Source organism: Orrella sp. 11846 (assembly GCF_048820935.1).
Lineage (GTDB): Bacteria > Pseudomonadota > Gammaproteobacteria > Burkholderiales > Burkholderiaceae_B > Algicoccus.
In genome coordinates, this window is record NZ_JBMERD010000002.1 from 57,111 (window position 1) to 114,781 (window position 57,671).

The following is a 57,671-nucleotide window of genomic DNA, read 5'->3' on the forward strand; positions in this document are numbered from 1 at the left end:
ATGAGCAATTTGAGCGTCTTCCGATGCAGGATCTGTATCAGGAAGTGCTGGGCGAGCCGGTTCTGAAGGTGATTTTGCAGGTTGCGGCCGGTCGTAACCTTGCGGTACTTGTGGAGGCGGCTGTACGTAATACGGTGTTGAAGTTGCGCGGTATTGATACGCTACAGGAATTCCTCACTAAACAGACTCAAGCGATTGCTCAAGGTAGACGTGATGACGCAAGCTAATCATGACATTCAGTTTTTTTTACTCACGGGCATTTCTGGTGCTGGTAAATCGGTCGCGCTGAAATACCTAGAAGACGCAGGTTACGCCTGCGTGGATAACTTACCGATCACTTTGCTGGATCACTTTGTCGATGTCAGCATTAAAACCAGAGCGCAACGCGTGGCGGTGGCCATTGATGCACGTTCCCCAGGTAACTTGCGCACACTCCCGGATATTTTGCGTCGCCACCTCAGTCGGGGTGTGCCGATCCAGGTGCTGTTTTTAGATGCCGATGACAACACATTGATTCAACGTTATTCAGAAAGTCGCCGACGCCATCCTTTGTCAGAGCGTTTGGGTGAAGATGGCAAACCCCTTGGATTGCGAGCATGTATTGCGCAAGAGCGAGAATTGCTCGCCCCCTTACGACTCAAAGAACACGTGATTGATACCACGGGTCTGACGCCATTGCAGCTTCGTCACTGGATGCAGGAACTCATTGGGACAAATCGTTCCCGTGTGACACTTACGATTGAATCGTTTGCGTACAAGATTGGTCCGCCCCGAGATGGTGACCTTGTGTTTGATGTGCGTTGTTTACCGAATCCCTATTATGAAATGGCATTGCGTGGTCTGACTGGCCGAGACAGTCTGGTGGCTGACTGGTTGGAGCAGTTTCCGGAAGTCAACGACATGATCGATGACATTGAAGCGTTCGTGCGTAAATGGTTGCCGCGCTATGTGAGTGATACGCGAGCATATTTCACGATTGCTGTGGGATGTACGGGTGGTCAACACCGTTCCGTCTATGTGGTTGAGCAACTTGCGCAGCGCTTCGCTGACATTGGGGATTTACTGATCCGACATCGAAATCGTCCCGAGTTTTCTTGAGCGATTTCTTTCTTTTATGATGAGGTGTTGATCGAATGGGCAGAATCACTTCATATATGGCGCAAGCCGCTAGTTTGCTGTTGATCGTGTTGTTGGTCGGCTGCTCGGGCGGGCGCAGTGGTGGTTACTACTCCAATGATGGTCCACCGAGTGGGGACCATTCATATCTGGACTCGATTCCAGATGCGATTCCAAAGATTGAACCTCTGGCCAGTGGGCCTAACCGTCCTTATCGAGTGATGGGGCAGAGTTTTGTACCTGACACTAGTGGCGCGCCTTATCGAAATCGTGGTATTGCCTCTTGGTATGGCAAAAAATTTCATGGCAATCCCACATCGAACGGCGAACGCTATGACATGTACGCCATGTCGGCTGCCCATACAACCTTGCCAATTCCCAGCTATGCCCGGGTAACTCGGGTCTCCAATGGACGTAGCGTGGTTGTGCGTATCAATGATCGGGGGCCTTTCTTACATGGGCGTGAAATTGACTTGTCCTATGCCGCAGCTCACCGCTTGGGCATTGTGGGCCCGGGTAGTGCAGAAGTCATCGTAGAGCGCATTATGCCCGAACAGATCCGTGCGGGATCCTGGGGACAAACGACGGCATCGACAACCCCAACGGTCTACGAAGCGCCCGCTACAGCCCCTGCAGCGCCAACAGCTACCGCAGCACCTGTGGTGACTATGGCTGCGATTGATGCTGCTGCCCCGAGTCAACAAACTTACTTGCAAATTGGAGCCTTTCGAGAACAAAACAATGCGGTGGCGTTCGCACATCGTGCGGCTGGTTTTGTGCCAGATCAGGTGCCAGTCGAAGTCGATCAGCGGGATGCAAATTTGTTTAGGGTGCGCGTTGGGCCTTATTCGAGTCGCGAGCACGCGCAAGAAGCGATGGATGCGCTGTACAACTCACTCGGTGTGATGCCTAGCTTTGCGCAATAAGTTTGTCTGAAACTTTGCTGCCATAGTGGCTTTATTCTTCGGAGATTTCTATGTCCAACGCGCCGATCCATCCATTGTTTGATCCAGCTGATTTTCATATTGGATCGAATCTCACTCATGTCTGTGCTGGCGGTGAAACACCGTTTTTGCGGCGTCATGATGACGCGTTGGCGCGATACATTCATGACAAGAGCCAAGGTTCACCGGGTCGAATCGCACAAGAAGCTACTGTAGAACGAGCACGTGAACAGATGGCGACTTTATGGAATGTGCGCTCTGATGAGATCGGCTGGGTCAGCAATGTGGCTGAAGGTGTTTCGATTGTGTTGGACAGTCTCGACCTTCAGCGCGGTGACAATATTTGTGTCATGGCAACCGAATATCCTTCCGTCGTGGCTCCGTTACTGGCAAGGCCACAGCCGAAGTATGAGGTGAAATTGTTGTCTCCCGCGAACGCTGTTGGGTTGGCTGCCGGCGTTGATCAAAACACGCGAGCGATTCTAGTTAGTTACGTTTCATATCTAAATGCAGAACGTTTTGATTTGCAATTGTTGCGTCGCGCAGCAGACAAGGTTGGCGCGCTGCTGATTGTCGATTTCACCCAAGCGTCCGGTTATTTGCCCATTATGGCGTCAGTCGCTGATTTTGCTTTCAGTGCGAGCTATAAGTGGATGTTAGGCATGACAGGCGTTGCGACGGCCTATTGGAACCGTCAGCGAATGCCTAATTGGCAGCCAGTCTCGGCAGGATGGTATTCACTCTCCAGTGATGCAACCGGTTATGACAATGGTATTACTCTACGTTCGGATGCCTTGCGGTTTACACGGGGCAATCCCTGCCATGCGGGTCTCTATGTGCTTTCCAGTGCACTTGATTATCTCGCCCAATTCGATCCCGTCGAGATACAAGCCCATATTCATGGCTTAACTACAGATCTTTTGGCTCGTCTCACAAAACACGGTATCGAAAGCTCGACACCTGAAGATCCAGCTCACCATGGTGCAAGCATCTGTTTGTCCAGATCCGATGCGCATGAGTTACATACTCGCATGGGTCAGGCCAACGTACTGACTTGGAACGGACGAGGTCGTTTGCGGATTAGTTTCCATGGATACAACTGCAGGACAGATGTTGATCGGGTCGAATCTGCGTTACTTCAGGCGCTCGCCTGAGGATCAGTTTTTGTAAGTTGGTTTGATTGGTTTAAGTGGATTTCAGGCGGTTTTTAGCCGTTTTGACCGATGATGAAATCTGGCCTTTCGTTATAATTTCTGCCGTCATTAGCCATGAGCGCGGCATGTTAAAAGCAACGAAACCACAACTCGATTCAACGCTTTCACAAGCGAGTTACTTGAATCAATATCCCGGTGTCATCAAACCATGACTGTGATGCAATTACATGCACGCATCGCGGCGGGTGAGCATAGTCGCCAGCAATTTAAACGAACACTTCAACATATTGACGCAGTGGCTGCTGAGTTGGTGGCTTTTTCTAATAGTGGAGGCGGGACGTTACTGGTTGGTGTGAATGATGATGGAGGCATTTCTGGGCTGGATACAGCTGAAGTGCGACGCATCAACCAGATGCTAAGCAATGCGGCGAGTCAACATGTCCATCCGCCGATCGGATTTCTGACCGAGAATGTACTCACTGAACAAGGTGTGGTGATTGTCGTGACGGTGGCTGATGGTATTGCCAAGCCCTACCTTGATCATCAAGGACGTATCTGGATTAAACAAGGCGCAGATAAGCGTCAGTTGCTGGCTCGAGAGGAGATGCAACGTATGTTTCAGCGTGCTGGACTCGTGTATGCCGATATTGTCCCTGTGACAGGCACGACAAGTGATGACTTGGACGAAGGCGTGTTTCGGCAGTATTTGGAACGGTTTTACAGTGAAGAGAGTGATCTGTTGGAGCGCTCGCTCGATGCAGTATTACAAAACTTAGGGTTAGGTGACGGCTCTGAATTTAATTTAGCTGGCCTGTTGCTGTTTGGACGTCAGCCGCAACGCTGGAGACCCGTTTGCTCGGTGAAAGCTGTGGTTTTTCCGGGCACAAAAATCTCTGATACCTGTTATCTAGATAGTCAGGATATTGGAGGCACGCTTTATCAGCAGTACACGGAAACGCTGGCCTTCATCAAGACTATTTCATCAGTGCCACCTATTCGCATCTTAATCTTTAAAGATCGCCTCGAAATGATAAGTCCTGGCCACTTGCCAGACAGCCTGAGCCTAGAAGATGTTCGCTTGGGTAAAACGAATCGCCGCAACCCGATGTTGGCTGAACATGCATTTCGGATACTGCCTTATCGTGGGTTGGGTAGCGGTATTCCTCGGGCTCTTGAAAAATGGCCGCAGCTCGAATTGATCAATGAAATCACTGGTAATCAGTTTACTGCCCGGTTACAACGACCTTTACCTCAGTGGACAACGTTACGTGAACCTGATGTTTCACTTTACGGGACCTCACTGATGTCACCAATCACGCCACTTGTCATGACACCACTAACGCCACCAGTCACACCCTACATGTCAAAACTATTAGTGTCACTGGCAGAGTATGGCTCATTGGGTAATCATGAGATTCGACAAGTATTTAATTTGAAAGATCGGCGCCGTTTGCGAGAAACGTATCTGATACCCTGCTTGGCAGCCGGTTTGGTGGAGTACACAATTCCTGATAAGCCAAATAGTTGTTTGCAGCAATATCGTCTGACTGCGCTGGGACAGCGGTGGGTACCGGCGGTTAAACAAACTCTGTGAGTGCAATCACTCGATGGATTATTGGCTGTCTTGCCCAGCTTTGCTTTCTGAATAGGCGTGTAACCAACTGTAGCAGCGTGCTTTGGGAAGCTGCAGGATATCGGCCATGATGCGCGAGACATCACGGGTTGAGCGCGTTTCAAGTAAGGCATCAATCCATGGCAAAACTTGTGCGTCGATTTGATCTGTCAGATCGTCCTGTTCGCCAGCGGCGTTTGTGTCGGGTAGGGCGGGTGGAATCAGTAGGACGTATTCGCCTTGCTGACGATGCTTGTCGGCTTCTAGCCATTGCACGGCCTGTCCCAATGGAATTAGAGCGGTCTCTTCAAAGCGTTTGGTGAGTTCACGCGCAAGCCCAATGGGTCTGTTTTCTCCGAAGACTTCGATCAGATCTTTCAGACTGTCTTCTAAGCGATGAGGTGCCGCAAAACACAGTAAAGTCCCATGCCAGTTCTGCCACGGCTTGAGTTGTCGAACACGTTGCCCGGATTTGTTGGCTAGAAACCCTAGAAATGCAAACTCAGGGTTCTGGTCGGTGGTGGTGCCAAATGCCATGAGGGTTGTGATGACAGCACTGGGTCCAGGTAACGCAACAATTGGGTAACCCGCTTCACGCACAGCCTGAATTAGATATCCACCTGGGTCACTGACTCCAGGTGCGCCAGCGTCACTGACCAGTGCGATGCGCTCGCCTGCAGCGAGTCGAGCGAGGATCGAATCGGCTCGCGCTTGCTCATTGTGCCGATGCAAGCTAATTAATGCCGTTTCAATATGCCAAGATTGCAGTAACACGCGGGTGGCTCGGGTGTCTTCTGCGGCGATGACATCAGCTTTTTGTAGGGTGTAACGGGCTCTTGGCGATAGATCTGCTAAGTTTCCAATGGGTGTGGCCACCACATAAAGGGCGGGTACTGGCCATTGTTGTTGGGATAAACGATCTTGCACATGATCCCAAAGAGATGTTGCAGTGATTTGCGTCATAAGTGTGAGCTTCAAAGCGGCCGAGTTGCAATCGGAGTAAAATCCTTCGGAACAAGCCGAAGGATTAGAGACTGCACGCAGTCTTTATACACAATAGTTCTTCAAAAGATTGTTCACACTGTAACACCGACTCACTGCTAGAGCGTCCTCTGATCATGCCACAAAACCCCTATATCCTGAAGTCCCTGTTTGATGCGAACAAAGCGTGGGTTGACAACGTCACCGACACAGATAGTGCTTATTTTGAGCGTTTGGCCAAACAACAGTCCCCAGAGTATCTCTGGATTGGTTGCTCGGACTCCCGTGTGCCTGCTAACCAAATTACAGGATTGGCGCCGGGTGAGGTTTTTGTGCACAGGAATATTGCCAACGTGGTGGTGCACAGCGACTTAAATGTCTTGTCCGTGATTCAGTTTGCCATTGAGTTCATTAAGGTTAAGCACATCATGGTTGTTGGCCACTATGGCTGTTCTGGTGTGAAAGCGTCGATGGACCATCAGCGCCTGGGCTTGTCTGATAACTGGATTCGACACGTGCGTGATGTTGGCCAGAAGCATGCCAAGTATTTAGATAGCTTGCCTAGTGAACATGAGCGTCATGACAAACTGTGTGAGCTCAACGTCATCGAACAAGTGGTTCATGTGTGTCAAACTAGCAGTGTACAAGAAGCTTGGGACCGCAATCAGCCTTTGACGGTACATGGCTGGGCCTACGGATTGAAAGACGGTATTGCCCGTGATCTGGGCATTAGCGTGACCAACCCACGTGAGATGCGTTCACGCTACCAAGCCGTGATCGAAAAACGTTATACCGTTGCTGACTGAAATAAAACCTCTATTCCGTCTCTGAAGGGAACTGATATTTGAGTGCAGCCCCACTTTTGTGAAAAAAAAGTGGGGCTGTTTTCTTTGTGACACTAACCACGCCGTGTGCTAAGTTTGTTTCAAATCAGTTTAAGAAGAACGAAATCGGACCAGATATTTCATCGGGTATTCGATTCAGGATGAGACACGAGCGGGATGATGGGCAGAAAACGAAGCAGGGTTTCTGACGGGACAATCGCCATTCTAGTATTGGCATTGTGCTTCGCCTTTAACATGGGTGGCCGCGGTGTCGCCGACACTTATGTGGCGTTTTTAATGCCGTTGGAACAAGAGTTTGGCTGGAGCCGAACTGCGATTGCCAGTGTGTATTCGATTTACATGCTCTCCAATGGGTTGTCCGCACCGTTTGCTGGGGTTTTGTTTGACCGTTTCGGACCTCGGGTGGTGTACACCTTTGGCTTGTTGGTGATGGGCGGTGCCTATGTGTTGGCCAGTTTTCTCACCGATTTGTGGCAACTGTACTTATGCATTGGGCTGGCAGGTGGGATTGGGATTTCCGCATTGGGCATGGTGCCGTCGACCGCACTCATTAGTCGCTGGTTTCGTCATCGCACTAGTACGGCGATTGGGCTTGCTTATGCGGGGTTCGGGGCAGGTAGCTTGGTACTGGTGCCTTTAGCTCAGTTCATGATTGATTGGCAAGGTTGGCGTTTGGCTTATCAAGTGTTGGGCGGCATGTTGTTGCTTGCATTACCAGTGGTCCTTTTTTTGCCTTGGAAGCGAATCACAGCAGGGCCCGAAGGCTACCAGCCAGAGCCAGTTCCACAGGGTCAGTCTCGTATGAGTTTGGCGCCATTACTCGCTGCCATGAAAACTCGTGCGTTTTGGGCATTGGCACAAGCTTTTTTCTTTACCGCATTTTCGATTTATTTGGTGCTGGTGCAAACCATTGTGTTCTTAGTGGATGCTGGGTTTAGTGCGTTAGAAGCAGCCACTGCGTTTGGGATGGCGGGAATGTTGTCTGTGGTGGGCGTGAGTACTGCAGGCATGTTGTCTGATCGGTTTGGTGCCCGCGCAACAGTGACAGCCACCTTTGTCTCGACGTTTATTGGTGTGGTACTTCTGTACTTTATTTCCTATGCGCCCGCCCAGTGGGCATTAACGTTATACGTATTGTTCTTTGGGATTTCGCAAGGTGCACGTGGTCCTATTATTTCGACTATCGCCGCACGTGTGTTTCCGGGACGTGCTCAAGCAACGATTTATGGCACGATTTATGCCTGTATGTCGTTGGGGGCGGGGTTAGGGGCTTACACAGCTGGATTCTTATTTGATTTGACGGGTTCTTATCGAGTTGGATTTGGCTTTTCAATGTTTGGTTTGTTACTGGCAGCGGCTCCTTTCTGGACAACGCGTGCGATTGCCTCCTCTCATCTAAAATCCCAAGCTTGAGTACGCTTGTACGTTTTATGCGTGAGTTTGCGCACAAAAACGCACAGCATTTGGTGAGATTTTGCTTTGCAGGCATAAACGCCTTCTGATTTCGTGGCGATCCGCATTTTCCCTCATGCTTACTTGGTTTTCTGGTCGTACAATAAGCACACTATTTTTGGTTCTGGGATAACAATATGAATCGCAAGGTTTATTTGTGTCTGTCCGATATTCAATGGCCGGCCTCCTTCCGGATGTCGTTATGTTGAGTCTGTTGGCGGGTTTGCTGCGCTTGATTAACGGCATTAATCGCTGGGTTGGCAAGACTTTTTCTTGGTTGTCATTGGGCATTGTGCTGGTCTGTTTTTCAGTCGTTGTAGAGCGTTACATGTTCGGCAACACGCGATTGTGGGCACAAGATCTGTATGTTTGGCTAAATGGTGCGATGTTTACTGCCATGGCGGGCTTCGCATTGTTGCGTGGTGACCACGTTCGTGTCGATATTTTCTATCGTCCAGCCTCCGTTCGGACAAAAGCGATCGCGGATTTAATCGGTGTGGTCGTATTTTTATTGCCGTTCATGACAGTTGTCTACATGTTTAGTCTGGGTTTTGTGCAGCGCGCTTGGCGGTTGTACGAGCCGTCTGCGAACGCGGGTGGCATGCCAGGGCTCTTTATTTTGAAGACTTTTATCCTTGCGTTTGCGGTGTTGGTTGGTCTTCAGGGTCTTTCGATGGCGTTTCGTTCGATTCTTGTTCTGGCCAACCGAGAAGATCTGGTGCCAGAAGATTTTCGTTATCCCGCAAGCAAACCATTGATTGAGGAGCCCTGATGGATCCCATCCTGATAGGAGAGATCCTCTCCGGCTTAATGTTTTTTGGCGTCATCGGCATGCTCATGTTGGGCTTTCCGGTGGCTTTTACTTTGGCGGGCACATCGCTGATCTTTGGTTTGATCGGTAGTTGGTTTGGTGTTTTTGATTTCAGTAACTTCACTTCACTGGCGGGGCGTTATATCGGCTTCATGACCAACGAAGTGCTGGTTGCTGTGCCTTTATTTATTTTTATGGGCGTGATGCTGGAACGCTCTCAGATTGCGGAGCAATTGTTGCTGACAATGGGCAAGCTGTTTGGCAATTTGCGAGGTGGCTTGGGTATTTCGGTGGTGCTGGTTGGTGCCTTACTGGCGGCTTCAACCGGTGTGATTGGCGCGACCGTGGTGACGATGGGGCTGATTTCCCTGCCGGCCATGATGCGCGCTGGTTACGATCCCAAACTGGCAACCGGTGTGATCTGTGCGTCAGGTACGCTCGGACAGATTATTCCACCATCGACCGTTCTGATCTTTATGGCCGATATGTTGTCTGGCATCCACTCTCAAGTTCAGATGTCTAAGGGCAATTTTGCGCCAGATCCGGTTTCTGTGGGCGACTTGTTTGCGGGTGCTTTTTTGCCGGGTCTGATGATGGTCGGACTCTATCTGAGTTGGATCATCATCAAAGCCATCTTTGACCCGAAATCCTGTCCAGCGACCCCCGTACCACTTGAAGAGCGTGGTCAGTTGATGAAAGAAGTGTTGACTGCCTTTCTTCCGCCGCTGGCGCTGATTGTCGCTGTGTTGGGATCGATTTTGGGCGGGATTGCCACGCCAACAGAAGCTGCCTCGGTGGGTGCCGTGGGCGCTGCTGTTTTGGCTGCCTTGAAATGGCGCTTGTCCTGGAAAGTTGTTAAAGAAGCTACGGTCTCAACCGCTAGCATCACCTCAATGATTTTTATTATTTTGTTTGGTGCCTCGGTCTTTTCGATTGTGTTTCGACAAATGGGTGGTGATCACTTGGTGCACCAGTTTCTAGATGGTATGCCGGGTGGTGCGGTTGGCGCGATGATTGTCATCATGCTAATCATGTTTGTGCTCGGATTCATTCTTGATACGTTTGAAATTATCTTTATCGTGATTCCGATTACAGCGCCTATCTTACTGATGCTGGATATCGATCCCATCTGGTTGGGTGTGATGGTAGGTGTGAATCTGCAAACGAGTTTCCTGACACCACCCTTTGGGTTTGCACTGTTTTATTTGAGGGGCGTGGCGCCAGCGACTGTGACAACGGGTCAGATCTACAAAGGGGTGATACCGTTTGTTATCTTACAAATTGTGGCGATTGCGATCTTGTTTATCTTCCCAGAAATTGTGACTTGGTTGCCTAAGCAGTTGTACTGAGTGATGGCCAAATTGCCCTGATCGGTCGTTGACTGATTCGCTTAAAAATACAGCCCGCATAGCGGGCTGTATCTGCTTTCAGATTTCTACTATTTTTTAGTATCTTCTAAACATTTTAAGAAACACTCTTTAAAGCAATGAGCTGTTTTTCTGCTCGATTGTCGAGCACTCTATCTGGGCAAAGTGGCTTTGATTCGAAAGGATGTTTTTGCAAGCAAGGCGTGCTATCTTTGCGCATGTATATCATCAGTTGATGTAAGGCAAACAGACATAAGGCATAGAGCTATGTTGAATGAAAAGCGCAAATTACTTATGCCCACGGAAGCTCAGGACGCTGTAATCAATGCCGGCATTGTCGCTGATCTGAATACCTACGAGTTAAACAAAGCGGAGTTCAAGCAGTTGAAGCGTGTAGGATACCCGAAAAGCACATCGTCAAAGGTGGCTCCGATGGTGCGCCATGATGCCGAAGTTGAGTCAAGTCCCAAATTTGCTGTAATTTCGTTTCCTTTCAGTTGGCTGACACGTTGTAGGCCATCAGGCTGCAGCAACACTGCGTAGTGTTGCTGCAGCGCGCGCCTGTTCTTGTGCCCAATCGCGGTATTCATCCATGTCCAAATACCGTCGAGCTTGCCATTTTTCATTGAGCTCGGCCAGCAATGCACCAATCAGCCGCCAGGCTGATTCATCATTCGGAAAAATCCCAATGACACGCTCTCTGCGTCTAACCTCTCGGTTCACCCGCTCCATCATGTTGGTGGTGCGCAATCGCTTGTGATACTTCTCAGGCAACGCCGTGACCGCCATTGCATCCTCAAAGCCATTCTCCATGCAGGCCACCGCCTTGGGAGCCCGCTCAGAAAACGCCTCTACAAACTCGTCCAGCAGGCGACGGGCCTCTTGCATACTGGCAGCTGCAAAAATACGCTTGGCTGCCGCGGCCACATCTGCCCGCTGGCGTACTGGCGCATGACTGAGAATGTTGCGCATCAAATGCACCTGGCAGCGCTGCCAGGTGGCCCCCTGAAAGTGTCGCTGCACCGCTGCATACAAGCCAGCATGCTCATCCGAAACCACGTACATCACGTCCTTAAGGCCACGAGCCTTGAGCCACGCAAAGGTCTCGTCCCAGGTCGTGTAGCTTTCTGTATCCGCGATGCGCACGCCCAAGACTTCGCGGTAACCGTCAGCTCGAACACCTGAGATGATCAACGCTGCACGCTGTACAACGCGATCACCTTGGCGTGACTTGATGTACATGGCATCAACCAATACAAAAGCGTACTGACCGTCTAGGCGGCGCTCATTGAATGCTTGTACCCGTGGTTCAAGGTTGGCACTTAGGCGGCTAACCAGACTCTTGGAGAAGCTCACACCGCACAGCTCCTGCGTGATGGCTGCCACTTTGCGCGTTGACACGCCTTGGACAACCATCTCCATCAGAGCCAGCACAAAAGCTTGCTCACTTCGTTGATAACGAGAAAACAGCTCCGTTGAAAAACTGCCATCTCGCGTCTGTGGGACACGCAGTGTGACCGGACCAACACGGGTATACAGTGTCCGGGGTCGGTAACCGTTGCGCAAGCCACGACGCTCTTCGCTGCGCTCATAACGCTCAGCACCCAGCGCTTCGGTGGCCTGAAGGTCCAGAACCTGGTTCAAAACTTCCGTGACTAGTCCTGCCAAACCATCCTCACTGTCAAACAAACCTGCCAAATGCTCTGCATTTACGTTAATCTTGAAATTAGTCATCGCTTCGTTCTCCTAGGACTTTTTGTGTTGAAACTTCAGCCTAACCGAACGGGGCGGTGACTACCTCATCTCCGCCGGAAATCACAGCAGTTTAGGGGCTTTATCCGAAGTTGCTGATGCTGGGGTTAACTGAGTATTTCAGGTTTTATAACCATGAACGTCCCCATCAGGCACTGAGTGATCGGACACCTGATGAGGTATACCAGACAGTGTCAGGGGGTGGAGTGAAAATAGTTGATCGTTTCAGTTCGAATTCTGAGGCATCAAAAGTGGTGACGGATCAGTGCCGGACAGCAGAAATTGAAGAGATGGAAACAACTTAAACTCAGGTAAAAACTGTCGCGTCTGGATGCGCTCAAACAAACCGTGCTCAATGCCACGATCAGCCTGACAGGTGGTCATGTGCAGATGATGCTCTTTGATGTCACGACCTTATATTTCGAAAGCGTTGAGGTCGATGAGTTGCGGGCATTCGGGTACTCCAAAGATCAGAAATACCACTGCACGCAAGTCGTCTTGGCCCTGGCCACTAATGAAGACGGTTTGCCCATTGGTTATGAGCTATTTGCTGGCAATACAGCCGAGGTTCGCACACTCATTGAGTGCATGGAACGCTGGCAGAAATCCCTACCTGCAGACCAAGACAGCTTCGTGGCTGATCGGGCTCTGTGCAGTGATCAGAACTTGAAGAACCTAGAAGCGGCACCCAGGAACTATGTGGTCGCCATGCCCATGCGTCGCAGTCTGAACAAGAAAGAACAAGCACAGGTCTTGAATGCAACGCTCGCAACACCCATTCCCCTTGAGGGTGAGTCGGTGTGGGTTCGTGAGTTTGACTGGCGTGGCCGACGACTCATCGTGAGCTACAGCAGCAAGCGAGCCCGTAAAGATCGGGCTGACCGCGAAGCCATCTTGCAACGTCTGCAAGCCAAACTCAATGGTGGTAAACCCAAAGTAGACAAGGTCACTGGTGAGGTAAAGCCAGCCAAAGCCAATGGCAAGAAACTCATCTCTAACAAGGGTTATTTGCGCTATGTGGGACATACCGATGGCGGTGGTACGTATGTCTTAGATCAAGAGCCTATTGATGCCGATTCGATCTGGGATGGTCTGCACGCCATTGTGACCAATGACCGCACCAGCAGCGCGGGTGCGCTACTGGCGCAATATCGCCGGCTTTGGATCATTGAAGAGTCATTCCGTACGATCAAACACTGCTTGGCCGTGCGTCCCATTTATCACCGAAAGTCAGAACGCATCCAAGCCCACATTGGTTTGTGTTACCTAGCCTTCGCACTGATACGCCATGCTCAGCAACGGGTCAAGCTTGCACAACAGGCGATGAGCGTTGAACAACTTCGGGCAACCCTCCTCAGTGTGCAAACCAGTATTCTGGAGCACATTAAAACTGGCGCCAAATACCGCATGCCCAGCGCCTTCAGTCAGGATGCGTCGTGTGTTTATCGAGCCTTTGACCTCAGTCGCTCATTGAGTCCCAGTCTCGCATAGCGCTGCCATTGCGCCAATGGTTCCCATTCTGATAGCGCGATCAGAAAATAAAGTAGTGCCTAAAAATAGTAACCCATTGTTTTAAAACAACTATGTAGTTATTAAGCATCAAAAAGTGCGGAAGCCAGGACTAAACAGACTGCGCCTGTTTGGCAGGCTTTTGTGGAATTGATACTGACTGATTGTCACAATCGACTTGGAATGTCGCAAGCAGCGTTGAAGTCGGTGGAACAGGCGTACGGTTTGATTGAGTTTTACGGCACGAATTCCTTGTATGCGGCTGCACTGTGTCAAGAAGCGGTGGCATTGCACGCGTTAGGGCAGTCTCAATCTGCCTTTGAAAGATGGCAGCGCGCAATTGTTGAAAGTCGCAGCCTTGGCTTATCTGTGTTCTCGCAACGGGCGCAACGCCAGTTGGATGCCGCAATGCGAGGCGCACCCGTGATCTGATGGCTGTGTTGCACAACACATGAATCGTGACCCAGATTCACATTATTTCACTTGTACGAAGACAGCCCGCTTAAGCGGGCTGTCTAAATCTTCAAACTGCGAATCTGTTAGAGATTACAGTCTGAAGTACTTCTTACGTGCTTCGATAAAGTTGACGTCTGTTGTGTCAGTTTTGATGCTCAACAGGTTCAGTGCTTTAGTGAAGCTATCCAACGTTTTCTTGGTCAGTGCGTCACCCTTGTCACCCAACTCTTCGAGCAGTTGCTTGGATGCAATCGCACCGGCTTCCAGAACGCTGTCGGGGAAAGAGCTGATGGCGGTTACGCCATGTTGCTTGACCAACACTTCCAGTGCACGTGGATCGTTTGCTGCAAAGTCTGAAGTTACTTGTTCGTATTCGGCTTGGCAAACCGCACGAATGATTTCTTGGAGGTCTTTAGACAGTGCGTTGTAGGCTTTCAGGTTGACGGTGCATTCTGTGGCCAGACCTGGTTCCACAAAGCTCGTGGTGTAGTAGTACTTACAGATTTTGTAGAAGCCCAGTGCCAGATCGTTATAAGGTCCGACAAATTCAGCCGCATCGAGTGCGCCTGATTGCAGCGCCTGGAAAATATCACCAGCCGCTAAGTTGGTGACAGAAGCACCTAGCAAGGACCAAACTTGTCCAGCCAAACCGGGTGTTCTGAAGCGCAGGCCTTTGATGTCATCCAAGCTCTTGATTTCATTTTTAAACCAACCGCCTGCTTGTGTGCCCGTGTTACCGGACAAGAAGCCACGGATACCAAACTGACCGTAGATCTCATCCCAGATTTCTTGACCACCCAAGAAGCGGACCCATGCGGAGAGTTCACGGGCGGTCATACCGTAAGGCACGCCCGTAAAGAAGTTCAAGGCGGGGCTCTTGTTAAACCAGTAGTAAGCCGCACCGTGTGACATTTCGGCGCCGCCGTCAATCACCGCATCAACGGATTGCAGGGCTGGGACCAGTTCACCTGCTGAGTACACCTGTACGGTCAAACGACCACCGGAAGCTTCGGTGATGCGATCACCGACGCGCTGTGCACCAACGCCCAGACCGGGGAAGTTCTTGGGCCATGCAGTCACCATGCGCCAGACAATCTTGTTTTGAGAAAGGGCGGGTGTAGCCATGGTGGCCAGACCAGCAAAACCGGCGCCAACAGCGCCTTTACGTATGAATGAACGACGATTCATAAGGTGGGATCTCCACTTATCAAGGGTGAGGTAAAAATCTTGGCGACAGTGACTCTATGTACAACTTCCGCAAGCCTATAGCGTATCTGCCATTGATCAATACGTCACCTCAGATAAACCCTAAGAGATTTAGGCAGTTGGCCTTGTTCGCAGTCCGCCTAAAAACAAGTCATACGCCGGATTGTCGGTTTCGTTCCAGTGCGGATAACCCAATTCATTGAGGAATGCTCTGAAACGAGTTTTTTGGCCTGGTGGCACTTGAATACCCACTAAAATCCGACCAAAGTCTGCCCCCAAATTACGGTAGTGAAACAGACTGATGTTCCAGTCCGGGTGCATGGTGCTCAGAAAACGCATTAAAGCGCCGGGTCGCTCGGGGAACTCAAAACGATATAGAAGTTCGTTACTGGCATAGTCGCTGCGACCGCCCACCATGTGACGCAAGTGGGTTTTGGCCATTTCGTTTTGTGTCAGATCGACCGTCGGAAAGCCATTTTTTTCTAGAGTGGCGACGATTTTTGCTGGTTCATCGGGTGTGCTGATCTGCACTCCGATAAAGACGTGGGCATCCTCATTGTCTGACATCCGATAATTGAATTCCGTGACATTGCGATGATCGATTAAAGCGCAAAGACGTCTGAAACTACCACGCTCTTCTTTGAGTGTGACGCCAAACAACGCTTCCTTGTCTTCACCTACTTCAGCCCGTTCGGCGACAAATCGTAGACGATCAAAATTCATGTTCGCGCCCGAAGCAATGGCGACCACGGTTTTGCCTTTCCAGCGTTTCTCGGCCAGATAGCGCTTAGCCCCTGCAATGGCCAGTGCGCCGGCAGGCTCTAAAATGTTGCGCGTGTCTTGAAACACATCACGGATCGCTGCACACAACTCATCGGTGTTGACGCGCACAAAATCATCCACAAGTTCACGGGTTAACCGAAATGTTTCTACGCCCACTTGTTTAACGGCTGTGCCATCAGAGAATAAGCCGACATCTTGCATGCGCACGCGCCGTCCGGCCTCAACACTGCGAATCATGGCGTCAGAGTCTTCTGTTTGCACACCAATCACTTTGATTTCTGGGCGAATTTGCTTGATGTAGGCAGCGACGCCAGCAATCAGTCCACCGCCACCAATCGCCACGAACACGGCATCAATGGGATCAGGATGCCGGTGTAAGATTTCTAGGGCGATCGTACCTTGACCAGCAATCACATCTGGGTCGTCAAATGGATGTACAAACGTGAGGTTCTCAGATTTTTCGAGTTCGAGTGCTTTTTCATAGGCGTCGCTAAAGCTTTCACCGTACAACACCGTTTCGGCACCGAACCTGCGGACAGCTTCGATTTTGACGGGGGGTGTGGTGGTTGGCATCACAATGACAGCGCGACAGCCCAGCTTATGGGCCGATAGTGCGACGCCTTGCGCATGATTGCCCGCGGAGGCAGCAATCACACCTCGGTCTCTGACTGTGGCGCTGAGATTGGCCATTTTGTTGTACGCACCACGGATCTTGAAGCTAAAAATTGGCTGTAGATCTTCAAGCTTGAGTAAAAATTCATTGCCGGTGCGTTCAGAGAGTGATTTTGCTTTCTCGAGTGGCGTGGGAACAGCCACGTCATACACTCGGGATGTCAGAATACGTTTCAGATAATCGGTTGACATAGGAACCCATGAGTAAAATTATCCCCCCATTATTCCATGAGCACGACACACAACCTAGTGACAACCGCTTTGTGATCCATGGTTTGTTGCTAGCTGCCGGCCGTGGGCGCCGTTTTGACCCGACGGGTCAACAGCATAAATTGCTGGTTCCAGTCGCGCCGGGGCTGCCCATGATCCGCTTAAGCACTCAACAACTGTTGCCTTGGGTGCAGACATTAACTGTAGTCGTTGGGCCTCACAATCTCGGGGTGGTTCGTGCACTTGCGGGATTGCCTGTGCGCATTCGAGTTTGTGAGCAAGCTGATTTAGGGCAGGGGGTGAGCTTGCGTAGTGGGCTTACCGATGCGCCGCCCGATGTGCAAGGTTGGTTGATTGCGCTGGCAGACATGCCGTGGATTGCGCAAACGACGTACCAGCAGGTGCGTCAAGCGTTAGAGGCGGGTCTGGCGTGTGAACAAGCGGCGGTTTGGCAGCCTGTTTATCAGAAGCGACCCGGCCATCCCGTGGCGGTGACAAAGGCTTTGGCGCAGGCTTATCTCGCGCAGGATTTGGATCCTGAAACAGGATTATCGGCTTTGTGGCGTCAAAACCCGCAAATTCGCCAGACGTTGATGCTTGATGATGCGGGTTGCATTCAGGATGTCGACCATCCGACGGATTTACCGGTATTTAATTCGTGACGGCCTTACTGGGATTGTTTTTGACCGGGTTTTTGGCGGCGACCTTGTTGCCACTGCCATCAGAACCCGTGTTGCTGTCCTATCTAACCTACCAAACACCCACGTCGGTTTGGCCCGCGGTGTTGGCAATCGGCTTGGGTAATACTCTAGGTGCGGTTGTAACCTTGCTGATGGGGCGGGGATTGCGCTGGGTCTGGCGGCGTGTTCGAACAGGACAAAAGGCCGTGGTCACTGCTCCAGCCAAAGCACCCAGCGCCAGAGTGCAGGCGGTTGTACAACGATTGGGTCCAATGGCTTTACTCATGTCGTGGCTGCCGGTCGTTGGTGACCCGATGGTGTTGGTGGCTGGGACGTTGCGTTTACCGTGGTTGCCTTGCATCGTCTGGATTGCCATCGGAAAGTTTGGTCGTTACGCGATTTTGGCGGGGCTTTGGTTCTAAAGGTTTCTGATAAAAGTGATCTTTCCGGGCTAGAAACTTGTTGATGCACTGTGAAGCGGGTCTTGTCCTTTAAAATGAGGTGTTATGTCATCCATGGTGCCGACTCGGTGCCGCTCATTATTTGCAAAACAAAGAGATGAACGCTCCTACTGCCAGCCATTTACTTGCCACGTCTGTTCCTGAGCCGGGTGTTGCCCGTTTGCGGGAGATTCCCTATAACTACACATCCTTTTCTGATCGGGAAGTGGTCAGTCGTATTCTGGGCGTCGAAGCCTGGGAATTGCTCAATGACTTAAGGTCTGAGCGTCAAACCGGACGGTCTGCCGGGATGTTGTATGAAATCTTGGGCGACATCTGGGTTGTTCAACGCAATCCGTATTTGACTGATGATCTTCTCGATAGTCCCAAGCGACGCGCACAGTTAATTGAAGCCATGCAGCATCGTTTGCAAGAAATTGACAAACGCCGAGGCTCAGACAATCTCGAGCGTGACGACAAAGTCGCCGCTTTGCTTGCGCATGCCCGACGTGCCGTGGCTGATTTTGAAGCGACGTTTGTACAAACCGGTGATTTGCGTAAAAAAGTGCAGCAGACTTTAAGTAAGCTGACAGCACCCGGCAACATCAAATTTGATGCGTTGTCACGGGTTTCGCATGTGACTGATGCCACGGACTGGCGTGTGGAGTATCCGTTTGTGGTGCTCACGCCGGATAGTGAAGCCGAGATGGCCGGCCTTGTGCGAGGCTGTATTGGGCTGGGTCTGACGATCGTGCCACGAGGTGGTGGCACTGGATACACCGGGGGCGCATTGCCGCTGAGCTGGCGCAGTGCGGTAATCAACACAGAAAAGCTCGACACCCTTGAGCCGTTGGAAATGTCGCAGCTGCCTGGTGTGGATGAGCCGGTGGCAACGATTCGCACAGGCGCGGGTGTGGTAACACGTCGTGTGGCCGATGCGGCAGCGGCTGCGGGCTATATTTTTGCGGTCGATCCAACTTCAGCCGATGCGTCCTGTGTAGGCGGCAACGTCGCCATGAACGCGGGCGGCAAGAAAGCCGTTCTCTGGGGTACAGCGCTAGATAACCTCGCTTGGTGGCGCATGGTCGACCCCCAAGGAAACTGGCTGGAAGTGACACGTCTGGACCATAACTTGGGCAAGATTCACGATGTGGACGTCGCACGCTTTGAACTGGTCTGGTCGGATGGAACCTTACCCGCCGGTGAGAAAGTCTTGCAGGAGCAAGTACTTGAGGTCGAAGGTCGACGTTTCCGTAAAGTCGGTTTGGGTAAAGATGTCACCGACAAGTTTTTAGCGGGTTTGCCCGGTGTGCAAAAAGAAGGCTGTGATGGTCTGATTGTGGCTGCACGCTGGATTATGCACCGTATGCCCGAGCACACGCGTACAGTCTGTCTCGAGTTCTTTGGACAGGCGCGCAATGCCATCCCATCGATTGTCGAAATTAAAGATTATCTGGATGCGCAAACTCGCAGCGGTGGAGCAATCCTCGCGGGTCTGGAGCATCTAGACGAACGCTATCTGCGTGCAGTGGGTTACACCACCAAGAGTAAACGCGGTGGTTTACCCAAAATGGTGTTGATTGGTGACATCGTCGGGGACGATGCCGATCAAGTGGCGGCTGCCTGTAGTGAAGTCGTGCGTATGGCCAACACACGACATGGTGAAGGATTTGTCGCGGTCAGTGAACAGTCCCGCAAAAAATTCTGGCTCGATCGCGCGCGAACAGCGGCGATTGCACGTCATACCAATGCATTTAAGATCAATGAAGACGTGGTGATTCCATTGCCACGGATGGGTGAGTACACCGATGCGATTGAACGCTTAAATATTGAGCTGTCTACCGCCAATAAACTGCGTTTGATTGATGAGTTAATCAAACGACTCAACGAACCTTTGACACTGCCACGCCCTAAAACTACAGACATGATTGTCAGTCCGGAACTGGTTCAGGAGCGTTGTCAGCAGGCATTGAGCCTTTTACAGACTGTGAAAGCACGCTGGCAATGGGTGTTGGATAATCTGGATGTGCCACTGGTAGAACTGCGCGGTGCGTTTGAAACCTATGGCTTGCAAGATCTTGTGCCAATGGTGGATAAACGCTTGCAGGAAGAAGCACAAGCGACCCTATTTGATGTGGTGCAGGATCACACTTTACGGATCTCTTGGAAAGCCGAGATTCTGAGCCACTTGCGCACGATTTTTGGTGGGCATGTGTTTGCGCCGACGATGACAGAATTGCAAGCTGTGCATGCCCGGGTCCTAAAAAGCCGCGTGTTTGTTGCCTTGCACATGCATGCCGGTGACGGTAACGTCCACACCAACATCCCGGTCAACTCAGACGACTACCATATGCTGCGTGAAGCCAATGAAACCGTGGTGCGCATCATGAAAATCGCCCGTGATCTGGATGGTGTGATTTCGGGTGAACATGGTATTGGTCTGACCAAACTCGAATTCTTGACACCTGAAGAGCTCAAACCTTTCCAAGATTACAAAAACCGCATTGATCCGCATGGTCACTTTAATGCCGGCAAATTAATGCCCGGTTCTGATTTGCGCCATGCCTGGACACCTAGCTTTGGTTTGATGGGACATGAATCGCTCATCATGCAACAAAGTGATATCGGCAAAATTAGTGAGTCCATTAAAGACTGTTTGCGTTGCGGTAAATGTAAGCCCGTGTGTGCCACGCATGTGCCGCGTGCGAATTTGTTGTATTCGCCTAGAAACAAGATTCTGGCGACCTCTTTGTTGATCGAAGCATTCTTGTATGAAGAGCAAACCCGTCGTGGCGTGAGCTTGCGTCACTGGGAAGAGTTCGAAGATGTCGCAGACCACTGTACCGTTTGCCATCAGTGTTTTAACCCCTGTCCGGTTGACATTGATTTTGGGAATGTGTCCATGGACATGCGGGCGCTGTTGCGTCGTATGGGCAAGAAATCATTCAATCCCGGGACAGCGGCTTCGATGTTCTTTTTGAACACCAAAGATGCCAGAGCCATTAACGTGACCCGTAAGGCCATGATTTCAACGGGTTACAAAGTGCAGCGTTTAGCGCATGATGTGCTGGCTAAACCCGCAGAAAAACAAACGGCTGCGCCACCATCAACCGTGGGTAAAGCGCCTTTGCGTGAGCAAATCGTGCACTTTATTAACAAAAAAATGCCCGGTGGTTTGCCTAAAAAACCCATGCGTAAGCTGCTCGATATTGAGAATCCGGATTACGTGCCGATCATTCGTGATCCACAACGCACCCAGTCCGATACAGAAGCCGTGTTTTATTTCCCCGGTTGCGGTTCCGAGCGTTTGTTCTCTCAGGTTGGGTTAGCGACGCAGGCGATGCTGTGGCACGCCGGTGTGCAAACCGTGTTGCCCCCAGGTTACCTTTGCTGTGGTTATCCGCAGCGCGGCAACGGCATGTATGACAAAGCCGAACAAATGGTGACAGATAACCGTGTGCTGTTTCACCGTATGGCCAATACGTTGAATTATCTCGATATTAAAACGGTTGTCGTGAGTTGTGGAACTTGCTTTGATCAGCTTCAAGCGTATGACTTTGAGAGCATTTTCCCGGGATGCCGCATGATTGATATCCATGAATACCTTCTGGAAAAAGGCATTGCGCTTGAAGGTGTGGATGGCGTGCGCTACATGTACCACGATCCTTGCCATACCCCTATGAAGCAACGCAATCCGATGGATACTGTGCGTTCACTCGTGGGTGATCAAGTCATTAAAGCCGATCGTTGCTGTGGTGAATCCGGTACTTTAGCAGTTTCCAGACCCGATATTTCCACGCAAGTGCGCTTCAGAAAGGAAGAAGAGCTCCATAAAAACGTCGCAACCTTGCGCGAAGACGGATTTAAGGGTGAACTTAAGATGTTGACTTCCTGCCCGTCCTGTTTGCAGGGTATGTCGCGTTATAGCGATGACATTGGTGCCGATGCCGATTACATCGTAGTGGAAATGGCCAAACACATTTTGGGGACGACCTGGATGGAAGATTACGTCCGAGTGGCAAACCAAGGTGGGATTGAGCGCGTTCTGGTCTAACTCAGCTGTAATACGCACGCATCACCGAAAGCTGAAGAACAGTAGCCTTGGTGATTGGGCTGCTTGGTGATTGGGCTGTGATGTGAGTCGCTTTAATCTGTTTTTTAGAGCGACTCACAAAAAAGAAACCCACCCTGGGAGCACGAGACAGACACTTGCGGGTCAACCTGAAGTGTGGCGGGTGTTGTTGGTGCTATTTTAGCAAATGACAGCCACAAAGAATGTGGCTTTTTGATCAATTTTTAAGCGCTCGATGCTTGTGCTGTGATCGCACTGTCACTTCGGTGACTGGATCGCGACGTTCGCGGCCGTTAACGCTTGCACAATCGCTTGCGCAAATCCGACCGCACCGGGTTGATCACCATGTAGACAGAGTGTGTCCGCTTGGACTGCGATGACTGAGCCATCACGAGCTGTGACTGTGCCTTGTTGCACCATTTGAAGGACTTGAGCAACGGATTGTTGCACATCGGTGATCATGGCGTCTGGTTCTTGACGTGGTGTGAGCGATCCATCTGGTTGATAGGTGCGATCACCAAACACTTCTTGAGCCGTTTTAAGCCCCAGTGCCTGTGCTTCTTCGATCATGATGCTGCCGGCAAGCCCAAAGTAAATCAATGTGGTATCGACGTCATGGACGGCACGAGCAAGGCCACGAGCAATCGCCCGATCTTTGACGGCCATGTTGTACAGCATGCCGTGCGCTTTGACATGATTCAGGCGTCCCCCTTGACTGGCGGCCACTGCGGCGAGTGCACCGACTTGCACGACGGTGAGGTCATATGCTTGTTGTTCAGTGGTCGGGATGGCGCGTCGACCAAAACCTTGCAGATCAGCCAGGCCAGGATGTGCGCCCACAGAGACGCCGTGTGCGAGTGCGCAAGCCACTGTCTCGCGCATAATCGCCGGATCACCGGCATGAAACCCACACGCAATGTTGGCCGAGCTGATGAGTGACATCATGGCCTCATCCTGGCCCATACGCCAAAGTCCAAAGCTTTCGCCCATGTCACAGTTCAAATCAATTGAGAGCGTCATTGTGGAGTCTCCTGGCAAGATGTGTGTGTTTGATGATGCTTGATATTAAATGTGTTTTTCAATGAGCTGTTGAATATGTCGTGATGTGACAGTTAGTTGCGCAAAAGCTTGTTCACGGCGTAAATCCAGTGCCTGAGCCCGGCTGTGGCGAATGGGCGTTAGCTCAATGTATTCCCCCGGACGCTTTTGTGCGAGCGCGGGTAAATCAACAGTCGCAATGGTGGCGATTTTAGGATATCCCCCTGTGGTCTGACGATCGGCCATCAGCACAATGGGCTGACCTGAACCCGGGACCTGAATCGTGCCAAATGACGTCGGACCAGAGAGAATCTGTGTCGCTTGTTTCGTGTGCAACTCAGGCCCTTCCAAGCGATAGCCCATGCGTTCTGAGTCGGCTGAGATGCGCCAGCGTGACTTCACCAGCGCTTGACGGGCCTCTGGTGTGAAGTCGTTCCAGTGCTCGCCATGGAGAAAGCGCAGATCAGAGCGGTGGCTGACGAACTGAGCGATGGAAGCAGGTAAATAAACATTGATCTGCCGTAGCGCTGTTTCTAAGGCGTCCAGACGTGATGCGTTGTCAGGTAGAGGCTGGTGAATCTTAATTTGATCCTTTGCCCGTAAGGCACGCCCCTGAAACCCACCTAGATCCGCTCGCAGATACGTACTTTGGCTACCGAGTAACGAGGGGATGGTAAATCCACCAAAAACGGACAGGTAGGTGCGGGTGCCTTTGGCTGCGGTTTTAAGGCGCAAGGTTTGTCCTTTGCGAGCAATAAATGGGCGGTAGGGGGTGACTGGTTTGTCGTCACAATGTGCTTGCATATCGGCCCCGGTCAGGCACAGACAGCAGGCGCTATCAAAACGCAATGTTGGCCCCATGAGCGTCATCTCTAGGGTGGCGCAATCGTTTTCCTGGTTGCCAACGATCAAATTGGCTAAACGGTGTGCCAGCGTATCCATGGCCCCAGTGACTGAGACGCCTAGATGTTGATAACCCCAACGCCCTGAGTCTTGGAAGCTTGAAAGCAAACCGGGTCTTTGGACGTACATCATGATCGAGACTCTTGGGTTGGGTTTGCGCGCCGAATGGCGTCAAACTCGGCTTCACTTATAGGTTCAAAGTACACAGTGTCACCAGGATTCAGTCGGGATGGTTCAGAAGCGTGTGCATCGAATAAGGGGACAGGGGTTGCCCCGATAATCATCCACCCACCGGGTAAAACATTGGGATAGAGCGTGCTTTGGCGGTTGGCAACCCCCAGTGAGCCAGGTGGCACGGCTGTACGCGGGGTGGCACGGCGGGGAATGGCAAAACGTTCGTCATGCACACCGATATAGGGTTGGCCGGGTGCAAACCCAAGCGAGAATACTCGCAATGGCTGGGCATGGTGCGCTTGAATGAATGCTTCTGGTGACAAGCCGGCCATCGTTGCGGCTTCTTCAAGGTCTGGCCCATGGGCGCCGCCATAGCAGATGGGGAGTCTGACAACTTGTCCGCTGAGTTGAGTCAGACTCTGGTCAGACAGCGTGGTGAGTGTGTTGTGTATCGCCTCTTTGATCGCACCAGCCGGATCATTGCCCAGTGCCGGATCGGGCGTGTAGTGAACGGCCACAGACACATAAGACGCCACAATGTCCTGAACACCTGCGAGATTGAGCGCACGCAGCTGATCGGCGAGTGCCAGACATTTCAGGCCAGTCGATTCATCTATCACTTGCCCTAGACTAACCATGATGCAGCGATCACCTTCGTGCCGGATCGTGTGTTCAGACATGAATAGGCTGTCTCCAGTTTGGATATGGATGATCCAGAAGATGTGCAAAGTGAATTGTCACGCTTTATGCAGACCTTCTTGTCACCAAAAATTGTTATGCATCGTTTGCGCGTAAAATGGCGAATAAATACATCACGAATTGGCATCATGCCACAGGATTGCACTTAGGGGCAGGGGCGTTGTGTCGGGTGACAGACCCGAATCGTCTACCATAGTGACATTCTGTTTTGTCGGGGGTTGCCCCCACCTCTCATTAGAAGGGTGCCTTAAGGCACAAATATCACGCATGTCAGAAAAGCAAACACACTTCGGATTTCGCAACGTTGATGAATCCCAGAAGGCCGATTTGGTCGCTGAAGTCTTTGATTCGGTGGCCTCACGTTATGACGTGATGAACGACCTCATGTCAGGTGGGATGCACAGACTCTGGAAAAAATTCGCACTCTCGCGCGTTGCCGTTCGCCCTGGCATGAAAGTGCTGGATATTGCCAGTGGTACAGGGGATTTGGCCAAAGCAATGGCGCGTAGTGCAGGTGCCAAAGGTGAAGTCTGGGCCACCGATATCAACTTGTCGATGTTGCGGGTTGGTCGAGACCGATTGGTAGATGCGGGTTTGTTATTGCCAGTCGCAGTCTGTGATGCTCAAGCATTGCCGTTTCCTGATCGATACTTTGACCGGGTGACTGTGGCATTTGGTTTGCGCAACATGACGCATAAGGATCAGGCTTTGGCAGAGATGTACCGAGTTTTACGTCCGGGCGGCAAACTGATGGTGCTCGAGTTCTCCAAAGTTACGAAAGCGCTAGAGCCAGCTTATGACTGGTATTCGTTTAATGTTTTACCGTGGTTGGGTAAAAAAGTGGCCAATGATGAAGAGAGCTACCGCTATCTGGCCGAATCAATCCGCATGCATCCCGATCAGGAGACTTTAAAAGTGATGCTGCAGGATGCGGGCTTTGCGCGAACTGACTATTTTAATTTAAGTGCGGGTCTGGTCGCAGTTCACGAAGGCGTTCGTCTATCCTGAGGGTCAGGGGTATCGGCGGTTATTTGAATTTATTTAACGTAAAACTGTGGAAAACAGTTGACATCGCGCCCGATCTTATCTAAAAACGCACATTACCCTGTCGGGTTTGGTGATAACCAACCGCGACGGAATCCTTCTTAAAGAGGTTTGTATGAAGAATCGTTTTTTTTCAAAGTTGTTGGCAGTTCTGATGGTTGTCGGCAGTACCTTGGTCATGGTGACAGCATCCTTTGACGCGGAAGCCCGCCGATTCGGTGGTGGCTTTAGCTCAGGTCGTCAGTCGGCTAATGTCATGCAGAAACGTCAGGCAACGCCTGCAGCAGCGACGCCCGCTCGAGGTGCTGCGGCTGCTCAGGGTGCAAAAGCCGGTGGTTCACGTTGGTTAGGTCCTTTGGCAGGGATTGCCGCTGGTTTGGGTCTGGCTGCACTCTTGTCACACTTCGGTCTGGGCGGTGCTTTGGCTGACTTACTGGTGATCGCCTTGATCGCGGGTGCCGTTCTGTTTGCGTTCCGTTATTTTGCGGCACGTAATTCGGCTGCACGCACGGCCAATCAAGGTGCAGGAGCAGGCGGCGCAACAGGTCAAAACCACCAGCGTCAAATGTTTGAAGCACCCGGTCAAGCAGCGCAAAACCGCCAGCAGTTTGGTGGTGCCGGTGCAGCAACCGCTTCTGAGCCTGTGGTGGGTTCCTGGTTTATTCCAGCTGATTTTGATCAGCAAACATTCCTGGACGAAGCCAAGCGTCAGTTTGTCGCGGTGCAGAAAGCTTGGGATGATGCAGATCACGACACCCTGCGTGCACGTTTGACTGAAGACCTCTATGGTGAGTTTGCAGGTCAATTGCAAGCACGCACAGAGCACAAGCCAACGGATGTGGTGATGCTGAATGCAGAATTGCTGGGCATCGAGAAGCTCCACGATGGTTATATGGCGAGCGTGCGTTTTTCAGGCATGATCCGTGAAGATGATGCACCTGAAGCCGCGAGCTTTGAAGAAGTCTGGAACCTTGAAAAACCAGACAACCAAGGTTGGTTGTTGGCAGGTATTCAGCAAGTTTGATGTCTCTGTGGCGGGTCTGTTACATGGTTGACGACCCGCTGATAGCCTGATGGTTGTGCGAAGGCGTTACACTCATGACGTTCACGGTAATTCGAGTGGGGTGGCACCATTAAACGCGCACTTTCTTCATTGACGGCTTTGGCACCCAGCCCTTTTGTGTGGCCAGTCAATTTTCTGAATGTTTTTCTACGTCGACAGCCTGCAACGTGTGCGCTCCTTGCGCAGCATGCAGGCGGTACGTTCCATGTCTGTGTCCGCTCACAAACAATTGCGCTCACGATCTTGCATGATGGGACTCTGTCACCCGCTGACAAATCGATCGTGCCAAACGTCGTGTTGCGCATTGATCTGCAAAAATTAATGACCTCGGGCTGGCGTCCTGGTCAGGATTGGCCAGATTTGCCGGGCTTACTCCATGTCACAGGCGATGCGGCGATGGCCCAGACGTTGTCGAATTGGGCTCGTTACTGGCGCATTGAACCCGCTGATGTGTTGTCAGATTGGATCGGTGATGTGGCTGCACAAGCGTTCGTGGACAATACAAAGGCACTGGTGCAAACGGTTGTGGGCGTGGGTCAAAATGCCCGTGACAATCTAGTCGAATATCTGGCGTATGAAACGCGAACGGTGACACCAACTCCCGTATTGCAGGATCAGACACAGAATTTAGAGACCCTGAAATCCCAACTCTACTCCCTGAGTGCGCGATTAAAAACACTGTCTGAGCGAGCTGATCGTTTACAGGCATTACAGCAACGAAGCTCGTCTTCTTCAGGGGATCTGGCATGATGTTTTTGCGTGCCATGCGCATTTTGATTATCAGTTTGCGCTATCGCCTTGATGAGTTGGCTCTGTCGAGTTTTGATCATCCGTGGGCGGCTCGTCTGTTGCGTTTGGCCCGCATGGGTCGTGTGCCCAAAGAGTCGCGCGGCGTTCGCTTGCGACTTGCGTTGGAGTCCTTGGGGCCAATTTTTGTGAAGTTTGGTCAAGTCTTGTCGACACGGCGTGACTTAATCCCCAAAGATATTGCTGATGAACTGGTTCTACTGCAAGACCATGTCGCGCCGTTTCCATCGGAACAAGCTGCCAAAATCATTGAAGAATCGTTAGGTGCACCGCCTTCAGAGCTGTTTGCGCATTTTGAGCGCGATCCGGTTGCCTCAGCGTCGGTAGCGCAGGTGCACTTTGCGCGCATGCACGATGGTCGCGAAGTGGCGGTGAAAGTACTGCGCCCTGGGATGCTGGAGTTCATTGAAGGCGATCTGGCGCTGATGCGCACATTTGCCGGGATTTTTGAACGTTTGTCGCCCGATGCACGGCGTTTAAAACCGCGTGAAGTGGTGGCCGAATTCGACAAATATCTGCATGATGAACTTGATTTGTTGCGTGAAGCCTCCAATTGCAGTCAGTTACGCAGAAACTTTATGCCAGATTCGCCAAGAGGCCATTTGTTGCGTGTGCCTGAGGTCTATTGGGATTATTGTGCGACGCGTGTCATGACCATGGAGCGCATGTTTGGTGTGCCTGTGAGTCAGGTGGACTATCTGCGCGATGCGGGTGTTGATATCAAAGCACTGGCCAAAGTCGGGGTGGAGATTTTCTTTACCCAAGTGTTTGATGATGGTTTTTTCCATGCAGACATGCATCCGGGCAATATCTATGTCTCGGATCAGAAAGACAGCCTAGGTCAGTACATCGCGTTGGATTTTGGCATTGTGGGTTCATTGTCTGAGTTTGATAAGAACTATCTAGCACAAAACTTTTTAGCGTTTTTTCAGCGCGATTACAGACGGGTTGCGCGTCTTCACATTGAATCTGGCTGGGTGCCACCGACAACGCGTGAAGAAGAGCTAGAAGGGGCGATTCGAGCGGTTTGTGAGCCTTACTTTGATCGACCGCTCGCCGATATCTCGCTCGGTCAGGTTTTATTGCGCCTGTTTCAGACGTCTAGACGCTTTCATGTAGAAATCCAGCCGCAGCTGGTGTTACTACAAAAAACCCTACTGAATGTGGAAGGCTTGGGGCGTGAATTGGATCCGCAATTGGATCTGTGGGCGACAGCCAAACCGTTTCTAGAAAAGTGGATGCATGATCGCATTGGTTTTACGGGTCTTCGCAGTAAGTTGTCAATGGAAGCCGGTCAATGGGCTCAGTTATTGCCTGAGTTACCACGTTTGATACATAAACAATTAAGTCGCCCGGACGAGAATCCAGCCGTCTTACACGAGCTGCGACTGATGCGCCGTGAACGTCAGCGTAGCAATCGTTTGTTGACGGCCGTGCTAGTCATGTTGGTGCTCTGTGTACTGGTTTGGTTCCATCACACAGGTGTGTTTTAAAATGGAGATCAAAAGCGCTTCATGACTGCTCGATTTGAAACCAAGATCATGGATCGCCAGGCTTGTCAGGCTTGGTGTCAGTCCTTGCCTGCAGGCAAGCGCGTGGTGTTCACCAATGGCGTGTTTGATTTGTTACACCGTGGCCATGTGACGTATTTGGATAAGGCCGCCCAAATGGGGACTGTCCTGATTGTGGGAGTCAATAGTGATGCCTCGGTCAGACGTTTAGGCAAAGGACCCGAAAGACCGCTGAATACCGAACAGGATCGTGCCGCGTTGCTAGCCGCATTGGAAAGTGTGTCTGCCGTGACCATCTTCGAGGAAGATACGCCATGCGCATTAATCGAAGCGTTACGTCCGGATTTGATTGTGAAGGGTGGTGACTACGATATGGAAGCCTTGCCCGAAACGACGCTTGTCCGTTCTTGGGGTGGGGACGCTAAAGCGATTGCGTTTGATCACGATCGTTCAACGACGGCACTGGTGCGTAAGATTCGCCTTTGACAATAAAGAATCAGTCCATGTCATCATGTGATGAGGTGGATTGTGTTCAGACAGTTTTAGCGATGTTTAGAAACGTCCAGCACGTGGCAAATTGATGCCGTGCATGATGCCGGTGCCAGGGGTGCCTGGCGCTTTGAGCAGGGAATTAACGCCCGCTAAATCAGCTTCTGACAATACACCGCTATTGGCTCTCAAGCGCAAGCCATTCATCAGGGCTTGGTACCGCGCTTTGGATAAATCTCGTTTGGTCACGAACAGTTGTTGCTGCGCATTCAACACGTCTAGGTTGATTCGAACCCCGATCTGATAGCCTGCGAGGTTGGCGCTCAGCGCTGAAAGTCCAGACTTCTCAGCAGCTTGTAAGCCCTTAATTCGAGCAAGGTCTGTCTGAACGCCGTTGTAATACTGGCGTGCTTTTTGAATGGCCAACCGACGCTGACCTTCAAGGTCATAGACAGACTTTTGTTGAAGTTCGGCTTTTTCAACGACATTGGCGTTGATTCGACCTCCTTCGTACAGGGGGATGGTTAAAGTCAGACCCACTGAGTTGTCGATGGTGCGACCGCCGTAAATCGGTCGAACCGCCGAGTTGCCTGCACTGTTACTCGTAGCCTGAGCACTCAGACTGACGGTAGGGTAGTGCCCCGCTTTGGCAATTTGAATATCGTGTTCTGCAATTCGACTTTGTAGTCTGGCTTGAATCACGTTTAAGTTTGCACTAGCTGCCTGATCAGTCCAGTCTTGCAGTTTGGCAGGTTTAGGACCAGGCAAAGTGACAGTGTAAGGCAGTTCGTAAAGTGTGCCAGGATCGGGGTATTGGCCGATCATGCGGGCTAGTTCGTTTTCTGCGTTGGTGAGATCGTTTTCAGCGGCCAGAATACTGGCGCCAATGAGATCGTCTCGGGCTTGGGCTTCGAGTGCGTCCGTCACCGTGGCTTCACCGAGCTCAAAGCGTTGACGAGCAGCCGTTAGCTGTTCGCGCACAGAGCGTTGTTCAGCTTTCAGCGCGGTTAATGTGTCTTGTGCAATGAGCACATCAAAGTAGGCTTGGCTGACTCTGAGCAACAGATCTTGATAAGCAAGTTGCAATTGCACATCGCTGTTGGTCACAATGAGTTTGGATTGCTCGTAACTCTGAATGGATGCCCAGTTAAATAAAGGCTGAGTCAGTGTGAGAGTCCAAACGGCACGCTGATGGTTATAAACCTGATCCAGGCTGCCGGTCGCGCGACTATCCTGGAAGGTTCCGGTGACAGAACCTTCCAATTTGGGGAGTAGCCCCGCTCGGGCCTGAGGCATCTTTTGTTGCGAGGCACGCTGTTGGGCACGTGCGGATGCATAGGTGGCATCACGTTCCAGCGCGAGTTTCCACGCTTGTGCCAAGTCGAGTGCATAGACTGGCAGCGAAGCTGACAAACAAAAACACGCAAGCAGGGCAGACCGTAGCATAGGCTTCATCGCGATCAGGACTCCAATCAGACGCGTGTCACGCTTAAAATTTAAAATGTGACACTTTGGGGCCTGACAAGGGTTTGATGACAGTCTCAAAGAGATTTTCTGTCTCAAAACTTGCCGCAGTGGTGCGAGTGATACGAACCACTGTCATCACGGGTGCATGACCGATCACAGCGACCAGTCGGCCTCCTTCACGCAATTGATATTTCATCGTGTCTGGAACGGCTGGCAATGCGCCGGTCACCAAAATGGCATCGTGCTCGATTGAGCCCCAGCCTTGGCTGCCGTCACCGGTTTCCACTTTGACGTTTTCGATTTTGTTCTGAGTCAGATTGTGTTTGGCAAACTCAACCAGACGGGGGTCCAGTTCGACAGACGTCACCTGGCGACTCAAATGTGCTAAAACCGCAGCATGATAGCCAGAGCCTGTGCCGATTTCGAGTACACAGTCGTTGGCGTTGAGCATCAGAGCTTGTGTCAAACGCGCTTCCATTCGCGGTGGCAACATCGTTTGCATGGTGTCCACACCATGGATGACGAGTGGCACTTCCAAGTCAGAAAATGCAATGCCACGAAACTCTTGCGGTACAAACCGCTCGCGAGGTACTTCACACAACGCATCAAGCACGGCTTGATCGCTCACATCCCAGGGCCTGATCTGCTGTTCGATCATGTTGTAACGGGCCCGTTCCATATCTGGCAAACTAGAAGGTTTCATTGATATTCAGTCACTGATAGAGAAGATCTGTTGATTGTACCCATCACTGAGGCCACATCGCATGAAAATGGTGGACGGGGCCATGTCCGGTGCCAACGGATAGTTTATCTGCTTGGCGAATCGCTTCGACTAGATACGCTTTGGCTTGATGGGTTGCGTCTGGCACTGGCAGGTTTTTTGCCAATAACGTTGCCAGTGCAGCAGAAAGTGTACATCCCGTGCCGTGGGTGTTGGGGGTGTTGATCCGCTGACCGGGCAGTTCGATCATGACGTCGCCATTGTGCAAAAGGTCTGTGGTGTCTGAACCAGGCAGATGACCACCCTTCAGGAGAACCCAGCGCTCACCTTGGTCATTGAGGATTCGGCGTAGCTTTTCAGCGAGAGCACGCATTTCCCGAAGGTTTTCTGGGGCGCGCTGTTCGCACAAGACCCCGCCTTCGGGCAGGTTCGGGGTGATGAGTGTCGCCAGAGGCAACAAGGCATCTCGCATTTCACCCACTGCTTTCTCTTCCAGCAGCATGTCACCACTTTTAGCGACCATGACAGGGTCGATGACCAAATGCGGTAAGGTCGCTTTTTGAAGTGACTCGGCCACAACTCGAATCACAGGCACCTGCCCGAGCATGCCGATCTTTGCGGCATGGATGGTCACATCATCAAACAAGGTTTGCAGCTGCGCTTGGATAAATTCAGGACTAATAGGCTGGATGTGTGTGACAGCCCGTGTGTTTTGAGCGGTCAATGCGGCAATCACACCGCAGGCATAACCCCCCAGCGCACTGATCGCCTTCACATCCGCTAAAACACCCGCACCCCCAGAAGGGTCGATACCCGCAATGCTTAAAACATTTGGAATCTGACTCATGTAATGACCTGTCATTTGGAATGACTGGTTGTGATGAGACCAGCCATGGGTGAACTGGGTGAACCGACGTAGATCTGACGTGGGATGCGGCCGGCCAAATGGGCTTGTCGGCCTGCGATCACGGCATTTTTCATGGCACTTGCCATCAAGACCGGATCTTTTGCGCCAGCAATGGCGGTGTTCATCAGCACCCCATCGCAACCCAGTTCCATGGCGATGGCCGCATCAGACGCTGTGCCCACGCCCGCATCAACGAGAACCGGCACTTTGGTTTGTTCAATAATTAAACCTAAGTTCCATGGGTTCAGAATGCCCATGCCAGAGCCGATGAGTGACGCTAACGGCATGATGGCGCAGCAGCCAATGTCTTCCAGCATCCGAGCCTGAATAGGGTCGTCAGTACAATACACCATCACATCAAATCCTTCATCCACCAGCGTTTTAGCAGCTTTGAGGGTTTCTGGCATGTTTGGAAACAGATTGTTTGGATCACCCAGTACTTCCAGTTTGACCAACCGATGGTCGTCGAGCAACTCACGGGCTAGACGCAATGTGCGCACCGCATCATCGGCGCTGTAGCAGCCTGCTGTATTTGGCAAGAGTGTGAATCGGTCGGTTGGCACGTAATCCAGCAAGCTTTCTTGGTTGGCATCCTGACCAATGTTGGTGCGGCGGATGGCGACCGTCACAATATCTGCACCGCTGGCATCTAGGGCTTCGCGTGTTTGTGCGAAATCACGATATTTGCCGGTGCCGACCAATAATCTGGAGCGATAAGTTTTGCCGGCAATAGTCAGGCCATCTGTGTCAGTCATGATGGATTCAATCCTTGCGTAGAAGTGTCTGTGTAAAACAGTCGGTTAAAACGGTGCGCGGGATTGCTGAGCGATCCCGGCGCACAAATCTTTGAGTGCCTCAATCAAGCGAGGTCCGGGCCGAAACAAATGGTCGGGATCAAGCACGAGAACCGGTGCCAGTGATTGAAGCGAATGATCTGGTGCGTGACCCGTCACAATGAGAGACGGTCCGACAGAAATGATACTCTCCAGATTGACTCTGGGTGCGGCCATGGGGCTATCTGCAAAAAGATTTACGCCACCACAACGTGCGATTCCTTCATTGAGGATGGGGTCGCGACCAATCACATAAGTGTTGTCTAAGCTTGCCATCAGAATCAAGCCAACGGGTTTAGTAAGCGTGTCGGCAGCGGTTAAGGCGGCAATCTCTTGACGCAATTGTTGTGCACTTTGCTGTGCGTACACCGTTGTGTTGAGCTGTTCGCCTAGCGTTTCAATTTCATCAGGAATATCAGTCAACGTCTGTGGCTCGGAAACAAAGACTGGGATGCCCAGATTTTTGAGCCGCTCCATGAGCATGGAAGGCCAGCCAACCACCAAGTCAGGTTTCCAATGCATGACTTGCTCAAGGCTCGTGCTAATGCCGTCGCCTATGCGAGGCAGGTTGCGCGCTTGTGGTGGATAGTCACTGGATTGGACGGTGGCGACAATTTGATCACCTGCTCCTGCGGCAAAGACCAGTTCAGTTGAATGGGGTGAAAGGGTTAGAACTCGAGCTGCCTGCACGGGCGGCGCGAGACAAAGTGCGGACAGCAAACACAGGATTTGCCGCCCGAACTTGCCTGTTCGGTTGAACAAGTGCAGGTTTTTTTTAGAGCGAGAACCTAACGTTAAAGAAAACATTGGAGCCCTGCGTGTTGTAGCCGCGTACCAAAGTGTATTTCTTGTTAAACACGTTGTTCCATTGCAGTTGCAATGCTGTGTGCTTATTCAGATCGTACTGGATGCCCAGATCGAGCAGACCATAGCCCCCAAGCACGGTTGTGCCATCGTTGCGGTCGCTGGTCAATGTCCAGTCGGTGTTGAAAGAGAAATCACCTTGTCGGTGGGTCACCCCGAGACGCAAAGTGCGTTGCGCAATAAAGGCCAGACGCTCACCGTTGCTATTGTTGTACGGGCTGAGCAAATCAAAGCTGGCACGGGCTGTCGTGTGCTGGCCAATGTCTTGCTCGACGCGTAAAGACAAACCGCGGATGCTAGCAATCTGGATGTTTGCTGGGATGTAGGTGGGTGCCTCAGACGCGATCAGGTCAGTGATGCGGTTGTAGTATGCCGTTAAAGCCACTTCACCTGTGGCATGGCGATAGCTAAGTCCCAGTTCGTAATTACGTGACTTTTCAGGTGCTAAGTTTGGGTTGCTAAAGCCAGGGTAGTAAAGCTCGTTGAACGTCGGTGCACGAAATGCGTTGCTAACGGCTGCGCTGGCTTGCCAGCCTGGCAGAAATTCCCAAGCATACGCAAAACTACCAGTGGTGAAGTTGCCGTACTGCGAGTTGTCATCGTTGCGCACACTGGCTTGAACGCGGTGGTTGCCAATTTGTCCCACGTAGTTGGCCATGACCGCGTTGGTATGAATAGAACTCACATCGAAGTTCACGGAACCCCAAGGGTCAGTGCCACTCACGGATTGGTCAAGGCGTTCTAAGCCCAAGTTCAGTGTGTGCCCTTTGGCCAGATCAATGGTATTGAGCCACAGGTACTGCGTTTGCGATGAGTCGTATTCCGTTGTACCCGTAAACATGGAAGGTGCGGCTCGGTTTTGATTGCGCTCATTCATAAAGCTGACCGACAGGGTACTGAGCCATTTTTCGTGCAAGCGGTTGCGCGACGTGATGATGGTGTTGCTCAGTGTTTGAATGTTGCGGTCGTTATAAATAGGATCGGTTGTGTCGTACCCACCATTGATGCGCGACTGTAGCGTTTGAACAGAGAGTTCTTGCCCTGGCGCCCAAGTCAGTCCCAACTTACCACCGACGTTACTGCGGTAGTAAGAATCACTGTCGGGTGCATCGGCGAATGCATAATCGCCGTTTGTGGCTTGGAACCCACCACTTTGTGCGTAACCGCCATAGAGACTGTAAGTCCACATGCCTTTACGTCCGGAGACACCAGCGTCATAGGCGCTCGTACCATAAGATCCAACGCCTGCGCTGACATAGGCGTCAACCGTGTCTTCAGCCGGTTGGCGGGTCATGATGTTCACCACACCGCCGATGGCGTTGGCACCATACAGGCTGCTGGCAGCGCCACGGACGATTTCAATGTTCTCAATGGCGTTCAGTGGAATGGCATTGAGGACGGGCAAGCCGTTAGTGGGTGAGTTCACACGCATGCCGTCAATCATGACCAAGCTTTGCGTCGTGTTCGTGCCTCGAATGTTCAAGCCAGTGACTGACTGAGGACCACCTCGATCATAAAAGCTGATGCCGTGCTGGCGGCTGAGTACTTGAGCGAAGCTGTCGTTCGGTGTGCGGGCGATATCTTCGCGCGTGATTACAGAGTCGTCACCAATTGTGTGGGTGACCATGCTTGGAATGCGGGTCGCCGTCACAATGACCGGCTCAAAACGCGTTGCATCTTGTACTTGTGTGTCTGCGTTGTCGGAGGACTGGGCGACTGCCATCGCAGGCAATGTCGACACGGCAAGTGCTGACAGTGCACAGGCGATGCTGACTGATAAGGATGTTGGGCGAGTGGAAAGACGAGCAGAAAGATGTTGGCCATCCACTGTGGATGGCGCAAAAAGATAAGTTGGTTGTGTCATGAGATCAATGAATGTGCCTGGCATGCGTCCCCGCATACCGTTTCACCACGACGCTCACAGCGTTGACGGCTGTCAGGTCGGCTTCTCTGGCTGGTATCGGGCTGACAGTGATTTACGATGTGTGGTTTAAACAGTACACATTCGTGTTCGCAAACATCACGGCTGACCGTTGCGGGGGCAGCACAGGCTGGCGGATGAACCGCTTCCTGTTTCCCATTGAACTTTCGGGCTGGTCTGTCTTGTGCCATATATACGGTCACAGCAACCAGTGAAAGCACCAGAGCAGAGCGACTTTAACATGAGGCAGGTGTTTTTGCCGACAAAGGATATCCTTACAGGCTGTAGAGAAGACACAAAGTGTTGCCAGAGGTTTGTTACCATGAGGGTTATCCACAGTTAAAGTTTTCTGTTTACGAACAATTGTTTGCCTGAGCATGGCGGTTGTCGCGTGTGTTCGGGCTGTTTTTTTGTGACAAGGTGTCCGCACGCATGTCTTATCCAGCCATTCCTTACCCCATTTCTGAATATACCCGTGGTCAGGCTTTTGTGAGCCGTCTGGGATCGCAAATCCTGATTTTGGATGGTGCGATGGGCACTATGATCCAGCAGTTCAAACTGACCGAAGAGGATTTTCGGGGGGAGCGGTTTGCTTCGCATAGTCAAGATGTCCGTGGTAACAACGAATTGTTGTCATTGGTACGTCCTGATGTCATTCGCGATATCCATGAGCAATATTTAGAAGCCGGTGCAGACATCATCGCGACCAACACGTTTGGTGCGACGGCCATTGCACAGTCGGACTATGGGCTGCAAGACTTGGCGTATGAGATGAACGTCGAATCAGCCAAAGTCGCCTGTGAAGTCCGGGATCGGTTTAGCACGCCTGAGCATCCACGATTTGTGGCAGGTGCACTCGGGCCACAGCCGCGGACTGCGTCGATTTCACCCGATGTGAATGATCCGGGTGCCCGTAACGTGACGTTTGATCAGTTGCGTGATGCGTATGCCGAACAAACGCGTGGGCTGATTGAAGGTGGCGTTGATATTCTGTTGCTGGAAACGATTTTTGACACACTCAACGCCAAAGCTGCTATTTTTGCGGTGGAATCGGTGTTTGAAGAGTTGGGCATGCGCTTGCCACTGATGGTGTCGGGGACAGTGACAGATGCGTCAGGTCGAATTCTGTCGGGTCAGACCGTCGAAGCCTTTTGGAACTCGGTGCGTCATGCGCGTCCTGTCACGATTGGTTTGAACTGTGCGCTGGGTGCTGCGCTCATGCGTCCGTATGTGGCAGAACTCTCAAAAATCTGTGACACCTATCTGTGCGTCTATCCGAACGCAGGTTTGCCCAATCCGATGAGTGAAACTGGGTTTGATGAAACGCCTGAAGTGACGTCTGACTTATTGGAAGAGTTTGCCAAATCAGGTTTGGTGAACATGGCCGGGGGGTGCTGTGGAACGACACCCGAGCACATTACGGAGATTGTGCGCAAAGTCCGTGGGCTGACACCCCGTGTTGTGCCAGAAATCCCCATCAAAACACGTCTGTCAGGGCTTGAGCCGCTAAACATTGACGATGAGACGTTGTTTGTGAACGTCGGTGAACGCACCAACGTGACCGGAAGTAAAAAATTCGCCCGCTTGATTCGGGAGGAACTGTATGACGAAGCGCTGGATGTCGCGCGTGATCAGGTTGAAAACGGTGCGCAAATTATTGATATCAACATGGACGAAGCCATGTTGGATTCTGAAGCGTGCATGCATCGTTTCCTGAATTTAATTGCCTCAGAGCCTGACATTGCTCGCGTGCCTGTGATGATCGACAGCTCAAAATGGACCGTGATCGAGACAGGGCTCAAGTGTGTACAGGGCAAGCCCGTGGTGAACTCCATCTCCCTGAAAGAGGGTGAAGAGGAGTTTCTGGAGCATGCTCGTCTGTGTCGGTTGTACGGTGCAGCCGTGGTCGTGATGGCGTTTGATGAGCAAGGGCAGGCAGACAACCTAGAGCGTCGTAAAGAAATTTGTAAGCGCGCTTATGACCTGCTGGTGGATGTGGTTGGCTTTGCGCCAGAAGATATTATTTTTGATCCGAACGTATTTGCCATTGCCACAGGGATCGAAGAGCATAACAACTACGCCGTTGACTTCATTGAAGCGGTGAAGTGGATTCGTGCGAACTTGCCGCATGCGCGTTTATCCGGTGGCATTTCGAACGTCAGTTTCTCGTTTCGCGGCAATGAGCCGATGCGCGAGGCGATCCACACCGTCTTCCTGTACTACACCATTCGTGAAGGACTCACGATGGGGATTGTCAACGCGGGTCAATTAGGTGTGTATGCCGATCTGGATCCCAAGTTGCGAGATCTGGTTGAAGATGTCGTCTTGAACCGTGAGCCCCCCTTAGGGCTTCCCGCTGAAGGCGATGATTTAACGAGTACCGAACGACTCGTTGCCTTTGCAGACAACGTCAAAGGCTCGGGTGCCAAACGTGAAGAAGACCTGACTTGGCGTGAGCAAGAGGTGGAGAAACGTCTTGCGCATGCCTTGGTGCATGGCATCACAACCTTCATCGTTGAAGACACCGAAGAAATCCGTCAGGCGATTGAAGATCGTGGTGGACGACCGATTGAGGTTATTGAAGGTCCCTTGATGGATGGTATGAATATCGTGGGCGACCTCTTTGGCCAAGGCAAGATGTTCTTGCCACAGGTGGTGAAGTCTGCGCGTGTGATGAAGCAAGCCGTTGCGCATCTGGTGCCGTTTATCGAAGAAGAAAAACGTCAGATCGAAGCCGCAGGCGGTGATGTACGTGCGAAAGGCAAAATGGTAATTGCCACGGTGAAGGGCGACGTGCACGACATTGGTAAGAATATTGTCACAGTCGTACTTCAATGCAACAACTTTGAAGTTGTGAACATGGGCGTGATGGTGCCGGCCGCCAAAATCCTTGAGTGTGCTAAAGAAGAAGGTGCAGACATGGTGGGTTTGTCTGGACTGATTACACCGAGCTTGGAAGAAATGGCTTATGTTGCGAGCGAAATGCAGCGTGACCCCTATTTCCGAGATAATAATATTCCGCTCTTGATCGGTGGTGCAACGACAAGCCGAGTGCATACGGCCGTCAAAATTGCGCCCAATTATGATGGGCCGGTCATTTATGTGCCTGATGCCAGTCGTAGTGTGGGTGTTGCACAAAACCTAGTGTCAGATAACGTCGATGAATATCTGGCAAAGCTCGCTGAAGAATACGAAACTGTGCGCAAACGTCACAGCAACCGTCCAACGACACCCTTGATGCCGATCGCAGATGCACGTCAAGCTAAACCTGCGATTGACTGGCAAGCCTATACTCCACCGAAGCCTAAATTCTTGGGACGCCGAGAGTTTTTAAACTTTGATCTGAATGAAATCGCCAAGCATTTTGATTGGATGCCTTTTTTCCAGACTTGGGGTCTCTTTGGCAAATTCCCCTCTATTTTGGAAGACAAAGTAGTGGGAGAAGAAGCCAGCAAGCTGTTTGAAGAAGGCAAGGCGATGTTGCGTCGAATCATCGATGGTCGTTGGTTACGCGCCAATGGCGTGATGGCGTTCTATCCAGCGAGCCAAATCAATGACGACGATATTGAAATCTATGCAGATGAATCCCGTGACAAGGTGCTCTTTACCTGGCGTGGATTGCGTCAGCAAGGTGAAAAACGCGAAGGTGTGGATAACAAATGCCTAGCCGACTACATCGCACCCAAAGATAGTGGTGTGATGGACTATATCGGTATGTTTGCCGTCACTGCAGGTCTGGATATTGAGAAAAAAGAGGCGCAATTCTTGGCCGATCACGATGACTATTCCGTTATTATGCTCAAAGCGCTTGCAGACAGACTGGCTGAAGCGTTTGCCGAAACCTTACATGCGCGCGTTCGACAAGATCTTTGGGGTTATGCCGCTGAAGAGTCGTTCTCGAATGAAGAACTGATTGCAGAAGCTTATCAGGGCATTCGACCTGCACCAGGCTATCCGGCATGCCCTGAGCACGTGGTGAAACGCGATATGTTTGAAGTGTTACAAGCCGAGAAAATCGGCATGATGCTCACAGACAGTTATGCGATGGCACCTGCATCCAGTGTTTCTGGGTTTTACTTTAGTCATCCGCAGTCCCAGTACTTTAATGTAGGCCAGATTGATGAAGGCCAGTTGCAAGATTACATTGCCCGTAGCGGACGTTCGGAAGAGGAAGTCCGTCGTTCGCTGGCACCCAACTTGCGTTAATACCCGTAAGGTGTGATTGAAAGAGTTCAAGCGTCCAGTATTTAGGCGTTAAGCATTAGGATAGGATCATGAAAATCAAAATTCTCACAGGTTTGGTGGCACTCGGATTGAGTGCTGGTTTCACGGCACAAGCGGCCAATGAGTCGATGACCGTGTTTCATGATCCGAATTGCGGCTGTTGTGTGGGCTGGATTGAGCATATCCGGGATGCTGGCTATGAAGTGAAAGCCATCCAGACTCAGCACATGACCACTGTGAAAGAAAAACTCGGCATTGATCCGAGATTAGCCTCGTGCCACACAGCCGTGATTGAATCTACGAACCAAGTCATCGAAGGTCATGTGCCGGCTGCAGCGGTTGCTAAGTTGCTGGCGAATCCCGATGTGCGCGGCGTTGCGGTGCCGGGTATGCCCATGAACTCACCCGGTATGGGTCCGATGGATGGCAATCTGGTCACCGTAGACTTTACGGGTCGTGAGTTCTCTAGAGATTGATCGGGCTTTACTGATCGCGTGAGATGCGCTTTTTATTTATAAGCACATCCTCATAGGAGCATTTTTAAATGCACGAGAGCCATGTGTAATTCTTTGTAAGTGTGTGTAATACACATCATATGGACAGCAAAACTCTTATATCGCTGCTCACACGATCTGGTTGGAAATTGCGGGGAGTTAGGGGCTCGCACCACATTTATCATCATCCAGATCGATCCGGACACATAAGTGTCCCGCACCCCAAAAAGGATTTAGGTGTTGGATTAGTAAATAAGCCTCTAAAGCAAGCAGGTCTCAAGTGACACAGAGCGTCAGTAAAACTGGAGCGCATTACCAATGCCACACACGACTGGAGCAAAAATTATGAAATATCCGATTGCCATTGAGCAAGGGGATGATACCAAAGCATGGGGAGTTGTCGTGCCTGATCTGCCGGGCTGTTATTCTGCAGCCGATGAAGGAATAGATCAAGCTATTGAGAATGCCAAAGAGGCGATTGAACTGTGGATAGAAACTGCGCTTGATGCGGGTGACTCCATCCCACCACCTACAAGCATTGCGAATCACCAGGCAGATCCTGATCTTAAAGGTTGGATCTGGGCGATTGTAGAAATAGATCCAGCTGTTATGGATGAAACAGTTGAGCGTATCAATATCACGTTACCTCGTCGCATTTTGAAACGACTCGATGATCAAGCCAAGTCTTCAGGACAAAGTCGAAGCGGTTATGTCGCGTATTTAGCACTGGTAAATGGTTGATACAGTGAAACGATGCGCTGTTATTATGCAGCCCTGAGTGGTAGTGTTTACCGACCCTCTGATGATTCTGCTTAAAAGCCCATTCATAAATACCAGTGAAGGACGCTTATACCGCATTCCTATCCATCGCAACTCACGCGTGATGGAATTGGTTTCAAATCACAATTAATTATTTTTGATCGGTTGTGGTTTTGACTTGATGGTGGCATAGTTAAGCAAACTTATGGATCATAAAGGTGGCTTTTGTGCTGCGTGCTAAGAAAATAGTGCCGGTACGCGTTGAGATCAGTTACAGGACGTGTCCAGCCAAAACCTACGAAGACGAACATGGCAACAGGTGTCTTGGTCGTACAGTTTTCGACCATTGCCAGATTGTTGGAGCAGTGGCTAAAGAGCTGGTTCACCGTTCGCCTGCCAAGCATCTATTCCCACAAGGGTCTGCATTAGCAGCTAGTGCTCACGATATTGGGAAAGTTAGTCCTACCTTCTACAACAAACTCTATGCTAGCTGTAACCTGGAAATATTGCCTAGTTATGTAGATGCCAATTTAGAAAAGAATTGGGGTGGCCACGCTGGTGTTAGCCAATTAACCGCGCAGTCGTTACAAGCTCCGGAATATGTTCCTGAAATATTGGGTCAGCATCATGGTTTCACTCCTAATGTAGTAGGTAAGCGAGCCACCGATGAAAGTTTTGGTGGAGAACTATGGCAGTCTGAGCGCGAAAAATTAGTGCAGGCTCTCAAGCAAGCTTTAGGCGAAGATTGGCCTCAAGTTGAAAATTTTGCGACTGCTCGTTTATTGGCTGGCTTAACTTCAGTTGCTGATTGGATAGGTTCAGGTCAACATTTTGATAATCCACAAGCAGAGTGGCAAACAAAAATTTCAAAAGCCCTAGATGAGGCCGGTTTTGTTCAACCTACATATAAACAAAATTTGAGTTTTAAGCAGATTTTTGGTTTTTTACCACGACCTGCGCAAAGCTTGTTATATGAACAAATCACAGAGCCAGGTGTGTACGTCCTAGAGGCGCCTATGGGCTTAGGTAAAACAGAAGCTGCCTTATATGCTGCTTACCAAATGCTTGTGAATGGGAACTCTAGCGGTATTTACTTTGCCTTGCCAACACAGCTGACGTCTAACAAAATTTATGACCGTTTTAGTCAATTTTTGCAACAAATTTTGGCAACAGATTGTGAGCATCGTTCCCTGTTGTTGCATGCAAATGCTTGGCTATTAGAAACGGAGATGGGTGAAGAAGGGCGCCCAGGAGGAGCGTGGTTCAATCACTCGAAACGCGGATTGTTAGCACCCTTTGCCGTGGGAACGATTGATCAAGCTTTGATGGCGGCGATGAACGTCAAACATGGTTTTGTGCGTGCATTTGGTCTTGCCGGCAAAGTAGTCATTCTTGATGAGGTGCATACCTATGATGCATATACCGGGACCATCATGGATGCGTTGATTAGATTGCTGCTTCAACTTGACTGTACCGTTATTATTCTTAGTGCGACATTGAGTCAAGAGCGTCGTCAAGACATGATCGGTGTTCCTACAGAGTCAATGGGTTACCCATTAATTACTGCATTTGCTAAAACTGCAAAGCAAGCTACAGAGATTACAGTACCGGTCAGCGATACTCAGAGCTTAACGGTTCAACTTCAGCAAGATGAAAAAATAGCCGTTGAAGAGGCTCTAATGCGAGCGGAACAGGGTCAACAGGTGCTTTGGATTGAAAATACAGTTCGTGAAGCTCAGGAACGTTATTTGCAAATTGCCAGCCGCGCCGATAGCCTTGGCTTGCAATGTGGTTTGTTGCACTCTCGATATACCTTTGATGATCGCCAGATTATTGAAAATAAATGGGTAGATTTGTTTGGGAAATCAGGTTGGCAAGCTAATCAACGTCAACAGTGTGGCCGCATTTTGATTGGCACTCAAGTGTTAGAACAATCACTAGATATTGATGCTGATTTTTTAATTTCGCGTTTTGCACCGACTGATATGTTGCTACAGCGTGTAGGCCGTCTCTGGCGTCATGCTGAAACACCGCGTCACCCAGATGCTCGTCGAGAAGTTTGGTTACTAGCGCCAAAATTGGATTCAGCTATAAAAAACCCAAAAATGGCGTTTGGTGTAAGCGCTTACGTATACAACCCCTATGTGTTGTGTCGTAGTCTTGAGGTTTGGCAGAGCATTCGGCAGATTAGTCTTCCTGATGATATTCGTTGTCTGATTGAGAGTACATATCGTAGTCGCACTGAAACAGGAAATATGTCGCAATGGTTGCATGAGTTGAACGAGGGTAACCGAGATCGTATTGGCCAATCAGCTTTGCAACAACTAGCCCGGGTAGGTCTGGCTCAAGCTGGTAACACATTGCCAGAAAGTAAAGCGCAAACACGTTATAGCGAGTCTGATAGTTTTGAAGTTTTGTTATTACGTAACATTTTTTACGATAGTGAACAACAAGCTGGTGTGCTCACCCTCCTTAATAATCAACGTGTAATTTTGCCTTTGAGTCGTGCCTCACTTGATCGGAATCAGTGGCGTAAATTGACGGCAACATTGATGCAACAAATTGTGCATGTGCGTCCAAATGAAGCGCCTAAACAATTGAGTCGTGAGCGACTTCAGAAGTTTGGTTTGCAACATTGTTTTTATCTAGGTAATCCACTTTGGGGTAATGACGAAAGCTTATTACGAATTGCGCTTGTAAATGATGCTGACCAACTAAAGGGACTGGAAAATCAACAACTACACGATAAGTATGTAATTGAGTACCGTCCGGATCTGGGTTATCGGATTGTGAAGGAGTAGGAGAGGGTATGGAAAATCGTTTTAATTTAATCGATGAGCCCTGGATACCGGTTGCTGATTATGGGTTGGTCAGTTTACGAGATCTGTTCAGCACCCCTGAGTATGAAAGTCTTGGGGGTAATCCGATACAAAAAGTTGCAGTGTTTAAGTTGCTATTGGCAATCGCCCAAGCAGCATGTACACCTGCAGATGAAAAGGAATGGCGTGATCTAGGTGCGCAGGGTATGGCGCAAAAATGTTTAGCCTACTTAGATCAATGGCATGATGCATTTTTTCTTTACGGAGAAAAGCCATTTCTTCAAATGCCGGCTATTGCCGGTGCGAGGATTTTACCTTTTGGTGCATTTTTGCCAGAGGTCTCAACTGGTAATACAACGGTACTGACACAGTCGCAAGCAGAAACGGATTTGTCGGATGCGGATAAAGCCCTAATCATTCTGCAACAAATGGGTTTTGCGTTGTCAGGTAAAAAGACCGATAACAGCGTCGTGTTAACTGCTGATTACGCTGGTAAACGTAACGAAAAAGGCAAACCATCCACAGGCAAACCTGGTCCATCAGTCGGGCATATGGGACTGTTGCATAGTTTCATTATGGGAAAGCGCATTATTGATTCAATTTGGTTGAATCTGTTGTCAGTGCCGCTCTTAAATGCAGTAGGTATTTTTGTGGCGGGTGTGGGCGTAGCCCCGTGGGAGAAGATGCCAAGTGGCGAAGCTTGCCCTTTGGCAGTTGAGTTAAAAAAGTCCTATATGGGACGTTTGATTCCAATATGCAGATTCTGTTTGTTAAGCGATGATGGAATGCATTATTCAGAGGGCATTGCGCACGCAGGCTATAGAGAGGGTGTGCAAGATCTCAGCGTAGCTATTGACAACACGGGGAAAGAACCGAAAGCTCAGTGGGCGGATCCTTCTAAGAGGCCTTGGCGTGAATTAACCAGTCTTCTCAGCTTTATTGATCAATCGGGTAGTAACGGATTTCAGAGTTGGCAAATACGTTTTGGTCTGGAAAGAGCTAGAGACACACAGTTGGCTTTTTGTGTTTGGTCTGGTGGATTACGAGTTAGTAGTAATGCCGGCGAACAGTATGTCTCGGGTACTGACGATGTCGTTGAGTCACAAATTTGGCTAGAAAGCGAAGCACTTGGTCAAAGTTGGTTTGAACAGTTGAAAAATGAAATGGATGCTCTAGATTCTCTGGCCAAATCCCTTTATGGCAGAGTTTTAGGCTACTTCAAAGAGATGACAGTTGATGGGAAAAATATTGCTGCTCAGTCAACCAATTTGTTTTGGCAGCTTTGTGAGCGTGATATTCAGAAATTGATTAGTAATTGTGATTTGACTGAGACATCACGTCTTGTCCGGCAAAGCTTGAGACAAAAGTTTGCCGCTTATCAACATCAGTCTTTCGACTACTTTTGTCCTAATGAAACCGCCCGACAGATTGATGCTTGGGCAAAAAATCGACCCAATCATTACAAATACATCACTCAGGAGGCTTTGTAATGGAGCAATTGCAATCGGTGCCAATGCAAGTGAAGAAAAGTAAAGAGCAACAGTTTGTGCAATTCATCATTGAACGCTGTAAACAAGATAAAGGTTTTGCGGCTCGGTTGCGTCGAGCAGATAATCCTGCAACTGAGTATCAGAGCTGGGAGGTCCTGGGTCCCTGGGTAGATTTGGAAAACAAATATCAACGATTACCTTACGCTGCAGTGGCAGCAGCCATCGGTCGTGCCAAAGTTATTGCAAACGGTAATCTTTCGCTGGGTAAAGCACTGGCAAATGCTTATGCAGAAAAAGGATCAACTCAGTACAGTGATCAAGCCAAGGCACGTTTGCGACGTTTATTGGCATGCGATAGCGTTGAAGAGGTTTGCCGGGTTATCCGACCAGTACTCACACTGATTGATAGTAAGGGCGTCCAAACACTGGATTACAGCAAGCTGCTGAGTGAGCTTCGATATTTTGGCGAAAAAAGCAAAATCCGCTGGGCTCAGGATTTTTATGGCCAAAGGGCACAAGGTGAGCAGGGAGAGGATGCATGAGCTTGATCGCAAGCGTGTTAATGCTGAACAGAAAAGATGTGCAAGCACTGAGTATTGATAAGAAATTTGATGCTTATGCTTTACACAAAGTGGTTTACAGCCTGTTTGAGGATGTGCGATCTCCAGCAGAAAAGTTAGCCAGTACGCCTAGTGGCTTTCTTTACGCTGATCATGGCGGTGATTATAAATCGAGAAAAATCTTACTGCTGTCAAACCGAAAGCCTATGCCACAAGTGTTTGGTGCATATGGTCAAATTCAGAGCAAACTGGTTCCAGAAAGCTTTCTCCAGTTTGACGCATATCGCTTTAAGGTGATCGTTAATCCAACTCGACGTGAGAGTGTGAGCCGCAAGCTATTGCCAATCAAAACTCGTGAAGCTATTACTGAGTGGTTTGTAGAGCGTGCTGAACAAAGTTGGGGATTTAAAGTGATGCCGCTTCAGATTCAGGTGGACAGTAATAATGTGTTGCAATTCAAGGACAAGGTTCAGCGCAATATTACATTGGCACAGGCTCAAATTCAGGGTGTCCTTCAGGTGGCAAACCGTACGCAATTTATTCAAAGTTTCAGTCAGGGTATAGGCCGAGGTCGCGCTTTTGGCTGTGGCTTATTGCAAATAACGCCTATTTCTGAAGGCCTGTTCGATTGATTTCTGATTGAATTATTTGATTTTCTTAAAGGAAACATTTATGAGCAACCCATACACTAATACTCGGATTGAGTTTCATGTTTTGCAGTCATTCCCTGTTACTTGTTTGAATAGAGATGATGTAGGTGCACCCAAGACAGCAGTGGTTGGTGGTAGCACTCGTGCTCGTGTCAGCTCGCAAAGTTGGAAACGTCAAGTGCGACTTTCTTTACAAGATTTTGGTGTGAAGCTTGGGTACCGTACCAAAAAGATTGAACAACTCGTTTCACAGGCTTGTCTCGAAGCAGGAGCTACAGAAGAGCAGGCTCAGCAATGTGGCGAAAGTGTTGCGAAATTGTTGAGCGCAGATACCCTTGTGTTTATTAGCGAAACAGAAGCGAAGGCTTTCGCGAAATATGCAAGTGAGCTTGATTTTGATGCAAGTAAATTAAAAGAAAAAGAACTTGCGAAAGTGTCTAAGAAGGCGCTCAATCCAGCTGTCGACGCTTTGGATATCGCTTTGTTTGGCCGCATGGTTGCTAAAGCTGCTGATATGAATGTTGAAGCTGCTGCTTCTTTTGCGCATGCTATTTCAACGCATCGCGTGAGCAATGAAGTCGAGTTTTTTACAGCAATAGATGATTTGCAAGATGAGCCAGGCTCTGCACATATGGGAAGCTTAGAATTTAACTCATCGACCTATTATCGCTACATCAGTCTGGATCTTGGTCAGTTGTCGCAGACATTGGGAGATGATGTAGATCTTAAACCAGTGATTGAAGCCTTTACCAAAGCATTGTTTGTTGCTGTGCCCATTGCTCGTCAAACTACGCAGTCGGGCGCTAGTCCTTGGGAATTTGCCAGAGTGTTAGTGCGTAAAGGGCAGCGTTTGCAGGTGCCATTCGAAACGGCAATTAGAGCTGAACATGGTGGTTATCTTCAGCCAAGTATTGAGGCGCTAACACAGTATCTGGATAAAAAAGAAAAAATGATGGGTAGCCTATTTGGAAAATTAGGTGGCTATGACTGGGGCCAAGATGAGGATTATTCGGTTGACCGGTTGGTTGCTGATCTACAGAGTCACGTGTGAGGTGTGTCATGGGTGATTCTTACTTGCTGATGTGGCTTGAGGCGCCATTACAGTCTTGGGGGCATGACTCTAAGTTTGGTAGGCGTGATAGTCTGGATTTTCCAACTAAATCTGGTGTGCTTGGTTTGCTGTGTTGTGCGCTTGGTGCCGGAGGCAAACAAATAGAATTTCTTGCACGTTGGGCTGAGCGCGACATGGTGGTGCAGGCTTATGTTCCACAGGATCGGCTTGGGAAACCGGTTTTGCGACAACCAATGTTGCGAGATTTTCAGATGGTTGGCAGTGGGTATGCGACTGATAATCCTTGGCAAAATCTCTTGATTCCAAAGAAAAGTGATGGGGGGAAAGCTGTTGGTGGTGGAACAAAAATGACCTACCGCTATTACCTGCAGGACATGGCCTTTGCTGTTGCTCTACAGGGACCTAAATCTGAGTTGGAAGAGTTGCAGTTTGCATTGCTAAATCCTGTTTGGGATTTGTATTTGGGGAGAAAAAACTGTGTGCCAACTGAGCTGATTGGACAAGGTGTACATGACTCTCTTGATAATGCATTGGTACATGCTGACAGATTGGCAGTTGATGAGGAGCGTTCCCAGGTAAATCGTGTGGCTGTTTTCAAGGTGCTACAGGGTGAATTTGAAGGCGATGAGTTGTTAATACTCAATGATGTTCCTATACAGTTCGGTTCACAAAAACGGTATCGAGATCGCCGTGTGACGATCGTGAAATATGACTCAGAAAAATGAAACGCCGCAACGATTGCTGGTAAAGGTCACACGGGAAACTCTACCGCAAATTAAAGATAAATATCCGTTTGTTTATCTAGAGCGAGGACGTCTAGAAATTGATGACAGCAGTATCAAATGGATTGATGCGGATGGTCAGGTTATTCCGTTACCGGTTGCGACACTTAATTGTCTTTTGTTGGGGCCAGGTACTACGATTACACACGAAGCAGTCAAGATTGCTGCCTCAGCTAATTGCTCGATTTGTTGGGTTGGTGAAGACAGCTTGCTTTTTTATGCTGCAGGTTTTGTACCCACCTCAGATACGCGAAATCTGCGTCGACAGATAGAGTTGGCTGCCGATTTAGAGCAGTCCATAGTTGTTGCGCGGCGATTTTTTGCTAAACGTTTCCCTGAAGCGGAGCTGGAAGGCAAAACTTTACAGCAAATGATGGGTATGGAAGGGCATCGAGTCCGATCGCTTTATCAAACGAAAGCGGAACAGTATCAAGTTGGTTGGAAAGGTCGTCAGTTTGTTCCGAATAAATTTGAGCTTAGTGATACGACGAATCAAATATTGACGGCGAGTAATGCTGCTTTGTACGGAATTTTATGTTCTGCTGTGCATAGCTTAGGCTATTCGCCACATATCGGGTTCATCCATTCAGGCAGCCCGCTTCCTTTTATCTATGATTTGGCTGACTTGTACAAAGAACACTTGTGTATTGATTTGGCCTTCTCTCTGACGCGAGATATGGCTGGGCGTTACAACAAACATAAAGTATCTGCAGCATTCCGAAAACGAGTGTTGGAGATGGATTTACTCGGGCAGATTGCTCCAGATATCTCAGAGCTATTTGGAGAAAAGAATGCTCGTCGTTCTCGCAAATGATTTACCTCCCGCAGTGCGTGGTCGCATGAAACTTTGGTTCGTTGAGCCTCGTGCGAATGTTTTTGTTTCTGGTGTTAAAGATTCCGTAGCACTAACTGTCATTGATTATCTTCAGAAACATTGTCCCCCAGAGTCTGGGGTGATGATTTTTCGATCTTTACCGAGACCGCCGGGTTATGAAATTCAAGTTATTGGTCCAACACGAAAAGCGTTGATCGATATGAGTGGTTTACAGTTGGTAATTGAAACCCTTAAAGGCTAGTAACCTCAAGGGGTTGTGTTTTAGTTGTATTTGTTTAACTATATGTTGCTGTCTTCCCCACGTATGTGGGGGTGTTTCCTGAAAATGAAAATGACGCTCAGCATGAACGCGGTCTTCCCCACGTATGTGGGGGTGTTTCCCCGTATGCTGTCGAGAAGTCAGCCAATTTTATGTCTTCCCCACGTATGTGGGGGTGTTTCTTAACAAGTATGGGTATGGGTGACTGGGATTACGTCTTCCCCACGTATGTGGGGGTGTTTCCGATGAAATCAAGGTTACTGATGGTATGGGAGAGTCTTCCCCACGTATGTGGGGGTGTTTCTCGTTTTTGGCGTGTCTCGGTATCGGTTCAGTAGTCTTCCCCACGTATGTGGGGGTGTTTCTTTTGTGGGAGATGAGAACGGACAAGTTACCAGGTCTTCCCCACGTATGTGGGGGTGTTTCCGAAGCTACGGCTGATGGTGCCGTGCTAAGGCTGTCTTCCCCACGTATGTGGGGGTGTTTCTATGGTTCATAGATCCGAACTGCCAAACGGGCTGTCTTCCCCACGTATGTGGGGGTGTTTCTGGTGATGTATCGCAACCAGTCGTCGCTAATGCGTCTTCCCCACGTATGTGGGGGTGTTTCTGAGCTAATCAAAGCGCAAAAAACTAACGCTGCGTCTTCCCCACGTATGTGGGGGTGTTTCTTAGCAGAAAACATTATTAGCAAACCAAAGAAAGTCTTCCCCACGTATGTGGGGGTGTTTCCGTCACCAGCCTGAGCCTAACGTCACCAGCCTGGTCTTCCCCACGTATGTGGGGGTGTTTCTAACTTAAAATCAGAGGGGTCAGCGAATAGGGCGTCTTCCCCACGTATGTGGGGGTGTTTCTCGCATCAAGATCAAGCAACAATTTTTCTATCAGTCTTCCCCACGTATGTGGGGGTGTTTCTGCTGAGGGTTCAGGTGAGGGCGGTTCTGAGGGGTCTTCCCCACGTATGTGGGGGTGTTTCCTCTTGCAAGCGGATACCCGCTATATGGATATGGTCTTCCCCACGTATGTGGGGGTGTTTCTATTGAGCAAGCCAGTCATACCCCACTTGCTCCGTCTTCCCCACGTATGTGGGGGTGTTTCCCCCTGACTGGATAGCGAGGCACTATTGTGATGGTCTTCCCCACGTATGTGGGGGTGTTTCTATGTTTTCTCACCTCCAGTGCCACGACTGGGAGTCTTCCCCACGTATGTGGGGGTGTTTCCCCGTACTGATGAAGTAAGTGCACTATCTTATAGTCTTCCCCACGTATGTGGGGGTGTTTCCGCGCCACTCAGCCCAGACACACGCGCGATTCTGTCTTCCCCACGTATGTGGGGGTGTTTCTGATCGAGGATCGCTTGTCCGGCGCATTAAACGGTCTTCCCCACGTATGTGGGGGTGTTTCCAGATCCAGCACGCTCCACGCGGGTCAGTTTGCGTCTTCCCCACGTATGTGGGGGTGTTTCTTATCCACGGCTGCGCCGCCATGCGTTGTACGCGTCTTCCCCACGTATGTGGGGGTGTTTCCAGTAAAAACTTTCGTACGAGTAGAAAAAATAAGTCTTCCCCACGTATGTGGGGGTGTTTCTATCGCTCCCGCCCTTTTCGCGAAGGATGTGCGGTCTTCCCCACGTATGTGGGGGTGTTTCCCAGTCCCGTTGGTGACTTCATGCAGCGCCATGGTCTTCCCCACGTATGTGGGGGTGTTTCTTTCGAAGAAGACTTTCTGTCTCTTGAAGATGTGTCTTCCCCACGTATGTGGGGGTGTTTCCAATAGGGTTTGGGAATGTGCAGGCAAGGCTGGGTCTTCCCCACGTATGTGGGGGTGTTTCTAGGGAAAAAGACTGATTCTATCTCTGAAGCGAGTCTTCCCCATGTATGTGGGGGTGTTTCCCAATCTTATCGGCCCATGGGTATCAGAGCGGGCGTCTTCCCCATGTATGTGGGGGTGTTTCCCTTGCAGTCCCAGACCGGCAACCTTTCTGCAGGTCTTCCCCACGTATGTGGGGGTGTTTCCGACGTGCGCAACCGGCTGGAATCGCGGAGCAAGTCTTCCCCACGTATGTGGGGGTGTTTCTTGCGGATAAAATTTTGTACCTGTTCAACGTCAACTATCTTGGCCGGTGCGCGTCAATTAACTTGGCCGGCGCATTGACTCATCGTTTTTGTTACCCGCGATAAGCTGTTGCCTCATGTACTATGTTACCCATCGGATGGTCCGGCGGGAGCACACCATGACGAGGCAGATCAGCGCTACCGGAATGCAAGCCGAGATGAAAAAGGCCTGATACTCGATGAGTTTGTGGCACTCACCCACTACCATCGCAAGTACGCCATACGGTTGTTAAATGCTGTTCCAGACCAGGATAGCGCTCGCAGGTCGCACCGCAATCGCGTCTATGACGAAGCCGTGCGTCAAGCTCTGGTTGTGCTCTGGGAAACGGCTCAAGGCCTTGATTCCGCTGTTGATCCAAGCGATGGAAAGCCACGAGCACCTGGATCTGGATCCCGTCATTAAACAGAAGCTGCTGTGCATCAGCGCGGCGACGATTGACCGCGTGCTGGCGCCCACCAGACAGCGGATCGATGGGCAGCGCCGACGGCGCACTGGCGTGGGTGCCGCGATACGACGCAGTATTCCCGTACGCACTTTTGCCGATTGGCGTGATCCACCGCCCGGCTTTTTTGAAGTGGATATGGTTGAGCATTGCGGTGGCCCCAAGCGCGATGGCGACTTTGTACACAGCCTAGTGCTCACCGACATTGCCACGGGTTGGACCGAATGCGTGGCGTTGCCCGTGCGCAATCAAACGCTCGTCGTCCAAGGATTTGCTAAAGTGGCCACCGACATACCCTTTCCAATGCGAGGTATCGACACCGATAACGATAGTGCCTTTATGAATCAGACAGTATTTGATTACTGCCAAGCGCATCATCTTGAGCAAACGCGCTCACGGGCGTACAAGAAGAACGATCAGGCCTGGGTAGAGCAAAAAAACGGCGCCATCGTCCGCCGACTCGTGCTGACAGGGCTTTGAAGTTCAGGAGCGCATCGAGATTGGTCAGGGGGTCACCGATCTGATCCAGCTTCTCGCGCTGATGCTCATCGGCAAAGAGTTCGAGTTTGATGGCACCAGGTTTCAGGTGCTTACGGACAAAAAGTGGCAACAGGATCATTTTAGGAAATCGGCGCCCTCAATGTGGGGGTTATTCGAGATGCCCAAGTGAAGTGAAATTTAACGCGCGTAATGACCTAACTGAGCAGGTAGAAAAGATCAATCTGGTCGCATGATCAACCGGACAAGGCGCTTGATAAATACCGATAGCAGGGCTGCGTGTGCTGTGCTGACGTGGTAGTTCACATAGAGCGCTCAATGTTATTCTTGCACGACACTTGTTTGTTCAGGTACTCTGCGCGAACAATTGGTGTGACAAGAGATTTCTTTAAAAACAAAGGGGAAGCATGATGGTTGGTTTTCAAGTAAGACAGCGTGAGCGTGCAGTGAGTCAGCAGACTGTAGAAAAGTTTTCATCGTTACCAGTTGCCAATATCAGCGACATGATGTCGCGTCTGCAGGCGGCGAGTGCAGGACTGCGCCCTATGCATCAAGGTGGAGTTATGGCTGGTCCGGCACTGACGGTTCGTTGCCGCCCGGGTGACAACCTCATGGTGCATAAAGCATTGCAGATGGCTCAAGAGGGTGACGTTATTGTGGTGGACGCAGGTGGTGATCTGACGAATGCGATTATCGGAGAACTCATGGTGGCCAAAGCGATTTACCGCAAATTGGGCGGAATTGTCATTAACGGCGCGGTCCGGGATTCAGAAACAATCGCTTCAGGCCAATTTCCGGTCTTTGCCTTGGGCGTGACCCATCGTGGACCCTACAAAGATGGTCCTGGAGAGATCAATGTGCCAATTTGTCTGGGCAGCATGGTGATTGAGCCAGGTGATCTGATTGTGGGTGATGCGGATGGTGTGGTGAGTGTGCCTTTTGATTTAACCGAAGAGGTTTATCAGACAACTGTCAAAAAACATGCGCAAGAAGAAGAGTCGTTGGCGATGATTCAAAGTGGCACAGATGACACCAGCTGGGTGGATGAGCGTCTGAAGTCTTTGGGTTGTAAGTTTGTGTAGTTAATCAACGTCGAGATTGTGATGAATAAAAATCTTTTAACCCAGTTGCTTGCATCAGTTGTTGCGACAACAACCCTGTTTTTTTAGTGCAACTGCGCAGGCAGATATTTTTCCGCAGCGTCCGATCCAAATGATTGTTGGATGGGCAGCTGGAGGTCCAGCAGATTCGCCTCAAAACGATGTTGCAGATTTTGTGGACTATGCGAAGAAGAATCCAGGTCAGTTGACGATTGCATCTGGTGGCGTTGGTTCTTCACAGCATCTGGCGGGTGCAAGCTTTATGCAAAAAACGGGCATTGATCTGTTGCATGTTCCATTTAAGAGTACGGCACCTGCATTTACTGATCTGATGGCTGGTCGTGTTGATTCGATCATTACAACGGGCGCACTGACGCCTGTGTCATCAGGTAAGGTGAAACCATTGGCGATTACTGCAAAGGAGCGGTTAGCCGCATTACCTGATGTGCCGACTTTTGAAGAAGCGGGTGTACCTGACTTTTACATGAGCTCTTGGTACGGTTTGGTTGCCCCGAAAGGCACGCCTGATGAGGTGTTAAATCGTTTAAATGAGGCACTTACAAAATCGCTTGAGAATCCTAAAATTCAAGAGGACTTTGTGCGATTAGGTGCTGTGCCTGCAGAACCAATGGCCAAAGAAGAGTTTTGGGCCATGGTTGGTGAGGGAATGAGCCAAGCAAAAGAACTGGTTGAGCTGTCTGGCGCCAGAGAGCAAAGATGATGACATGTTGTCATGCTTCATTAGTCGTATCTCGCTGATTGAAGGAAGCTAGATAAAAACAGGGGGCCGTGATTGGTTTGATCACGCCCCCCTGTTTTTGCTGCTTCTCAGAATTAAGCGATGTTCTGCTCATCCAGGTAGTGGCGCCACACGCGTGGCAGAATGCCACCGTTACGCCAGTACTCGACATCCTCGGTCGTATCTAAGCGGACAGTCAATGGAACGGTTTGTGTTTCACCATTGACGCGGTGAATTACCAGATCCACCAGTGAACGCACACCCAGACGGTCTTCCAGTCCGATGACATCAAACGTTTCGGTACCATCCAGTCCGAGTGTTTCTGCATTCGTGCCAGGCTGGAACTCTAAGGGCAGTACACCCATACCGACTAAGTTGGTGCGGTGAATTCGCTCAAAACCTTCGGCCACAACAGCACGCACACCCAACAATGCGACACCTTTCGCAGCTGAATCTCGTGAAGAACCACAGCCGTAGTTCTTACCAGCGATCACGATGAGTGGTGTTTTTCGTTCCAAGTAGGTCTGAGCCGCTTCAAAGATGCGCATTTGCTCGCCTTCGGGCATCACTTTAGTGATTCCGCCTTCAACACCGGGCACCATGTGGTTGCGCAAACGGATGTTGGCAAAGGTGGCACGCATGACCACTTCGTGGTTTGCACGACGTGTGGTGTAGTTGTTGAAATCACGCTGTTCAACGCCCTTAGACAACAGGAAGTCGGCCGCAGGTGTGCCTAAGCTGATCGCACCTGAGGGTGAGATATGGTCTGTGGTGATGGAATCACCCAGAATCGCCAGCGGACGCATGCCCTGAATATCTTTCACAGGCGCTGCTTCACGGGATAGCCCTTCAAAATAGGGCGGTTTGCGGATGTAGTTACTTTCAGGCTGCCAGTCAAAGCGGTCGCTACTGGCGGTTGCTAGTGCATCCCAAGGCTCACCACCTTCGTACAACTCAGCATAGCGTTCGATAAAGAGGTCACGGTCGCTGTAGCCACGGTCAATGGCATCGGAGACTTCTTTAGCTGTGGGCCAAATGTCGCGCAGATAAACTGGGTTGCCGTTTTGATCGGTGCCCAATGGATCGCGGGTGACATCAATGGTCAGCGAACCTGCCAGTGCATACACCACCACTAAGGCGGGTGAGGCCAAGTAGTTTGCGCGCACGTCCGGGTGAATACGACCATCAAAGTTACGGTTTCCGGACAGCACCGAGGTGGTGACCAGATCGTTGTCATTGATTGTTTTAGAAATGGCGGGTGGTAGAGGACCTGAGCCACCGTTACAGGTGGTGCAGCCAAATCCGGCAATCTGGAATCCTAATTCATCCAAGCTGTCTTGCAGACCCGCACGAACCAGAACATCGGCTGTAACTTGGCTGCCAGGTACGAGTGAAGTTTTGACCCAAGGTTTGCTGCGTAGACCCAATGCGGCGGCTTTCTGTGCCACTAAACCAGCAGCCATCATGTTGGCTGGGTTGGCGGTGTTGGTGCACGATGTAATCGCGGCAATGACAACGTCACCATCATGCAGGGGGAATTCTTCGCCCTCAACAGCATAGGATTTGCTCAGATCGACAGGGCGACCACCGATACGCTGATGATGGGTTTGGAAAGCTTGAGCGGCTTCGGTCAGATCCAAGTGATCTTCTGGATTGCTAGGTCCGGAAATACAGGGACGGATGCTGTCCAGATCAATAGTGATGACAGAATCAAACTCAGGCGTGGGTGTGTCTGCATCACGCCACAATTTCTGTTCGCGGTTGTAGGCTTCGACCATGGTGATCAGGTCTTCAGGGCGACCGGTCATGCGCATGTAGTCGATTGCGCGATCATCGATTGGGAAGAACACCGCGGTTGCGCCGTATTCAGGTGCCATGTTGGCGATCATGCCACGGTCACCCAGTGACAGTTCTTCAAGTCCGGGACCGAAAAACTCAACAAACTTGCCGACAACGCCGATTTCGCGCAATTTTTGTGTGATGACCAAGACCAGGTCAGTTGGCAGCACGCCATCGGGCAGGCGACCTTTGAGTTCAATGCCCAGCACCTCGGGTAATGAGATGGTGACAGGCAAGCCCACCATGACGGCTTCAGCTTCAATGCCACCCACACCCCAGCCCAGAATACCCAAGCCATTGATCATGGGGGTATGGCTGTCGGTTCCGACACAGGTGTCAGGATATGCAATGGTTTGACCGTTTTTGTCATCCGTCCAGACAACGCGACCGATGTTTTCTAGGTGAAGCTGGTGCATGATGCCCTTGCCGGGTGGCACAACTTTCACCCCATCAAAACTGCTGCCACACCAGCGCAAGAACGCAAAACGCTCAG

The 57,671-nt window shown here is 50.5% G+C and carries 50 protein-coding genes, 1 CRISPR repeat array and 1 riboswitch (2 of these 52 cut by a window edge); of the genes, 35 read left to right on the top strand and 15 right to left on the bottom strand.

Going from position 1 to position 57,671, the window contains the following annotated elements; translation table 11 throughout:
* From hprK to ACOI06_RS01895, 5 genes are all read left to right on the top strand, one after another.
* A protein-coding gene (gene hprK, locus ACOI06_RS01875) for an HPr(Ser) kinase/phosphatase (RefSeq protein ID WP_420660787.1) crosses the window boundary here: on the top strand, positions 1–227 show its 3' portion. The gene continues 712 nt to the left of window position 1, outside the view; 227 of the gene's 939 nt are visible here — the last part of the coding sequence; its start codon lies off the left edge, out of view; the stop codon is at positions 225–227.
* Positions 214–1,098, top strand: a complete 885-nt coding sequence (gene rapZ / locus ACOI06_RS01880; protein ID WP_420660788.1) for an RNase adapter RapZ — start codon at positions 214–216, stop codon at positions 1,096–1,098. The genes hprK and rapZ overlap by 14 nt, the downstream gene beginning before the upstream one ends.
* 35 nt (positions 1,099–1,133) lie before the next feature.
* Positions 1,134–2,042 carry a septal ring lytic transglycosylase RlpA family protein gene (locus ACOI06_RS01885; RefSeq protein ID WP_420660789.1) on the top strand — a complete coding sequence of 303 codons (909 nt, stop codon included), beginning with the start codon at positions 1,134–1,136 and terminating at the stop codon, positions 2,040–2,042.
* 50 nt (positions 2,043–2,092) lie between these two features.
* A complete protein-coding gene (locus tag ACOI06_RS01890; RefSeq protein WP_420660790.1) occupies positions 2,093–3,214 on the top strand; it encodes an aminotransferase class V-fold PLP-dependent enzyme in 1,122 nt (373 codons plus the stop codon).
* Between the two features lie 208 nt (positions 3,215–3,422).
* Complete coding sequence (locus tag ACOI06_RS01895; RefSeq protein WP_420660791.1) at positions 3,423–4,808, top strand: RNA-binding domain-containing protein; 1,386 nt, start codon at positions 3,423–3,425, stop codon at positions 4,806–4,808.
* A gap of 18 nt (positions 4,809–4,826) precedes the next feature.
* Here the strand turns inward: ACOI06_RS01895 and rsmI are convergent, their stop codons facing one another.
* On the bottom strand, positions 4,827–5,789 hold the full coding sequence (rsmI, locus tag ACOI06_RS01900; RefSeq protein ID WP_420660792.1) for a 16S rRNA (cytidine(1402)-2'-O)-methyltransferase: 963 nt from the start codon (positions 5,787–5,789) through the stop codon (positions 4,827–4,829).
* 155 nt (positions 5,790–5,944) lie between these two features.
* Here rsmI and can point away from each other — a divergent pair, with 155 nt between their 5' ends.
* The 4 genes from can to ACOI06_RS01920 all read left to right on the top strand — a co-directional run bounded on the left by can (position 5,945) and on the right by ACOI06_RS01920 (position 10,264).
* Complete coding sequence (can, locus tag ACOI06_RS01905) at positions 5,945–6,613, top strand: carbonate dehydratase (RefSeq protein WP_420660793.1); 669 nt, start codon at positions 5,945–5,947, stop codon at positions 6,611–6,613.
* A 195-nt stretch (positions 6,614–6,808) separates the two neighbouring features.
* A complete protein-coding gene (locus ACOI06_RS01910) occupies positions 6,809–8,065 on the top strand; it encodes an MFS transporter (protein WP_420660794.1) in 1,257 nt (418 codons plus the stop codon).
* Positions 8,066–8,306: 241 nt separating this feature from the next.
* Positions 8,307–8,876: a TRAP transporter small permease subunit gene (locus ACOI06_RS01915; RefSeq protein WP_420660795.1), complete on the top strand. Its 570-nt coding sequence runs from the start codon at positions 8,307–8,309 to the stop codon at positions 8,874–8,876.
* Positions 8,876–10,264 carry a TRAP transporter large permease gene (locus ACOI06_RS01920; RefSeq protein WP_420660796.1) on the top strand — a complete coding sequence of 463 codons (1,389 nt, stop codon included), beginning with the start codon at positions 8,876–8,878 and terminating at the stop codon, positions 10,262–10,264. Before ACOI06_RS01915 ends, ACOI06_RS01920 begins: the two co-directional genes overlap by 1 nt.
* Before the next feature lie 537 nt (positions 10,265–10,801).
* On the opposite strand, the gene ACOI06_RS01925 is transcribed toward ACOI06_RS01920, so the two are convergent.
* Positions 10,802–12,016 carry an IS256 family transposase gene (locus ACOI06_RS01925; RefSeq protein ID WP_420660797.1) on the bottom strand — a complete coding sequence of 405 codons (1,215 nt, stop codon included), beginning with the start codon at positions 12,014–12,016 and terminating at the stop codon, positions 10,802–10,804.
* Positions 12,017–12,259: 243 nt separating this feature from the next.
* Complete coding sequence (locus ACOI06_RS01930) at positions 12,260–12,418, bottom strand: hypothetical protein (RefSeq protein WP_420660798.1); 159 nt, start codon at positions 12,416–12,418, stop codon at positions 12,260–12,262.
* On the opposite strand from ACOI06_RS01930, the gene ACOI06_RS01935 reads away from it, so the two are divergent.
* Together ACOI06_RS01935 and ACOI06_RS01940 are read left to right on the top strand one after the other, a co-directional pair.
* Positions 12,419–13,525 (top strand): IS1634 family transposase, encoded by a 1,107-nt coding sequence (locus ACOI06_RS01935; RefSeq protein WP_420660799.1) that lies wholly within the window; start codon positions 12,419–12,421, stop codon positions 13,523–13,525.
* A 162-nt stretch (positions 13,526–13,687) separates the two neighbouring features.
* Positions 13,688–13,975: a hypothetical protein gene (locus ACOI06_RS01940; protein WP_420660800.1), complete on the top strand. Its 288-nt coding sequence runs from the start codon at positions 13,688–13,690 to the stop codon at positions 13,973–13,975.
* A 114-nt stretch (positions 13,976–14,089) separates the two neighbouring features.
* Here the strand turns inward: ACOI06_RS01940 and ACOI06_RS01945 are convergent, their stop codons facing one another.
* Both ACOI06_RS01945 and ilvA read right to left on the bottom strand, forming a co-directional pair.
* A complete protein-coding gene (locus tag ACOI06_RS01945) occupies positions 14,090–15,187 on the bottom strand; it encodes a TRAP transporter substrate-binding protein (protein ID WP_420660801.1) in 1,098 nt (365 codons plus the stop codon).
* 129 nt (positions 15,188–15,316) lie between these two features.
* Complete coding sequence (gene ilvA / locus ACOI06_RS01950; protein WP_420660802.1) at positions 15,317–16,852, bottom strand: threonine ammonia-lyase, biosynthetic; 1,536 nt, start codon at positions 16,850–16,852, stop codon at positions 15,317–15,319.
* A gap of 8 nt (positions 16,853–16,860) precedes the next feature.
* On the opposite strand from ilvA, the gene ACOI06_RS01955 reads away from it, so the two are divergent.
* The 3 genes from ACOI06_RS01955 to ACOI06_RS01965 all read left to right on the top strand — a co-directional run bounded on the left by ACOI06_RS01955 (position 16,861) and on the right by ACOI06_RS01965 (position 22,044).
* A complete protein-coding gene (locus ACOI06_RS01955; RefSeq protein WP_420660803.1) occupies positions 16,861–17,532 on the top strand; it encodes a nucleotidyltransferase family protein in 672 nt (223 codons plus the stop codon).
* Positions 17,529–17,972, top strand: a complete 444-nt coding sequence (locus tag ACOI06_RS01960; RefSeq protein WP_420660804.1) for a YqaA family protein — start codon at positions 17,529–17,531, stop codon at positions 17,970–17,972. The genes ACOI06_RS01955 and ACOI06_RS01960 overlap by 4 nt, the downstream gene beginning before the upstream one ends.
* Before the next feature lie 136 nt (positions 17,973–18,108).
* Positions 18,109–22,044 carry a DUF3683 domain-containing protein gene (locus ACOI06_RS01965; RefSeq protein WP_420660805.1) on the top strand — a complete coding sequence of 1,312 codons (3,936 nt, stop codon included), beginning with the start codon at positions 18,109–18,111 and terminating at the stop codon, positions 22,042–22,044.
* Positions 22,045–22,320: 276 nt separating this feature from the next.
* Here the strand turns inward: ACOI06_RS01965 and ACOI06_RS01970 are convergent, their stop codons facing one another.
* Genes ACOI06_RS01970 through ACOI06_RS01980 form a run of 3 tightly spaced genes read right to left on the bottom strand, consistent with a single transcriptional unit; the run spans position 22,321 to position 24,857 of the window.
* Entirely contained in the window at positions 22,321–23,082 is a 762-nt protein-coding gene (locus ACOI06_RS01970) for a LamB/YcsF family protein (protein ID WP_420660806.1), read from the bottom strand.
* 45 nt (positions 23,083–23,127) lie between these two features.
* Positions 23,128–24,135, bottom strand: a complete 1,008-nt coding sequence (locus ACOI06_RS01975) for a biotin-dependent carboxyltransferase family protein (protein ID WP_420660807.1) — start codon at positions 24,133–24,135, stop codon at positions 23,128–23,130.
* Positions 24,132–24,857, bottom strand: a complete 726-nt coding sequence (locus ACOI06_RS01980) for a 5-oxoprolinase subunit B family protein (RefSeq protein WP_420660808.1) — start codon at positions 24,855–24,857, stop codon at positions 24,132–24,134. The genes ACOI06_RS01975 and ACOI06_RS01980 overlap by 4 nt, the downstream gene beginning before the upstream one ends.
* Before the next feature lie 286 nt (positions 24,858–25,143).
* Between ACOI06_RS01980 and ubiE the strand changes: the two genes are divergently transcribed.
* The 5 genes from ubiE (at position 25,144) to rfaE2 (ending at position 29,787) form a co-directional block, all read left to right on the top strand.
* Positions 25,144–25,884 (top strand): bifunctional demethylmenaquinone methyltransferase/2-methoxy-6-polyprenyl-1,4-benzoquinol methylase UbiE, encoded by a 741-nt coding sequence (gene ubiE, locus ACOI06_RS01985; protein WP_420660809.1) that lies wholly within the window; start codon positions 25,144–25,146, stop codon positions 25,882–25,884.
* 151 nt (positions 25,885–26,035) lie between these two features.
* Entirely contained in the window at positions 26,036–26,944 is a 909-nt protein-coding gene (locus tag ACOI06_RS01990; RefSeq protein ID WP_420660810.1) for a Tim44 domain-containing protein, read from the top strand.
* 138 nt (positions 26,945–27,082) lie between these two features.
* A complete protein-coding gene (locus ACOI06_RS01995; protein ID WP_420660811.1) occupies positions 27,083–27,733 on the top strand; it encodes a hypothetical protein in 651 nt (216 codons plus the stop codon).
* Complete coding sequence (gene ubiB, locus ACOI06_RS02000; protein ID WP_420660812.1) at positions 27,730–29,283, top strand: ubiquinone biosynthesis regulatory protein kinase UbiB; 1,554 nt, start codon at positions 27,730–27,732, stop codon at positions 29,281–29,283. Before ACOI06_RS01995 ends, ubiB begins: the two co-directional genes overlap by 4 nt.
* A 21-nt stretch (positions 29,284–29,304) precedes the next feature.
* Positions 29,305–29,787 (top strand): D-glycero-beta-D-manno-heptose 1-phosphate adenylyltransferase, encoded by a 483-nt coding sequence (gene rfaE2, locus ACOI06_RS02005; protein ID WP_420660813.1) that lies wholly within the window; start codon positions 29,305–29,307, stop codon positions 29,785–29,787.
* A gap of 66 nt (positions 29,788–29,853) precedes the next feature.
* Here the strand turns inward: rfaE2 and ACOI06_RS02010 are convergent, their stop codons facing one another.
* The 6 genes from ACOI06_RS02010 to ACOI06_RS02035 are packed head-to-tail and all read right to left on the bottom strand — an operon-like array spanning position 29,854 to position 36,470.
* Positions 29,854–31,245, bottom strand: a complete 1,392-nt coding sequence (locus ACOI06_RS02010) for a TolC family outer membrane protein (RefSeq protein ID WP_420660814.1) — start codon at positions 31,243–31,245, stop codon at positions 29,854–29,856.
* 34 nt (positions 31,246–31,279) lie between these two features.
* Positions 31,280–31,960: a protein-L-isoaspartate O-methyltransferase family protein gene (locus tag ACOI06_RS02015; protein ID WP_420660815.1), complete on the bottom strand. Its 681-nt coding sequence runs from the start codon at positions 31,958–31,960 to the stop codon at positions 31,280–31,282.
* A gap of 43 nt (positions 31,961–32,003) precedes the next feature.
* The gene (thiD, locus tag ACOI06_RS02020) at positions 32,004–32,825 is read right to left on the bottom strand and encodes a bifunctional hydroxymethylpyrimidine kinase/phosphomethylpyrimidine kinase (RefSeq protein WP_420660816.1); all 822 of its coding nucleotides are present in this window, start codon (positions 32,823–32,825) and stop codon (positions 32,004–32,006) included.
* An 11-nt stretch (positions 32,826–32,836) separates the two neighbouring features.
* Positions 32,837–33,640, bottom strand: a complete 804-nt coding sequence (locus tag ACOI06_RS02025; RefSeq protein WP_420660817.1) for a thiazole synthase — start codon at positions 33,638–33,640, stop codon at positions 32,837–32,839.
* A 45-nt stretch (positions 33,641–33,685) separates the two neighbouring features.
* The gene (locus ACOI06_RS02030) at positions 33,686–34,525 is read right to left on the bottom strand and encodes an ABC transporter substrate-binding protein (RefSeq protein ID WP_420660819.1); all 840 of its coding nucleotides are present in this window, start codon (positions 34,523–34,525) and stop codon (positions 33,686–33,688) included.
* On the bottom strand, positions 34,494–36,470 hold the full coding sequence (locus ACOI06_RS02035; protein ID WP_420660820.1) for a TonB-dependent receptor domain-containing protein: 1,977 nt from the start codon (positions 36,468–36,470) through the stop codon (positions 34,494–34,496). Before ACOI06_RS02035 ends, ACOI06_RS02030 begins: the two co-directional genes overlap by 32 nt.
* A 46-nt stretch (positions 36,471–36,516) precedes the next feature.
* A riboswitch (cobalamin riboswitch) is annotated at positions 36,517–36,731 on the bottom strand.
* 204 nt (positions 36,732–36,935) lie between these two features.
* On the opposite strand from ACOI06_RS02035, the gene metH reads away from it, so the two are divergent.
* The 16 genes from metH to ACOI06_RS02115 all read left to right on the top strand — a co-directional run bounded on the left by metH (position 36,936) and on the right by ACOI06_RS02115 (position 55,321).
* Positions 36,936–40,709: a methionine synthase gene (gene metH / locus ACOI06_RS02040; protein ID WP_420660821.1), complete on the top strand. Its 3,774-nt coding sequence runs from the start codon at positions 36,936–36,938 to the stop codon at positions 40,707–40,709.
* Between the two features lie 68 nt (positions 40,710–40,777).
* Positions 40,778–41,203, top strand: coding sequence for a DUF411 domain-containing protein (locus ACOI06_RS02045; RefSeq protein WP_420660822.1), 426 nt, complete (start codon positions 40,778–40,780; stop codon positions 41,201–41,203).
* A 119-nt stretch (positions 41,204–41,322) separates the two neighbouring features.
* Entirely contained in the window at positions 41,323–41,505 is a 183-nt protein-coding gene (locus ACOI06_RS02050) for a type II toxin-antitoxin system HicA family toxin (RefSeq protein WP_420660823.1), read from the top strand.
* A gap of 61 nt (positions 41,506–41,566) precedes the next feature.
* Entirely contained in the window at positions 41,567–41,962 is a 396-nt protein-coding gene (locus ACOI06_RS02055) for a type II toxin-antitoxin system HicB family antitoxin (protein WP_420660824.1), read from the top strand.
* A 236-nt stretch (positions 41,963–42,198) separates the two neighbouring features.
* Positions 42,199–44,781, top strand: coding sequence for a CRISPR-associated helicase Cas3' (cas3, locus tag ACOI06_RS02060; protein WP_420660825.1), 2,583 nt, complete (start codon positions 42,199–42,201; stop codon positions 44,779–44,781).
* An 8-nt stretch (positions 44,782–44,789) separates the two neighbouring features.
* The gene (gene casA / locus ACOI06_RS02065; RefSeq protein WP_420660826.1) at positions 44,790–46,289 is read left to right on the top strand and encodes a type I-E CRISPR-associated protein Cse1/CasA; all 1,500 of its coding nucleotides are present in this window, start codon (positions 44,790–44,792) and stop codon (positions 46,287–46,289) included.
* Complete coding sequence (casB, locus tag ACOI06_RS02070; RefSeq protein WP_420660828.1) at positions 46,289–46,831, top strand: type I-E CRISPR-associated protein Cse2/CasB; 543 nt, start codon at positions 46,289–46,291, stop codon at positions 46,829–46,831. Before casA ends, casB begins: the two co-directional genes overlap by 1 nt.
* Positions 46,828–47,481: a type I-E CRISPR-associated protein Cas6/Cse3/CasE gene (gene cas6e / locus ACOI06_RS02075; protein ID WP_420660830.1), complete on the top strand. Its 654-nt coding sequence runs from the start codon at positions 46,828–46,830 to the stop codon at positions 47,479–47,481. Before casB ends, cas6e begins: the two co-directional genes overlap by 4 nt.
* A 40-nt stretch (positions 47,482–47,521) precedes the next feature.
* Complete coding sequence (cas7e, locus tag ACOI06_RS02080) at positions 47,522–48,550, top strand: type I-E CRISPR-associated protein Cas7/Cse4/CasC (RefSeq protein ID WP_420660831.1); 1,029 nt, start codon at positions 47,522–47,524, stop codon at positions 48,548–48,550.
* A gap of 29 nt (positions 48,551–48,579) precedes the next feature.
* The gene (gene cas5e, locus ACOI06_RS02085; protein WP_420661015.1) at positions 48,580–49,296 is read left to right on the top strand and encodes a type I-E CRISPR-associated protein Cas5/CasD; all 717 of its coding nucleotides are present in this window, start codon (positions 48,580–48,582) and stop codon (positions 49,294–49,296) included.
* A complete protein-coding gene (gene cas1e / locus ACOI06_RS02090) occupies positions 49,280–50,167 on the top strand; it encodes a type I-E CRISPR-associated endonuclease Cas1e (protein ID WP_420660832.1) in 888 nt (295 codons plus the stop codon). The genes cas5e and cas1e overlap by 17 nt, the downstream gene beginning before the upstream one ends.
* Before the next feature lie 25 nt (positions 50,168–50,192).
* Positions 50,193–50,429 carry a type I-E CRISPR-associated endoribonuclease Cas2e gene (cas2e, locus tag ACOI06_RS02095; RefSeq protein ID WP_420660833.1) on the top strand — a complete coding sequence of 79 codons (237 nt, stop codon included), beginning with the start codon at positions 50,193–50,195 and terminating at the stop codon, positions 50,427–50,429.
* 50 nt (positions 50,430–50,479) lie between these two features.
* Positions 50,480–52,521: a CRISPR direct-repeat array (repeat unit 28 nt; unit sequence GTCTTCCCCACGTATGTGGGGGTGTTTC).
* A 108-nt stretch (positions 52,522–52,629) separates the two neighbouring features.
* The gene (locus ACOI06_RS02100) at positions 52,630–52,962 is read left to right on the top strand and encodes a hypothetical protein (RefSeq protein ID WP_420660834.1); all 333 of its coding nucleotides are present in this window, start codon (positions 52,630–52,632) and stop codon (positions 52,960–52,962) included.
* Entirely contained in the window at positions 52,922–53,482 is a 561-nt protein-coding gene (locus ACOI06_RS02105; protein ID WP_420660835.1) for an integrase catalytic domain-containing protein, read from the top strand. The genes ACOI06_RS02100 and ACOI06_RS02105 overlap by 41 nt, the downstream gene beginning before the upstream one ends.
* Before the next feature lie 428 nt (positions 53,483–53,910).
* Positions 53,911–54,582: an RraA family protein gene (locus ACOI06_RS02110; RefSeq protein WP_420661016.1), complete on the top strand. Its 672-nt coding sequence runs from the start codon at positions 53,911–53,913 to the stop codon at positions 54,580–54,582.
* A 130-nt stretch (positions 54,583–54,712) separates the two neighbouring features.
* A complete protein-coding gene (locus ACOI06_RS02115; RefSeq protein WP_420660837.1) occupies positions 54,713–55,321 on the top strand; it encodes a tripartite tricarboxylate transporter substrate binding protein in 609 nt (202 codons plus the stop codon).
* Positions 55,322–55,434: 113 nt separating this feature from the next.
* Here the strand turns inward: ACOI06_RS02115 and acnA are convergent, their stop codons facing one another.
* Positions 55,435–57,671, bottom strand: partial view of an aconitate hydratase AcnA gene (gene acnA / locus ACOI06_RS02120; RefSeq protein WP_420660838.1) — the 3' portion only. Its footprint extends 442 nt past the window's final position; only the last 2,237 of its 2,679 coding nucleotides appear in the window; its start codon lies off the right edge, out of view — the gene reads right to left on this strand; its stop codon occupies positions 55,435–55,437.

What these genes read in the sequence shown, in the direction of transcription:
- rapZ (WP_420660788.1), top strand. Translation starts at nt 214, where the DNA reads ATGACGCAAGCTAATCATGACATTCAGTTTTTTTTACTCACGGGCATT.
- ACOI06_RS01885 (WP_420660789.1), top strand. Translation starts at nt 1,134, where the DNA reads ATGGGCAGAATCACTTCATATATGGCGCAAGCCGCTAGTTTGCTGTTG.
- ACOI06_RS01890 (WP_420660790.1), top strand. Translation starts at nt 2,093, where the DNA reads ATGTCCAACGCGCCGATCCATCCATTGTTTGATCCAGCTGATTTTCAT.
- ACOI06_RS01895 (WP_420660791.1), top strand. Translation starts at nt 3,423, where the DNA reads ATGACTGTGATGCAATTACATGCACGCATCGCGGCGGGTGAGCATAGT.
- rsmI (WP_420660792.1), bottom strand. Translation starts at nt 5,789, where the DNA reads ATGACGCAAATCACTGCAACATCTCTTTGGGATCATGTGCAAGATCGT.
- can (WP_420660793.1), top strand. Translation starts at nt 5,945, where the DNA reads ATGCCACAAAACCCCTATATCCTGAAGTCCCTGTTTGATGCGAACAAA.
- ACOI06_RS01910 (WP_420660794.1), top strand. Translation starts at nt 6,809, where the DNA reads ATGATGGGCAGAAAACGAAGCAGGGTTTCTGACGGGACAATCGCCATT.
- ACOI06_RS01915 (WP_420660795.1), top strand. Translation starts at nt 8,307, where the DNA reads ATGTTGAGTCTGTTGGCGGGTTTGCTGCGCTTGATTAACGGCATTAAT.
- ACOI06_RS01920 (WP_420660796.1), top strand. Translation starts at nt 8,876, where the DNA reads ATGGATCCCATCCTGATAGGAGAGATCCTCTCCGGCTTAATGTTTTTT.
- ACOI06_RS01925 (WP_420660797.1), bottom strand. Translation starts at nt 12,016, where the DNA reads ATGACTAATTTCAAGATTAACGTAAATGCAGAGCATTTGGCAGGTTTG.
- ACOI06_RS01930 (WP_420660798.1), bottom strand. Translation starts at nt 12,418, where the DNA reads ATGACCACCTGTCAGGCTGATCGTGGCATTGAGCACGGTTTGTTTGAG.
- ACOI06_RS01945 (WP_420660801.1), bottom strand. Translation starts at nt 15,187, where the DNA reads ATGAATCGTCGTTCATTCATACGTAAAGGCGCTGTTGGCGCCGGTTTT.
- ilvA (WP_420660802.1), bottom strand. Translation starts at nt 16,852, where the DNA reads ATGTCAACCGATTATCTGAAACGTATTCTGACATCCCGAGTGTATGAC.
- ACOI06_RS01955 (WP_420660803.1), top strand. Translation starts at nt 16,861, where the DNA reads ATGAGTAAAATTATCCCCCCATTATTCCATGAGCACGACACACAACCT.
- ACOI06_RS01965 (WP_420660805.1), top strand. Translation starts at nt 18,109, where the DNA reads ATGAACGCTCCTACTGCCAGCCATTTACTTGCCACGTCTGTTCCTGAG.
- ACOI06_RS01970 (WP_420660806.1), bottom strand. Translation starts at nt 23,082, where the DNA reads ATGACGCTCTCAATTGATTTGAACTGTGACATGGGCGAAAGCTTTGGA.
- ACOI06_RS01975 (WP_420660807.1), bottom strand. Translation starts at nt 24,135, where the DNA reads ATGATGTACGTCCAAAGACCCGGTTTGCTTTCAAGCTTCCAAGACTCA.
- ACOI06_RS01980 (WP_420660808.1), bottom strand. Translation starts at nt 24,857, where the DNA reads ATGTCTGAACACACGATCCGGCACGAAGGTGATCGCTGCATCATGGTT.
- ubiE (WP_420660809.1), top strand. Translation starts at nt 25,144, where the DNA reads ATGTCAGAAAAGCAAACACACTTCGGATTTCGCAACGTTGATGAATCC.
- ACOI06_RS01990 (WP_420660810.1), top strand. Translation starts at nt 26,036, where the DNA reads ATGAAGAATCGTTTTTTTTCAAAGTTGTTGGCAGTTCTGATGGTTGTC.
- ubiB (WP_420660812.1), top strand. Translation starts at nt 27,730, where the DNA reads ATGATGTTTTTGCGTGCCATGCGCATTTTGATTATCAGTTTGCGCTAT.
- rfaE2 (WP_420660813.1), top strand. Translation starts at nt 29,305, where the DNA reads ATGACTGCTCGATTTGAAACCAAGATCATGGATCGCCAGGCTTGTCAG.
- ACOI06_RS02010 (WP_420660814.1), bottom strand. Translation starts at nt 31,245, where the DNA reads ATGAAGCCTATGCTACGGTCTGCCCTGCTTGCGTGTTTTTGTTTGTCA.
- ACOI06_RS02015 (WP_420660815.1), bottom strand. Translation starts at nt 31,960, where the DNA reads ATGAAACCTTCTAGTTTGCCAGATATGGAACGGGCCCGTTACAACATG.
- thiD (WP_420660816.1), bottom strand. Translation starts at nt 32,825, where the DNA reads ATGAGTCAGATTCCAAATGTTTTAAGCATTGCGGGTATCGACCCTTCT.
- ACOI06_RS02025 (WP_420660817.1), bottom strand. Translation starts at nt 33,640, where the DNA reads ATGACTGACACAGATGGCCTGACTATTGCCGGCAAAACTTATCGCTCC.
- ACOI06_RS02030 (WP_420660819.1), bottom strand. Translation starts at nt 34,525, where the DNA reads ATGTTTTCTTTAACGTTAGGTTCTCGCTCTAAAAAAAACCTGCACTTG.
- ACOI06_RS02035 (WP_420660820.1), bottom strand. Translation starts at nt 36,470, where the DNA reads ATGCCAGGCACATTCATTGATCTCATGACACAACCAACTTATCTTTTT.
- metH (WP_420660821.1), top strand. Translation starts at nt 36,936, where the DNA reads ATGTCTTATCCAGCCATTCCTTACCCCATTTCTGAATATACCCGTGGT.
- ACOI06_RS02045 (WP_420660822.1), top strand. Translation starts at nt 40,778, where the DNA reads ATGAAAATCAAAATTCTCACAGGTTTGGTGGCACTCGGATTGAGTGCT.
- ACOI06_RS02050 (WP_420660823.1), top strand. Translation starts at nt 41,323, where the DNA reads ATGGACAGCAAAACTCTTATATCGCTGCTCACACGATCTGGTTGGAAA.
- ACOI06_RS02055 (WP_420660824.1), top strand. Translation starts at nt 41,567, where the DNA reads ATGAAATATCCGATTGCCATTGAGCAAGGGGATGATACCAAAGCATGG.
- casA (WP_420660826.1), top strand. Translation starts at nt 44,790, where the DNA reads ATGGAAAATCGTTTTAATTTAATCGATGAGCCCTGGATACCGGTTGCT.
- casB (WP_420660828.1), top strand. Translation starts at nt 46,289, where the DNA reads ATGGAGCAATTGCAATCGGTGCCAATGCAAGTGAAGAAAAGTAAAGAG.
- cas6e (WP_420660830.1), top strand. Translation starts at nt 46,828, where the DNA reads ATGAGCTTGATCGCAAGCGTGTTAATGCTGAACAGAAAAGATGTGCAA.
- cas7e (WP_420660831.1), top strand. Translation starts at nt 47,522, where the DNA reads ATGAGCAACCCATACACTAATACTCGGATTGAGTTTCATGTTTTGCAG.
- cas5e (WP_420661015.1), top strand. Translation starts at nt 48,580, where the DNA reads ATGTGGCTTGAGGCGCCATTACAGTCTTGGGGGCATGACTCTAAGTTT.
- cas1e (WP_420660832.1), top strand. Translation starts at nt 49,280, where the DNA reads ATGACTCAGAAAAATGAAACGCCGCAACGATTGCTGGTAAAGGTCACA.
- cas2e (WP_420660833.1), top strand. Translation starts at nt 50,193, where the DNA reads ATGAAACTTTGGTTCGTTGAGCCTCGTGCGAATGTTTTTGTTTCTGGT.
- ACOI06_RS02105 (WP_420660835.1), top strand. Translation starts at nt 52,922, where the DNA reads ATGGAAAGCCACGAGCACCTGGATCTGGATCCCGTCATTAAACAGAAG.
- ACOI06_RS02110 (WP_420661016.1), top strand. Translation starts at nt 53,911, where the DNA reads ATGGTTGGTTTTCAAGTAAGACAGCGTGAGCGTGCAGTGAGTCAGCAG.
- ACOI06_RS02115 (WP_420660837.1), top strand. Translation starts at nt 54,713, where the DNA reads ATGATTGTTGGATGGGCAGCTGGAGGTCCAGCAGATTCGCCTCAAAAC.